Raw genomic sequence first — 57671 nt, forward strand, 5'->3', positions numbered from 1 at the left:
TTCGGGTAATAATTATGTCGCTAAGGTTGGCTATTCGACAAATGGTGGTTTGGATTGGAATAATTTTATAATTGATACAATTCAGTTTGGTAATTGGCTCCCACGTAGAGCTGATTTGCCACAAGTTATGGTCAGTCAACAAGGCAATCCGTACTTCTTCTATTGGGTATTTCAAAATTCAAGTGATACATCTGGTTTATATATGTATACTTTCGGGATGAAGAAAAAACTGGATAAAAATATACCCCGTGCAAGATATGAGTATGCAGTGGCTCCATTTGTTATCACGCTAAATAATGTTGACTATGTTTATGTTGCTTATTATATTGATTCTTCGTATTACCTGATTTATTCAAACGACGGGGGTAATACATTTTCTCAACCGAAGGAATTGCAAACCTTTTGGGTGATGTGGCCATCTGATGATTGGAAACCGAGGTTTCAAATTGATAACTCAAATAAATTATATTTCTACTATTCATATATGGATTATGGTCAACCAGGCCAACCGCCTGCAGATAAAATGTATCACCTCGTCACTTATTCAGATGATTGGGGATCAACTTGGTCTGAGCCAGTTCAAATTGATACGAACTTTTATAATATTGATTTCAGAATAGTTGGTGATAAATTTGTCAAAAGTTACATTGATAACGAGGATGGGAATCTTTATTTACAATTAAGTTATGATCTTCTAAGCTGGACAAATAGAATAAGAGTAAATTCTATTGATAGTTCAGTCGCTGGTGGCTTTGAAACAGAAGTATATAACGATAAACTTGCGTTTGCATGGAAGGATAAAAGAACTGGTAATGAAGAAATATTCTATCGCTTAATGGAAATTCTGACAAAAGTTGATGAAAATACAATTCCAATTAATTTCGTCCTTTATCAAAACTACCCTAACCCATTCAATCCGTCTACAACGCTTGAGTTTGATATACCTGAAAGAACAAATGTAAAATTGATAATCTATAACATCCTGGGTTGTGAAATTGAGGTACTTTTAGATGAAGAGCTTGAACCTGGTAAATATAAAGTTGATTTCAACGCGAAAGATTTATCAAGCGGTTTATACTTTTACACTCTTAAAACACCCAAATTCACAAAAACAAACAAAATGCTTTTAATCAAGTAAAATTCTTTCTCTTCACTTCCCTCTCCCCTTGTGGGAGAGGGTTAGTGGTGATGTTAATTTTTTCTTTATTTTATCTCCCTTGCGGGAGGGATAAAGTAAGGACGAGGAATTTATTTTGAAAGTTTGAATCTTATCGGAATAACTATTCTAACCTTGATGGGCTTTCCTTGAGTATAAGCTGGTTTAAATTTCGTCTCCAATACCGCTTTTTTTGCTGTTTCATCGCAACCATAGCCTATCCCCTTTAAAACCTCTGCGAAATCAACATCACCGTTTTCATTTACATAAGCGAGGACATAGACAGTTCCTTCAATTTTGTTTTTTATTGCTTCTTCAGGATAAATGACTTTCTTTTGAATTGATTCAAGCCCGCCGATAATTTCAGGCATCTTCTCAGCCATTATTGAGTAACTCTCTTTCCTCGGCTCAAACTTTGGAGTTACGGGGGTATTGATTGATTTAGCTTTGTCATCGTTCATCTTTGTGCAAGATGCGATGATTAAAGCAATGCCGAGATAGAAAATCTTCCTTAGCATGGCGCGCACCTCATTTTTGTTTGATGTTGTTTTGTTCGGGATAAACCGTTATCTGTGGAATCCCGTAGACGATGACCATTTTGGTTTTCTCCCTATATGCTTGCGTTTCAAGTTTTGTCATTTCTATTGCTCTATCATATACAAAGACCGCAAGCAGAAATGAAAGCAAGAAAAGCATAAATATAACAGCAGAAAGCAACGGAGCTGGAATTGGAATTTCAACTTTGAACTTGCTCTTTACCTTATCTGTGATGCTTCTCTTCCTCAAACCTGTTATTTCAGGTCGTTTATCCTTTTGTAAAATCACTTCATCCTTTTTTGCTTCAGATTTGAATTTTAAAGTTATCTTCAAAAATTCCTGGCATTCCTTACATTCAAATATGTGTGAAAAAGCGATGTCAATGTTTTCTGGTATTTCACCGTCAATGAATGAACTTAACAACTCTTGGACATTTTCGCACTTCATTTTATATCATCTCCGTAATATTTTTTGAAAATTTCAACGAGTTTTTTTCTTGCCTTGAAAAGTTTTGATTTAACTGCTGGAACTGTGAGACCTGTTATTTCGGCTATTTCATTATAGCTCAAATTGTTCCATTCCCTTAGGATTAAAATCTCCCTATAGTCCTCATCAAGCAGGTTTAAAATTCTTTGCAATCTCTTTGTGTTCTCGTTCAGGTCAATTTTTCGTTCAAGGTTATCTTCCGAGATTATCTCCGTTTCTTCAATTTTTACTTTCTCTTTTTTATCTCTCAGGTAGTTTAGGCACTTGTTCCTTGCAATTTTAAAAAGCAGAGACGAAACCGATGAAATTTGATCAATTGTGTTTAATCTCTCGTAAAATTTCAGGAAAACATCATGCACGATGTCAAATGCTGTCTCTTCATCTGATATCATTCGCAGACAAAATTTATAGAGCGGAAGTTTGAGCCGTTCATAAATCTCCTCAAAGGCGGATTCATCACCGTTTCTAATTCTTTCAATTATTTCCCTGTCGTTTGTTCCTTCCATCAGGCAAAATTTCTTTTTTCCGCTCATTAATTATGACACCTGAAACAAGCGGAAGTTTCTAAATCAAATATGGTATAAACCTTTTCGTTTTCTTTGCGTAATTGATGTATTCATCGCCGTAAGCTTCAATCATATCTTTTTCCTCTTGGATTGCTAACCATACATATGATGCGGTTAAAATGGGCCAGAGAAAAAGCGTCACAACTGATGGCCAGTGTATTAACCATCCAAGTGTGAAAAGGAAAATACCCGTGTATTGTGGGTGTCGCATGAATTTGTAAATCCCGTCGGTGACAAGTCTCTCCGCTTTGTGAATTTTAGCCCAGCCAAGAGCTATCAAAATTACGCCGAATATACTGATAAGCGTTCCTATTTTTGCCGGAAGATGTCCGAATGTTTCAAAGTATTTTCTTGCTATGACAGGGACATCAAAAAACGGCGAAAGAAGAAAAAGGATAAGTGGCCAACCGAACATTTCGGTCATAAGAGCAATGATAAAAGCGATAAATGCGGTTTTTGATCTCCAGACATTTCTTGTTGGTTTTCTGTAAGTTAACAGTCCAAAAAATGCGATCACGACAATTATATTTACCACTATCAATCCCGGGGTTCCGAAGTTTTCCCTCAGCCATTTTATTGACTTTGGTGGACCCTCGTGATGTGGGGTGAGTTCAAATCCATAGATGAGCAAGAAAGCTATTACTCCTGCTATGCCGATATAATTAAAAATTTTTCGCCAGGACATTGTTAGCACCTCCGTTTGTTTTGAAGTTCCTTCCTTAAATTTAACAAAAGGCAATTTGTTTTTAATCCCTGTTTGAAATATCTTAATTTAGAACAAACCAAAAAAACCGCGAGGTAGTGAAAACGCCAGTTGTGATATGTCATTACCACGAAGTCGCCCTTAAGCAGAAAAATAGAAGAGTTTTTGAAAAGAAACTCAGAACTAACATAGCTTTTGCGCTTTCCGATTTAGTTGGTCAAAGGATGGTGATGCGAGGGTATGGTAGATTGAAAATTGTTTTGCCGTTTGGGTTTGATGAAAGGGAAAAATTTGAAATTGCGAAGTCAAGGTTGAGCAATGTCTTCGGCATAGTTAATTTTGGAATCGGTTTGTCGGTTGGGCTTGATATTGAAGATATTTGCAAAGCGAGTTTAAAAGTCATTGAAGGCAAATCCTTCTATACTTTCCGCGTTAAAACGAAAAGACAGAATAAGAATTTCCCGCTTAATTCCACAGAAGTAAATAAACAAGTTGGGGCATTTATAATTGAACACTTTAAAAATAATGGTGTGGATGTCAAAGTTGATCTGAAAAACCCAGATTTGACCGTTTATATTGAGATTGTTGATAAGGAGGCTTATGTTTACGCTGATAGATTTAAAGGTCCTGGTGGTTTGCCAGTTGGTTCAAGTGGTAAAGTTGTCGCTTTAATTTCCGCTGGGTTTGACTCTCCGATAGCGTCACTTTTGATGATGAAGCGTGGGGCTAAAGTTGTATTCGTTCACTTTCATAGCTATCCATACACGAGTTATGACTCCATTGAACAAGTGAGAGAAATTGTAAAGATACTGAGCAAGTATCAGCTTCATTCAAAACTTTACATCATACCGATAGCCGAGGCACAAAGGATAATTGTTTTGAATGCACCGGTTGGATTAAGGACAATTTTATATAGAAGGTTGATGGTGAGGATTGCCGAGAAGGTTGCTCAGATTGAAGGGGCTGAAGCGCTTGTCACGGGCGAAAGCTTGGGGCAAGTTGCTTCTCAAACATTGAGAAATATAAGGGTGATAAATCAAGTTGCGACTTTGCCGATACTTAGACCGCTGATCGGAATTGATAAGGTGGAGATAATTCAAAAGGCGAAAGAGATAGGGACTTATGAGATTTCAAGTCAACCTTATGACGATTGTTGTAGTTTTTTGACGGGAAGGCATCCCGAGACATGGGCTAATCTTGATGAGATACTTGAGATAGAGAGAAAGTTGGATTGGGACAATTTAATCCAGATGTCGTTTTCTGGAGCCCAAGTTGAGGATATTTATGCTGATTTTCTCACCAAGGAAGCAACCGAAAAAATTGAGGATTAAATTAATGGCAAAAATTTTACTCCTTTTATTTCTGTTTCAATTACTTAACGCTCAGTCGTTTAGATTAAGACGACCTGTGCCAGACCATATTCAAATCAATGGTTCGTACCTTTATGGGGAACCAAATATCCGAGATCCGCAAAACAGAGCTCACACCGGGGTTGATATCCTCGTCAGGTATGACACGGTCTATTCCGCTTGTGATGGTATAGTTTATTTCGTTGCTTATAACCCAAATGATACAGTTGGTGGATATGAACCAAATGGCGCGGGGAATTACATTTTCATAAAAGGGAAGTGGGAGGGTAAGGATTTGTATTTGTTGTATGGGCATCTTTCACGACCGCTTGTGAATGCGGGCGATAGCGTTAAAGCTGGTGACCCTATAGCGATTTCAGGAAATACGGGTTATTCAACCGGACCACATTTACATTTTGAAATTCGGCTTGGAAGCCCAAATTATAATGCTTTTAGAACAAGAAGAAATCCAGAATTATGGTTTGCGATGAAGGGAACAGGTGCAATTTATGGCAAGATTGTAAATGCCCCAAATTCAACCCGCGTTGATATATCTCCGGATCCAAAACCAAGACCTCCATACACAACTTTTAGCTATGCCTTGACTTATAATTTCAACGACCCATATATCGGAAGTGATGATGTTTACGGGGAAAATTATGCGATCGGCGAGGTTAAACCTGGAACTTACACAATTACTGCTCTGAATGGACTTTACAGGCGAACTGTCACGGTTAGGGCTGGCGAAGTGGTAAACGCAGATATTTCAACTGATGTGTTTGAAGAGATCGTTGCTGGAAGATTTGAGCTATTTCAAAATTATCCCAACCCTTTTAATTCAAGCACTGTGATAAGGTATTATCTCCCTGAAAGGGCTCATGTAATTTTAAAGGTTTATGATTTACTTGGAAGACAAGTTCAGATATTGGTTGATGAGGAAAAAGAAAGAGGACTTCATTATGCTGTTTTTGATGGGACGGGGCTTTCAAGTGGAGTTTATCTTTACTATATCAGAGCTGGAAGTTTTTCCGATTCAAAGTTTATGGTTCTTGTAAAATAAAAATGGGTTGAAAAATGCAGAAAATTGGTTTCATCGGGCTTGGCATAATGGGGGAGATGATGGCGAAGCGACTTTTAAGTAAAGGGTATCAACTTGTCGTTTATAACAGGACGAAGGAAAAGCTTGGAAAGCTTAAGGACGGAAACTTTAAAGCAGTTGATTTGCCAGCTCAAATTTGGGGTGAGTGCGAAATTGTGATTTCAATGTTAAGTGATTCAACAGCTGTTGAGTCAGTTGTATATGGTAATGATGGACTCTTGGGTTCGGTTAAGCCAGGGTTTATTCATATTGATATGAGCACAATTTCGCCATCAACAACGAAGAAACTTTACCTTGATTATAAAAATCGTTCTGCACATTTTGTGCATGCTCCAGTTCTCGGAAGCAGAACACAAGCCGGTGACGGAACGCTTTTGATTTTCGCGGGGGGCGATGAAGAGGCGATTTCAAAGTGCGAAGAAATTTTTAAAGTCCTTGGTCGCAAGTTATGGAGGTTTGATTCAGTTGAGAAAGCGACTAATTTAAAGATAGCGATGAATTCAATGATAGCAATGATGATAATCGCTTTATCGCAAGCGTTTGTTTTAGCTGAAAAATCAGGCATATCAAAAGAGGTTGTCCTTGAAGTCCTTGAAAATTCCGCTTTGAATTCCACGATGTATCAAAATAAGGGAAAAGCAATAATTGAAGGAAACTTCACCCCGAATTTTTATGTCAAACACATATTGAAGGACATAAATCTTTCGCTTGAAATAGCACAGGATATGAAAATTCCGATGCCAGTTATTTCGGCTGTTCGTGAGCTTTACATTTCAGCGCTTGCAAAGGGTTATGAGAATGAAGATTATAGCGCAATTTACAAAGTCATAGCAGAACTTGCTGGCTTGAAAATTTAAAGGTTTAGTATATGCGCTTTAAACTTCTGCTTTTCCTTGCTTTCGTTTTCTATTCATGTGCAACTTTAAGACCACCCTTTGAGTATGAACCGAAAATTATAATCGCTTGGGTTGTGAAGTCCGATACAACAAGTTACCTTTCACTTCAAAAGAATTCGTCTTTGATTTCAATTGCATCCCCTACTTGGCTTAGTATTGATAGCGTTGGTAATTTAATCGCTGATGTTGATTCAAATCTTTTAAATTTCGCCCGTCAAAATGATATACCTTTGATGCCACTTGTTGTGAATCATAGGTTTAGTGTGGGTGTGGCTGAGGCTTTGCTGTCAGAGCCAAAGACAAGAGAAAGAGTTGCTGATTCAATTTTGAAATTTGTGCTTGATGGAAACTACATCGGGATAAATCTTGACTTTGAGGGACCATTTGTTAATGTTCGGGATGGATATACGAAATTTGTTGAGCTTGTGAGCGCCAAACTTCACAATTACGGCAAAGTTGTAAGTATTGATGTGGTTGCAAAAACACAGGAAAAATTTGAAGGCTGGGCTGGCGTTTATGACTATGCCGAACTTGGTGAGGTTGTTGATTACTTTATCATAATGGGATATGACTACTCGGGTCGCCTTGACCCTCCTGGACCGGTCGCTCCGAAGTGGTGGGTTGAGAAAACGATAAAGTTCGCAATTTCGCAAGGCATACCAACAAGGAAAATTATACTCGGAATCCCATTCTATGGGAGATGGTGGAAAGAAGGGACACAAGGTCGTGGAATTTATCATCCGGAGCTTCAAAATGTAATCACCAAGTATGGGGTTAAAAGACATTGGGATAGGAAGGCGAAAACCCCATATTTAAAATTTAAAGATGAAAATGGCGTTGAAAATGTAATTTACTTTGAGGATGAAGAAAGTTTGACACATAAGATTGAGCTTGTTCATAAATATCGGCTTGCTGGAATTGCGATTTGGCGTCTTGATGGTGAGCCAGATTCGTTTTGGAGGTTAATTGAGCAAAAACTTCGCCCGAAGGAATTAAAAAATTAAAAAGGAGGGAAAGTTATGAAGTTAAAAATTAAAGCGATATTCGTTTTGGTTCTTTTTATATCAAGTGTTGTCTTCGCCCAATGGACACCAGATGTTATGATCAAATTCAAAAGAGTTGAACAAACGGCTATATCACCAGATGGTAATCTCATAGCTTACACTGTTTCTGTGCCGATTATGGAAGGTGAAAAATCAGAGTATTTGAGACACATTTGGGTTGTTTCTTCGGATGGAAAGATGAACTATCAATTCACTTTCGGTGAGAAATCCTGCACTGCGCCGGCTTTTTCCCCGGATGGCAAGTATCTTGCTTTTTTATCAGCAAGGGGGAGCTATGGGAAAAATCAGATCTGGCTTTTAAGATTAACTGGCGGTGAAGCTGAACAAATAACAAAGGTTAAAACAGGGGTTATTTCATTTAAATGGTCGCCGGACTCAAGGAAAATCGCTTTCACAAGCATTGATCCTGAAACTGAGGAAGAGATGCGAGCGAAGAAGGAAAAACTTGACATGATAGTCGTTGACAAAAACTTTAAATACGCCCATATTTATGTCGTCTCGCTTGATGAAAAAGAAAAAGGAGAGTACAAAGTCAAGAGGATTACCAAGGGTGATTTTCATGTGACTTCATTTGATTGGTCACCCGATGGAAAGTATATTGTGTTTTCACATCAAGTTAATCCAACTGCCGATGCCTGGACCACATCTGATATTTCAATTGTGCCCTCTGATAGCGGTGAGGTTAAGCCGTTAATCAAATGGAATGGTTCCGATTCAAATCCGAGGTTTTCACCCGATGGCAAGTGGATTGCTTTTGAATCGGATGGTGGGATGATAAAATGGGCAGGGCTTAGGTATGTCTATATCATACCTTCATCTGGTGGAGAGGCGAAACGACTTGCCCCAACATACGATGAAAATTGCATGATAATTGATTGGTCCGCTGATAGTAAAGCTGTCTATGTAAGCGAGGCATATAGAACGACATGGCGTGTTTATGCGTTGCCAATTGACGGTGGGAAACCAAGAGCTTTAACACCTGATAACGGAAATTATACGGGCGTTTCATTTAGTAAAAACGGTAAAGCGATGGCTTTTATATATCAAAACTCGGAAACACCACCGGATGTTTATGTGACCAATTTGAAAAAATTTGAACCGAAAAAATTAACAGATGTCAATTCCGACTTTCCAAAATATCCATTAGGGAAAACAGAGGTCATAACTTGGAGATCAAAAGACGGGCTTGAAATTGAAGGGCTTGTAACTTATCCAGTCAACTTTGAAAGAGAGAGGAAATACCCACTTGTTCTTCTTGTTCATGGTGGACCAGCTGGGGTTTTTACACAAAGCTACACAGCAGCTGGCGCTGTATACCCAATTCAAGCGTTCGCTCAAGAAGGATATGTGGTTTTAAGACCAAATCCAAGGGGAAGCAGAGGTTATGGTAAAGATTTTAGATTTGCGAATTATGAGGACTGGGGATTTGGTGATTATGAGGATCTGATGTCTGGAGTTGATAAGTTGATTGAGATGGGAATCGTGCATCCGGAGAGTTTGTGTGTTGCTGGGTGGAGTTATGGTGGGTATATGACTTCGTTTATAGTGACAAAAACAAAGAGGTTTAAAGCAGCAAGTGTTGGTGCAGGAGTGACTAATTTGATAAGTTTTACTGGAACGGCTGATATACCGAGTTTTCTCCCGATTATTTCAGAGGTGAATTTTGGGATAAGGTTGATGTTTATATGAGACATTCTGCAATTTTTAATGTTAAAGGGGTTACTACGCCAACGCAAATAATTCACGGTGAAACTGATGTCAGGGTTCCTGTATCTCAGGGGAAGGAGTTTTACAATGCATTGAAACGGCAGGGTTGCCCAACCGAGATGATAATTTATCCACGGACCCCGCACGGTGTTCAAGAGCCGAAGTTCATTGCAGACATAGGTAAAAGGATAATCGCTTGGTTCAATAAAAACCTCGGTAGGGACTTAAAGCTCACCGGGGAAAAATGAAGAATTTCAAAACAAAAACCCATTTAAGAAAATGAAGAGAATAATTTTAGCGATGTTTCTACTTGCGGGATTAATTCATTCACAGAGCAAAATTTTCCCGTTTAAAATAAACAAGGTTGTGCTTGAAAATGGACTTACTGTTTTGTCGGTCCCGTTTGATTCCCCGGGCATAATTGCTTACTACACTGTGGTCAGAGTTGGTTCAAGAAATGAAGTTGAGCCAGGTAAATCCGGTTTTGCGCACTTTTTTGAGCATATGATGTTTAGAGGAACAGAAAAATATTCTGAACATATATATAACGAAATTTTAAAACGCCTCGGCGCTGATTCAAATGCTTTTACAACAGCTGACTGGACCGCCTATCACATTGTTGCAAGTAGCGATGCCCTTGAAACTATAATTGACATTGAGTCGGATAGGTTTATGAATTTAAAATATACAGAAGAGCAGTTCAAAACAGAGGCGGGGGCAATCCTCGGTGAATACAACAAAAGCGCATCCAGTCCTTTTTTGGCTTTGTATGAAAAACTTCAAGACCTTGCCTTTACAACCCACACGTACAAACACACAACGATAGGATTTTTAAAAGATATACTTGATATGCCAAATCAATATGAGTATAGCTTGCAATTTTTTGACAGGTATTATCGCCCGGAAAATTGCGCAATTGTTGTCGTTGGCGACTTTGATCAAGAAAAATTGATTGAGCTTGTAAAAAAATATTATGGGAAGTGGGAAAGAGGAAATTACAAACCAGAAATTCCAAAGGAACCACCTCAAACGGAGGAAAAGATCGGACATATAGCTTGGAAGGGGAAAACGCTCCCGTATCTTATGATCGGATATCACATCCCTGAATTTTCAACGAAAAATATTGAGAGAGCATCGCTTGATATAATAGCTGAGTTATTGTTTTCAAAGACATCTCCACTTTATCAGAAACTCGTTATAGAAAAGCAGTGGGTTGACTTTATTCAAGGGTCTGTTCCAGATAGGCGTGATCCCTTTCTTTTCATAGTGACCACAAGGATAAAAAGTGAGGACTTGATTGATTCGGTGAAGAATGAGATTTTCAAAGCTATTGAGGAGTTGAAGACAAAACCGGTTTCAAAGAAACGACTTGAAGATGTGAAATCATATATGCGCTATTCCTTTGCGATGTCGCTTGATAATCCAAACAGCGTGGCTTATACAGTCGGTCATTACTTTCAGTTAACAGGTGATCCAGAGTCCGTTAACGAACTTTATGCTCTTTATGATAAGATCACGCCTAACGATATAATGAAATCAGCAAGAAAATATCTCACAAAGGAAAACAGAACAATTGTAACATTAACGGAGGAGAAAAAATGAAGCGGACAAAAATTTTAATTCTGTTAATAGCTATGGCGCTTCCATTGTTTGCTCAAGAATCAGGTATAAGGATCAAAGAGCTTTACAGCCCAAATTATCCGATCATAACTTTTAGGGTTATGATTGAAACTGGCTCAATAAACGATCCGAAAGGGAAAGAGGGATTGAATGCATTGACGATTTTAATGCTCGCTCAAGGAGGGACGAAGAATTTAAGTTATAAAAAACTTCAAGAGAAAATCTATCCGTGGGCAGCAAGTATAGGATACCAATTTGATAAGGAGGTCAGTGTGATAATAGGCGAAGTCCATAGAGATCACCTTGAGAAGTTTTATAAAATTTTCTCCGATTTGATTTTAAATCCGAGGTTTGATGAAAATGATTTCAAGAGGAATAAGGAACAACTTTTAAATTACATCAAAGCGACCATACGGAGTGGGAACGATGAGGAACTCGGGAAGCAAGCGCTTGTATCTTTTATTTATGAAAATCATCCGTATGGAGCGCCAGAATTTGGAACGGTTCAAGGGCTTAATAATATAACGCTTGATGATGTGAAGGAATTTTACAAGAGGTATTTCACACAGGGGAACATCATGTTTGGAATTGCTGGGGGATACCCGAAAGATTTGATCAAAAGAATTAAAAAGGACTTTTCAAAACTGCCACCTGGGAAACCCGAGAGGGTGCAGCTCCCCGAACCCGAAAAAATAAATGGGCTTGAATTTTTGCTTATTGAAAAGGAAACTCGTTCAACGGCGATTTCATTTGGTTTTCCGATTTCGGTAAACCGTTCGCATAAGGATTTCTATGCTTTGATGGTTGCGAATTCGTATTTTGGTGAGCATAGGACATTCAATGGAATTTTAATGCAAAAAATAAGAGGACAGCGCGGGTTAAATTACGGGGATTATTCTTACATTGAACATTTTGTTCAGGATGGTAGTTCAACCTTCCCTGTGCCAAACATACCGAGAAGGCAACAATATTTCAGCGTCTGGATAAGACCTGTTGAGAACAAAAATAGACATTTCGTTCTAAGACAGGCTATAAGGGAGCTTGAAAACCTTGTTAAAAATGGATTGAGTCAAAAGGACTTTGAATCAACGCGGGAATTTTTGCTTAACTACTCAAAGTTATGGGTTCAAACTCTCAACAGACGCCTTGGCTATATGATGGACTCCGATTGGTATGGGATAGAATACTTCATTGATAAAATTCAAAAGGAGCTTTCAGAACTTAAGATTGAGGATGTCAACAATGCCGTGAGGAAATATCTCAATTTTGAAAACATAAAAATTGTTGCTGTCACGAAGGATGCAGAATCATATAAGCAGGATTTGGTTTCAAATAAGCCAAGCCCTATAACTTATGTAAGTCCTGTATCTAGATCAATCCTTGAAGAGGACAAAATCATTCAAGAATACAGACTTGATGCGAAACCGGAAAAATTTAGGATAGTTCCCGTTGATTTGATATTTGAGAAATGAAAGCAAGTGCCCCTGGCAGGACTCGAACCTGCGACACGCGGTTTAGGAAACCGCTGCTCTATCCATGCTGAGCTACAGGGGCTGGAACCGTTTTAAAATTAAAAAAACGAACGTAAAAAATCAACTATTTTCTCTGCGTTTTTTCAGAAAGTTTTGAACCTCGTCCAAATTCATAGCATTGAGAACATCTTCCTTTGTCAACATTCCTTTACGTGCCGTCCCGAGCGAAAGAAGTGTATAATGAATCTCTCCGATCGCATGCGCATCAGGATTTATGCTTATTTTGACGCCTTTTTTCTTGGCGTAATTTATAAACCTCCAATCAATATCAAGCCGATGCGGATTTGCATTGAATTCAATGGCGACACCAAGTTTTGACGCCTCATCAATTATCCTCTTCATATTAACCGGATAACCATCCCTTCCAAGAAGGAGACGTCCTGTCGGGTGACCGATTATCGTAACATACGGGTTTCGCATTGCTTTTAAAATTCTCTCAGTTGCTTCTTCCTCCGTCATCTTGAATTTGCTGTGAATTGATGCAATGACAAAATCAAATTTACTTAACACATCATCTGGATAATCAAGCGAACCATCTGGAAGTATATCTACTTCGCTACCTTTTAAAATTTTTATCTTGAATTTTTTCTGTAGTTCGTCAATTTCACGCCATTGTTGAATCAATCTCTCTTCAGTTAAACCGCCCGCATAATAAGCAGATTTACTATGGTCGGATATTCCCACAAATTCAAAGCCGAGTTTTTCGCATTCAGCTATCATATCTTCAAGCGTGTCGGAACCATCGCTGTAGGTTGAATGAATGTGAAAATGCCTTTTAAATCCCTTTCGGTTAAAAGCTCTGGAATTTCACCTCTTAAGGCAAGTTCAATTTCATCAAACCCCTCCCTTAACTCTGGTGGTATAAAATTCATCCCAAAAGCTTTAAAAATTTCCTCTTCGCTTGTAAATTTCATCTTGTCTGAATTTTTAAAAATACCGTTCTCGTTAAGCACAAAGCCATTCCTCTTAATATGCTCTTCAAAATTTCTTAGAAAATCTTTGCTCCCGGTTGTATAGAAAACCTTAAAAGCGTAATCTTCGTCCGCAAGTATGAAGTCAACATTCATCCCTGAATTTGAAAGCAAACTTATAAAATTATCGGCGGAACTGATAACTCTAATTGATGGGAATTTCGTGCTTATCAAGTTAATTATATTTTTGAACTCATTTTTCCTTGCTTTCAGGACGACATCAATATCTCGTATTATTTCCCGTTTTCTTCTGAAACTTCCTGTGATTGTGAAATTGTCTTCGCCGAGGTGATTTCTGATGAATTCGTTTACAATTTCGGCAGTTTCAAATGCAGAGGGTAAAAGGTGATATGCAGATGAGCGTTTCAGACGTTCAATTTCTTTGAGAACTTTCTCTTGTATGGTTTTCCCAAATCCTTCAAGTTTTAGGAGGCGGTTTTCTTTACATGCATATTCAAGTTCGGCAAGCGTTGTGACGCCAAGTTTTTCATAAATTGCTTTTATTCTTTTCGGACCCAAACCACGAATTTGAAGAAGCTCAAAAAGTCCCTCAGGGATTGATTTTTTTAAGTCATCGTAATATCTAAGCCCACCCGTGTTGACGAGTTCTTTTATCTTTTCAAAAAGATTCGGACCTATACCTTTAATTTTAGCAAGTTCTCCCGTTTCAACAAGTTCCTTCAAGTCACCTTTCAACTCTCGTATTATTCTTGATGCGTTGCGATATGCTCTCGCTTTAAATTCAACCTCGCCTTTTAATTCAAGAATATCGGCTATCTCTTCAAGTATTTCTGCTATTTGCTTTTTATCCATTTTTTAAGCGAATATCTTGGAAAAGAAATAAATTTGTAACAATGTTGCAAATATGCCTACAACTGCTCCGATGACAACCTGCCAAAAAGTATGGACTTTTAAATACAACCTTGACCAGCCAACTATGGGTATCAGTAGGAAAAAAGGAAGGATTTTATAACCGAATATCCATGTCATCAGCGTTAAAGGACCACTCAAGCCCGCAGAATGTGCGCTTATTTTCCAGCGTGAGTTTATCAGTGCAATTAAAAGTGTATTTGAAACATAGCACCACTGACCGGCTATGATCAACCAATGTGCTCTGAAATACAGTAAAATTAAAAAACCAATAAAAGCGCTTACGACCGCAAAAAGATAAGGGATTGTCCTTTTCTCCCGTTCAGGTATAAATGGATGGTCAATTCTACCCCTATAGATCAGATAATAAATAAAAGCGGTTGGAAGGATTGAAGTAAAGGTTATGGTTGTAAATGCTGATATAAACTTCATTTTTATGTCCTGTTCAAGATACAATGAGATAAAAAGAAAGGAACTCATGCTGACAAATTGTGGAGCGAGAATTAAAGAGATAAATTCAGCTGTTTTTTGCTTATTTAAGCTAGTTAAGAAGTCGTATAGTTTTTCGGCGTATCTCATATGTGCTTTGTAGATTTATTCAGAAGTTGACCCCAAATGTCAATGTGAGGTTGATCCCGCCAAATTCTTTCAACGGTCTGCCGCGAAGCGATTCAATCCCTTTTGAATAAGGGATGAAATAATATCTTACGCTCAAACCACTTATCGTCCTTGGGTCAAGACCTATGTAAGCCCCAGCGCCTATATAAAAGTTAACAGTGTAATGGGCTCTGCCATATTTCAGACTGCTGAAGAATTCTTTTTCATATGGTGTTGTGAATATAAGTGTTGGTCCGGCACCAGCTGTGAGGAAAGGTCGCAAATTATCGGATAGTTCATCTTTAAAAAGGCGATATTGAATTGAGAAGGAAAGAGGCATTACAAGTATTCTATTAACCTTGTTGGGGACAAAAGTTTGCCCAGTCCAAGGGTCTATATATTCAACTTCTGTCTCATCTTTCGCTGTCATAAAATTTAAATTCGTTTGAATGAAATAAACATCACCAATTTTATATCTGAAAAATGTCCCAAGGGCAAAGCCATTTGTAGCAACTGAAAGGTCAATACCCCATGATTTTTTTAATCCAGCAGTATCCACAAGTTTATAATCGGGAGGGGCATCGTAGACGATCAACGAATCCCTGCGCTTATCTTGCGATTGAAGTAGGGAAGATATGATAAAAGTTGCAAAGATGATTAAAAAAAGTTTTTTCATTTCGTCACCTCGTTCTAAATTTAGCGTAAACCTTCAAAAACTTTAACTTTTTTCAACAACAGCAAGTTCCGAAGTTTTTCATTCAACGAGCCACTTTTTCCTTTCAATGATTTTCCTCTTTTCAGCCGTTGGTTTGGGTTCATATCTGATTTCTTCAATTTCATCTTCTTTAACATCAGGATACACATAGATTTCATACTTGAAATTACGCACTATTATCTCGTTTTCATTATGCGCAATTACATATTGTGGAAGTATCGGGATTTTACCTCCACCGCCAGGGGCATCTATGACATAGTATGGAACTGCAAGTCCAGAGATATGACCTCGGAGCTTATCCATTATTTCAATTCCGACTTTTATTGGGGTCCTAAAATGATTTGCACCTCTTGTTATATCGGCTTGGTATATGTAATAAGGTCTAACTCTTATTGCGAGAAGTTTTTTCATAAGTTCTTGCATAACATATGGATCGTCATTGACGCCTCTTAATAGCACCGTTTGATTTCCGACAGGTATTCCAGCGTCAGCTAGCATCTCGCAAGCGCGTTTACTCTCGGGCGTTATCTCCCAAGGATGGTTGAAATGTGTGTTAACATAAATCGGATGATATTTCTTCAGCATATTGCATAAATTTTCAGTTATCCTTTGGGGCAAAACACAAGGCATCTTCGTCCCAATTCTTATTATTTCAACATGGGGGATTTCCCTTAACGCTTTTATTATCTTCTCAAGCATATAATCCGTCAACATCAACGGGTCCCCACCAGATAAAATTACATCTCTGACCTCAGGATGATTGCGTATGTATTCAATTCCATCTTGGATGAATTTCATATTTATCTTGCTTGAATCCCCGACTTTTCTTTTTCTTGTGCAGAACCTACAATACATTGAGCATTGGCTTGTCACAAGGAAAAGGACTCTATCTGGGTATCGGTGTGTAATGCTTGGCACAGGGCTCATCGCATCTTCATCAAGCGGGTCCTCGGGCATGGCCTCGTCTTCAAGTTCCTTTATATCAGGAAAACACTGAAGCCAAATCGGGTCACCCTTGTATCGTATAAGGCTAAGGTAATATGGATTTATTCTCGCCGGGTATCTTTCTATAATTTTTCTCATCAAGTCCTTATCAACTCCAAATACCTCGGCGAAGTCCTCCGCTGTGTCTATGCTTTGTCTAAGTAATTCCTGCCAGAGTTCCATTTTTGCCTCCTTAGATATATTTTGCAAAAATTATTAAATCGTCGGTCGGTTTATAGAAATCCCTTATGCGTGCTACCTCTGTGTATCCGCACGCATTGTAAAATGAAATAGTCCTTTGATATTTTTCCTGAGAAGATGTCTCCACAAGAATTAACATGCCTCCTTTCTCTTTTATTTTTTGTTCAGTGAATTTTATCAAACTTTTTCCAATTCCATTTCCCTGATAGCAAGGGTCAACCGCTATCCAATAAATATCATAAGTCGCAATTGTCAAAGGTCTTTTCCCAAAGCATATATATCCAATTGATTCGTCATCTTCATTTACAGCTGTGTAAATTTCATAACCACTTGCTTCGCCTTTCTCTAAAAACTCATCTATCAATTCCATCGCAACATTTATCTCCTCATCGGTAAACATATCTGTAGCCGATAAAATGTCTTTTATTTTTTCTCTGTCCTTATTTAGCAAACTTCTTATCCGCATAGCTTCTTTCAATTGCTATTTCTGCAATTTTAACTATGGTTTCCTCCGGTGTCAATCCGTAGACAGACGCTGACCTCATAAAACCAGCATTCCTTGAAAGGTCTGGATTCGGGTTAACTTCAAGAACATACGGGTTTCCTTCTTTATCAATTCTTATATCAACTCTTGCGTAATCACGACAACCCATAATTTTATAGCAAGACAGAGCTATATCTTTGATTTTATTTTCAAGTTCGGGTTCAAGTGGAGCTGGACAAATCGGAATTGTTTTTTCGTAGTAATCTGTATTGGGGATCCACTTCGCCTCATAACTTACAATTTTCGGTAAATGAGATGGGAGACGGGAGAAATCTATTTCAGAAATTGGCAAAACCACAGGTGGATTATTACCAAGTATGGCAACATTTACCTCTCTTCCGTCAATGAATTCTTCAACAAGAGCTGGTTGTTTAAACATTTTGACTATGTATTCAACCCTTTCTTCAAGTTCTTTCCAATTATAGACCACAGATTTTTCATTTATCCCGGCGCTTGCATCTTCATGAACAGGTTTCACAATGACAGGGAATTGGAGATTAATTTTTTTGTATCCATCAATGCCTTCATTGAAAAGGTCAAATTTGGCGGTTGGAATTCCATAGTGTGATAGCATGATTTTTGTCTTCGCTTTATCAAGGCACAGCCCAAGTGTCATCGGTGTAGCTCCGGTATATGGAATTTTTAAAAGCTCGTAAATCCCCGCTGCGAAAATTTCCTCTTGAGATTCAGATTCAACTATCTCACAAAAGTTATAAATAAGGTCAGTTTTCAAATTTAGCATGTCGTTTATGAAACATCTTGCATTATAAACGGGCAAAACACTAACTTTAAAGCCAGCATTTCGGAGCGAGTTTTCTATGAATTCAATTTCACTTTTAACCCCGATTATTGAAGTATCCAGATTTTGAGGATCTGGCTCAATTTTTTCAGGGTCGTTATATACAATTGTTATTTCAAATGGCTTGGACATAAAAATAGCGTTTATATTTTAAATCCGATTGATATTCAAGCATTTTTAAATCATCCCATATCTTTTCAAGGCAGAATTTAAAACCTCGTTTATCATTTGGTTGTAAGTTAATCCTGCTGCACGTGCTGCTTTTGGGAAACAGGAGTTATCATCTGGATTTGGAAGGATCCCGGGTAGGGGATTTACTTCAAGGATGTTGGGTATTCCCTCTTTGTCAAGTCGTAAGTCAATTCTACACCAATCCCGACAGCGTAAAACTTTAAATGTTGAAAGGGCTATTTTTTCTATCATCTCTTTGAGTTTATCGTCAATTTCAGCGGGACATTGGAATATGTCAAGTGGTTTTTCAGGAGTGTCCCATATCCATTTGGCTTCAAAAGAATAAATGGGTTTTGCTTCCGGTGGTAGAGAATCAAATTTTATTTCAATTATCGGCAGAACCCTTGCTTCCTTTCCATTGCCAAGAATTGCGACGGTGAACTCGCGACCAGGAAGAAATTCCTCAACAAGGGCTGGTTCATTGTATGAGTTCAAGATCCTTTCAATTTCTGATATCAATTCTTTTTCATTTGAGACAACCGATGAGTTGAAAATCCCTTTGCTTGAGCCCTCGTGCAAAGGTTTGACGATAAGGGGGAAGTTTAGATCTGCTATTCCATCAAATTCTTCAAGTGATTCAACCGTGAAAAATTTTGCCGTTGGAATTTTATAGTATGATAAAATTTCTTTTGTTCGTGCCTTATCAAGGCAAATGGCAAGTGTCAAGGGATCGCTACCTGTATAGGGGATATTAAGCATTTCAAGTATAGCAGGGATTTGCGCCTCTCTACTTACCCCGTAGAAACCCTCGGCTATGTTGAAAACGATATCAGGTCTTATCTTTCTTAATTTTTCAAACGCATCTTCATCAGCTTCAATCAGTGTGACATTGTGATTTTCTTCAAGGGCTGATTTTACTGCGTTTATCGTCTCCCAGGTGTCCCACTCTGCGTAGGTGTCATCAATTGTTAATTTTTTTTCAGCGATTTTTTTATTTAACAACTTAACACTACTAAACGAGTCATCACCTGAAGAATCATCGTTGAACGAGTCCTTAACAGAATTTCTTTCTTTCTTCAGGTTGAACACCAAGCCAACATGCATAAAGATGCAACAACCTTTGTTTTTAATCTCTCTCAATCATAAATATAATATTTTTTTTGAAATTGTCAAGAGGCAAAAGCGGTTTGGGTTGAATTTTTGTATTGTTGAGTTTATATTAAAACAAAAAGATCTCGTAATTATGACACGCCCAAAGGTCGCTGTTTTAAAAACGAGACCGGAGACGGTAATTCAAGATATAGAGAAATTGATGAAGCTTGCAGAGTTTGAAAAATTTCTTGATAAAAATTCCGTTACCATTTTAAAGGATAACATATCTTGGCACTTCCCTTATCTTAGTTCAAACACCACACCTTGGCAACTTGAGGGAACTATAATTGCTTTGAAAAACGCGGGATATGATAAACTTGTTGCAGTTCATAACAACACAGTTGTAACCGATCCATTCAAAGGTTGCAAACTTAACAAGTTAACACCGATATACAAAAAATATGGAGTTGAGGAGAGATACAATTTTCTTGAGTCGGATATAAAGTGGGTAAGGTATGAACCAAAGCACAAAATGCTCGCCCTTCACAAAATATACCCGAACGGAATTCACATTCCTGAATTTTTCATCGGGAAGAACATCTTGCACTTACCAACGATGAAGACGCATATCTACACAACGACGACAGGTGCTATGAAAAATGCTTTCGGTGGCTTGCTTAACACAAGGAGACATTACACCCACACTTGGATACATGAAACACTTGTTGATCTCCTCGCCATTCAAAAAGAGATTCACACGGGCATATTTGCTGTAATGGACGGAACGATCGCAGGTAATGGACCTGGTCCAAGAACGATGATACCTGTTGAGACAAATTTTATACTTGCAAGCGCTGATCAAGTTGCTATTGATGCTGTATCTGCAAAGATGATGGGGTTTGACCCGATGAGCATAAAGTATATTCGCCTCGCTCACGAAGCCAAGCTTGGAACTGGTGACCCGAGAGAAATTGAAATAGTTGGCGAGGATATTTCAAATGTGAACTTGAAATTTTTCGTCGGTGATAACGCAGCAAGTAGGGTTGGAGATATACTCTGGTTTGGTCCTTTGAAGGGGATTCAATACATATTTTTTAGGACGCCCCTTGTATATATTTTCGTTTTTGCTTCTTACTTTTATCACGACTTTGTTTGGTGGCCACTTAAGGGGAAGAAAATTCAGGAAAATTTGAGAAAAACCTCACAGTGGGGGAAACTTTTTGAAAACTACCCAATGGACTAAAAAATGGAGGTGGCTTTATGAAAATTAAAAGGAGAAAATTCATCCAACTTTCGCTGGCATTGCCAGCCCTTGGGTATATCATTGATCAAGAAGAACAATCTAAAGAAGCGGATAAGCTGCTTGAAATTGTCAAGATTAAATACGGTTCTAAACTCACTGATGAGCAAATCAAAATGGTTAGAGAGGATATTGAGGCAAATTTACGAAGGTATGAGAGATTGTTAAGCTTTAAACTTTCAAATTGGGATGAGCCGGATTTTAAATTTCAAGTTTAAAAAAATTTAGGTTTTGCCATGAACGAAAAAGATGTCGCCTTTGCATCAATCCGCCAACTTGCGGATTTGATAAAGAGGAAAAAAATTTCACCTGTTGAATTAACCAAGATTTATCTTGAAAGGTTGAAAAAATACGGCGAAAAACTCGGTGCTGTTGTAACTATAACTGAAGAACTCGCTTTAAGACAAGCAAGGCAAGCTGAGAGAGAAATCATGGCTGGGAAATATCGTGGGCTTTTGCATGGCATACCTTTCGGTGTTAAGGATTTGCTTGCAACTAAAGGGATTCCAACGACTTGGGGCGCGGAGCCATACAGAAATCAAATTTTTGATTATAATGCGACCGTGGTTGAGAAACTTTATAATGCTGGTGCAATACTTGTGGCAAAACTTGCTATGGTTGAACTTGCTGGAGGTATGGGATATGATGACGCTGATGCATCGTTTACAGGTCCGGGGCGAACGCCATGGAATTTAAATTATTGGAGTGGTGGTTCATCAAGTGGCTCGGGTGCAGCTGTAGCCGCTGGACTTGTTGCCTTTGCAATTGGTTCAGAAACCTCCGGCTCAATCTTAACACCATCCGCTTTTTGTGGGATAACTGGGCTTAGACCAACCTACGGACTTGTGAGTAGATTCGGAGCCATGGCTCTTTCTTGGACTCTTGATAAACTTGGTCCAATGTGTAGAAGCGCTGATGATTGCGGTATTGTTCTTTCTGCAATTGCTGGTTATGACCCAAAGGATGAAACAACCATTAAGTTTAGTTTTGAATACAACAGGAAAACTCTTCCAAGGAAAAAGCCGAAAATAGCCGTTATAAAAGGGACGACGGAAAAGGCACAACCCGAGGTTAGAAAAAATTTTGAGGACTCTTTGAGGGTTCTGGCAGAATTTGCCGAGCTTGAGTATGAGGTTGAATTCCCGGATCATCCTTGGGGTGCTGTTGTTAGTGCCATCGTTGATGCGGAAGGGGCAAGCGCATTTTATGATTTGATTTTATCTGGTGAAATTTCAAAGTTGCGAAATAAACGTGACAAGGTTGGCGGTTATTCAATGATTCAAGTAACAGCAGTTGAGTATCTAAATGCAATGAGGTTGAGGAAAAAGATGCGAAAAGCCCTTGAAGAATTTCTATCAAGATATGATGCTATCGTTGCCCCAACGAGAGCAAGCGTTGCGTATCCAATCGGGGTTGATTTCGACAAGGCGTATCCTGGAGTAGGTGGTGGACCGGCGTTGATCCCAGCGGGAAATCTCGCAGGCGTCCCAGCAATATGTATGCCTAATGGTTTTGGGCAGAATAACCTTCCAACTTCAATTCAATTTATGGGCAAAGCTTTAAGCGAAAAAACACTGATTCAAATTGCAAACGCATATCAAAGCAGAACTGACTGGCATCTTAAGAGACCACCGATTGATGATTAATCAAGCACTTGAAAAACCCCGAACTTTAGGTACTTTGTCTCGGGCATTTGAGGTAGAATTGGATGGTCGGGCGATGCGCTCCTCCATTCAATTAATCTGATTTTTCGCTTAGCCAAGATAGAGCTTTGTATTATCACATCAATGAACATTTGATCATCAATATGATACGAGCACGAAGCCGTTGCCAATATCCCGCCCGAGTTTAAAATTTTCATCGCAGTTGAATTTATCTCTCTGTATCCTGAAAGAGCTGATTTAACAGTTTTCTTTGATTTTGTAAAGGAAGGTGGATCAAGTATGACTATGTCAAATTTTTCCCCTTTATTTAGATATCCCCTCAATTTGTCAAAGACATCCGCCGTCTCAAAGTGAACATTTTTTAAACCGTTAAATTCGGCGTTTATTTTCGCTTTTTCAATCGCTGTTTCAGAGATATCAATACCGATGACTTTTTCAGCTCCAGCGAAAGCGCAATGAAGAGCGAAGCCACCTTCATTTGTAAAACAATCAAGAACCTTTTTCCCTTGTGAAAATCTCCTTAACACTTTTCTGTTTTCCCTCTGGTCAAGATAAAATCCAGTTTTTTGTCCCGAAAGCAAATCTATTTTAAATTTTACTCCATCGTCATCAAAAATTATCTCTTTTGATCCCCCTCGCAAAATCCTCCGCCTGTTTTCAAGACCTTCAAGCTCGCGCAGTGGCGATTCGTTTCGCTCAACTATTCCAAACGGCTTGAAAATTTCATCAAGGACATCGCAAATTAAGTTTATCCTTTGATCCATACCGTAAGAAAATGTTTGAATTGAAAAACAATCCTCATATTTGTCAATTACAAGTCCCGGCAGAAAATCGCTTTCACCATGGACGAGACGAAATGTTTCCGAATTTGGGTAGAGGATTTTTCTGAATTTATAGGCGTCAAGTATCCTTTGCTTAAAAAAGTCAAAATTTATCTCAATCCTTTCGCGGGACAAAATTCTAACAGATATGAGCGAATGAGGGTTAAAAAAACCGACTCCAAAGAATTCGCCGTTGTACTTACAAATTTCAACCACATCCCCAATTTTCGGATTTCCCTCAATATCTTTTATCTCGTTGCTGAAAACCCAAAGATGTCCATTTGATATCCTTTTGTCCCCACCTTTTCTGAGTATGACTTTTTTCATATCATTTTTGAAATTGTCTTGTCCAGTATTTCCACCAAAACGGGTAATCTTTTTCTTCGTATTTTACAGCAACGAGTTCAACATCGTCAAACCAGGCGCTTCCCTTGCCGTTCAAAACACATTTAACTTTTAGTTTCTTTGCGTCCTTTCCAACTATGACAGCGCAGGTGTAAACCTTCCAATCGTTTGTCCCGGTTAATATATCCGTTGAATTAAATGAGCGCAAATTTCCAAGAGTGTCATAAACTTCAATCCTTAAAAAAGCCGAGTCAGCATCGTAGGTCTTTATCGCCCCGTAAAGAATAAATTTTTTTTCCTTTGGGAACTGGTAAATTTCTTGAGACCAACTTGATTGCGCGGATGGATTGTCCGATGTTATACTTATGCTGAACTTCCCATCAAATTTTTCAATGGCATCGCGCTCAAAATAAGTGTTTGACATCTCTGACTCAATTGTCCAACCATTTGGCTCATTTCCCCGACCGAGCTCAAAGCTTGAGTTATAAATCAAGTTTTTCACATACTCAATCGTATGAGGCGCTGACCTTTTTTCAATCTCAATAATCTCCTGCTTCTTTTTTGCGAGCAAAAATAGAATTAAGCCAACCAAAAATGGAATTACAAAGATGATTAAGCGAAGTTTTTTCATCTTTATTCCTTAAATCCAAGTTGTCTCCTTCGCTCAAGGATTTCCTTTGCCCTTTCAAGTTGCTCAATTGTGTTTATTCCGTGGATTTCATCCCAACTTTCGGCTTTAAGGGCGGAAATCTTCATATCGTGATGCGAAAAATAGAAAAATACATCCGTTAAATAATACTCACCTTGGACATTGTTCGGAGTTATATATTTAAGAGCTTCAAAGAGAGGTTCCTTTTTGAAAACATAGATTCCAGAATTTATCTCTTTTATCTTTCTCTCCTCTTCCGATGCATCTTTATGCTCAACTATTCTATCAACTGAGCCATCTGGATTTCTCACTATCCTTCCATAACCTGTTGGGTCTTCAACATCAGCGGTTAATACCGTCGCCACGGCGTCGGTTTCGTAGTGATATTTTAAAAGTTTTTGTATCGTCTTTACTGTCAGAAGCGGGACATCACCAGATAAGACGAGAACATCGCCGTTGAAATTTTTTAAAAGCTTCTCCGTCTGCATCACAGCGTGACCCGTCCCAAGCTGTTGCTCTTGAATTGCAAATTCAGCCGATGGAGCAATTTTTTTAACATAGTCCATAACCACATCTTTGAAATGTCCAACCACGACTATAACTCTGTCAGAGTTAATTTTAAACGCAAGTTCAACGACATTTTTTATCATCGGTTCTCCGTTCAAGTGAAACATCACTTTAGCTATGTCAGGTCTATTCATCCTTGTTCCCTTGCCAGCAGCAAGGATGACAGTTGCAAGGTCTCTTGGATGCTTATAAAAAAAATTCCCCACAAGTGACCTCAGTTTATTTTTAAAAATTTTTCACTTTGCAATTTCGTTTATCGTCCCGTATATAATTTGCTTAATTTTGTTGTCTTTGTCAAGTATGACAACTTTCGGTTTGTGATTTTGAGCAACTTCATTGGGATATTGGGCATAGGAGATTATGATTATCTGGTCTCCAACGGCTCCCAAGCGTGCAGCAGGTCCGTTCAGGCAGATAACCCCCGAATTTCTTTCCCCAGGGATAGCGTATGTTTCAAACCTTGCACCATTGTTTAAGTTCACAACCTGAACTTTTTCAAACGGAAGGATATCGGCAGATTCAAGAAGGAATTCATCAATTGTGATGCTACCTTCATAGTAAAGCTCAGCTTGGGTTACAATTGCGCCATGTATTTTTGATTTACACATCTCTCGGTATATTACCATCAGAATTTCAAGTTTTTTATTTTCAAACTTTTACAATTGTGTTATCAATCAGCCGAGTGCTTCCAATTCTAACAGCAAGCGCTACGAGATACTCGTGACCTTCGGTTAAAGATTCAACCTTTTCAAGCGTCTCGGGCTCAACTATTGCTATATAATCTATCTTCGCCGTCGGCTTTGAACTTATAAGCTCTTTCATCTTTGAAATTATAACGTTTGGGTCCCTTTCACCGTTTTCTTTTATTAATTTTTCGGCAAGTTTTAAACTCTCATAAAGCACGGTTGCATCTTTTCTCTCCAAATCCGAAAGATATACATTCCTTGAGCTCATTGCCAGACCATCTGGTTCACGAACTATGGGTGCGACTATTATTTCAATGTCAAAGTTTAAGTCCCTGACCATTTGTTTTATTATCAGTGCTTGTTGAGCGTCCTTTTGACCAAAGATCGCTATGTGTGGTTTTGTGATGTTAAATAGCTTTGCCACAACCGTTGTAACTCCCCTGAAGTGTGTCGGTCTGAATTCTCCCTCAAGAACTTTCGTTAGTTTATCAACCTCAACATATGTGAGGAAATTTTTGGGATACATCTCTTCAACACTTGGATGGAAAATTATATCACAGCCAGCTGACTGGGCAAGTTTTACATCTCTTTCAAAATCCCTTGGATATCTTTCGTAGTCCTCGTTTGGTGCAAATTGTAGAGGGTTGACAAAGATAGTTGTTATGACCACATCGCTTCTTTCCTTTGCCAGTCGTATCAAACTGAGGTGTCCCTCGTGTAGATAACCCATCGTTGGAACAACGCCTATGATTTTCCCTTCCCTTCTTAGGTCATCAGCTACTCTTTGCATTTCTTTAATCTTTGAAATTATCCTCATCCCACTTGATGCTTTATTTTTCCGTCGGAAAATTTACAAATAAATTTTGGATAAATCAAAACAGATAGCTAAAAGTTCGTTTGATAATTTCCGTTGAAATTTTTAATTTTTAAAGCAGTTGAAAAATAATTTAGCGTGTAATGCGACTTAAAGATAAAGTTGCTGTAATAACTGGTGCTTCGCGTGGGCTTGGGAAAGCACTCGCAGTTGCCTTTGCCTCTGAGGGAGCTTTAATTTCAATATGCTCAAAGTCAAACAATATATTTTACATCGCTGACCAGATAAAATCATCCTGCTCAAGATGTCATGTCGGGAAAGTTGATGTCAGCGACTATAATGCCATAAAGGAATTTATTGAAGAAGTTTATAATAGGTTCGGTAGAATAGATATACTTGTGAATAATGCTGCTATTCTAGGGATTAGGACAAGTATAGTTGATTATCCGATTGAGGAGTGGAAGAGAGTGATTGATGTAAATTTAAATGGGGTTTTTTATGTAACGCGTGAGGCGCTCCGTTATATGATACCGCAGAGAAGTGGAAGTATAATAATGGTGAGTTCAAGCGTCGGCAGAACTGGAAGAGCGAAATGGGGTGCTTACTCTGTTTCTAAGTTTGGGGTTGAAGGTTTAATGCAAATTTTGGCTGATGAACTTAAAGAATTTGGGATAAGGGTTAATTCCGTCAACCCAGGTCCGATTGCGACAGAGATGAGAAGGCAGGCGTATCCGGATGAAGACCCGACAAAACTCAAAAGACCTGAAGATATCGTAGATGTTTTCATCTATCTTGCTTCGGATGAGTCAAAAGATATAACAGGGATGCAGTTTGATGCACAAAATTTTAAACTAAGTGAGATAAGAAGATGAGAAGAATTTTAGTTTTCTTTCTTTTATTGTTTTATTCCTGTTTTTATTTCGGCTCAACATCGCCACAAATTGATGAAAAGGACCTTTACAAGCATTTAAGTTATATCGCCTCCGATAAGCTTGAAGGTCGCAGAGCTGGAACGAAGGGAGCTGAATTAGCAGCGGAATATATAGCGAAGCAATTTAAAAGATTTGGGCTTAAACCCGTTGGGGATAACGGGACTTATTTCCAGTATTTTGATTTCACAAGTGAGGTTAAAGCCGGGGCGCAGAATTTCCTTAGTTTTAATGTTTCGGGTAAAGAGATAAAATTGACCTTTAAGCGTGATTTTCATCCACTTCCGTTCAGCGAATCTGGAAAAGTGAACTCTGAGGTTGTTTTCGCTGGCTATGGGATAAGCGCTCCAGAGCTTAACTATGACGATTATGATGGCATTGATGCAGAAGGCAAGGTCCTCATAATTTTAAAAGGAACTCCAGATGGCTATAAAGCTCATTCCGAATTTGAAAAATATCTCCCATTAAGATACAAAGTAAGCAATGCTCAATCAAAGGGTGCTTTGGGTGTTATAATTGTTGATCCTTTTTCTGAAAAGTTTGAGAGGTTTACCTATGATTTTTCCGCCGGCAAATCAGGTATCATAGCGGTTGAAGTTAGAAATAGTTTGATTGACAGCTTGTTTAAGGTTTGTGGTTATGATTTCAAGATTTATGATCTTGTTAAAAAAATTTATGATGAGAGGAAACCGTATTCTTTTGCAATTAAAAACTTGACCGCTGAGCTTCAAAGTGATGTCGTATATGTAAAGTCAAAGGTCGCAAATGTTCTCGGTTATCTTGAAGGTTCAAATCCAAGTTTAAAGGATGAATACATAATCATCGGTGCTCACTATGATCATCTCGGTTGGGGTGGTCAAGGTTCTTTAGTCCCAGATACTGTTGCAATTCACAACGGGGCTGATGATAATGGTTCGGGAACCGTTGGATTGCTTGAACTTGCTGAGTATCTATCTCATAATAGGCGAATTCTTAACAGGAGTATTTTATTCATTGCTTTCACTGCCGAAGAGGAAGGCACAATTGGTTCTGGATATTATGTTAAGAATCCAATTTTACCGCTTGAGAAAGCCATCGCTATGATAAATATGGATATGATCGGGAGATTGAAAGAGGACAAACTTACAATTTATGGTGTTGGGACATCTCCGATTTGGGAGGGGTTGATAAACGGATTGAATTCCGAGTTCAAATTTAATTTGAATTTGGTAAAGGATGGTTACGGACCAAGTGATCACGCACAGTTTTATTCAAGGGGAATTCCCGTGCTTCACTTTTTCACCGGGATTCACTCTGATTATCATAAACCGAGCGACGATTACGATAAGATAAATTATCAGGGTCAGAAAAGAATTCTTAATTTCATAGGTAAATTAATTTTTGAGCTTGACAAGGTAAGTGAAAAACCAAAGTTTGTTAAGGTTGAAACACCGCAAAGGCAAAGCAGAGGTTTTAGGGTTACGCTTGGCATAGTGCCAGATTATTCTGAGGATGTTCAGGGTATGAAAGTCGGAGATGTTCGTCCAGGAACGCCAGCTGAAAAAGCTGGTATAAAACCTGGGGATATCATCGTCAAGATGGGGGGAAAAGAGATAAAAAATATTTACGATTACACTTACGCACTTGGTGATTATAACCCAGGAGATGAAGTTGAAGTTGTTGTTTTGCGGGGCGATGAGAAGTTGAGTTTTAAGGTGAAGTTTGAGGAAAGAAAATAAAAAGGGAGAAAAAAATGAACCCAGAGGCAAAGAAGAAAGCATTGAGGATGATAACTTACGGTCTTTATGTTTTGACTTCAAAGTCAGGTGATAGATACTCTGCTGGCACTGTTAATTGGTTGAGTCAGGCATCTTTTGAACCACCGCTTGTTATGGTTGGAGTAAGGAAAGATTCTGGTTTGTATGCGACTATTTCTGAAAGCGGTGTGTTCGCTGTAAATATTCTCGGCGCTGAACAGAAAGATATAGCTTCTGCATTTTTCAAACCAACAAGCGTTGAAGGTGATAAGATAAACGGGTATAGATTTGAACTCGGTGAGACGGGTTCTCCACTTCTTGTTGATTTGCCAGCATTTTTTGAGTGTAAAGTTGTTGATAAAGTTGAAAGGGGTGACCATACAATTTTCATCGGAGAGGTTGTAAACGCCGGTGTCAGAAATGAAACGAAACCGCTTGTCATGTGGGAAACCGGGTGGTTTTACGGCGGATAAATAAAAATAAAATTGAGGTGAAGTTATGAAGAAAGTAGGCGACATAGTTAAAGATAAAACGCTTTTTTTTGTAAAAAGTGGAGAAACGGTTTTAAATGTTGCAAAATTTATGGCTGAGAAAAATATAGGCGCAGTCCCAGTGCTATCAGATGATGGTAAGTTGATCGGGATTTTCTCCGAGAGAGATATCTTGAAAAGGGTGGTTGCAAAGGGTTTAAATCCAGCGGAGGTTAAAGTTGACGATGTTATGACGCGGGAGTTGATGCTTGCTCTTGAAGAAGAATCTTATGAGGAATGTCTTGCTAAGATGAAAAAGGCAGGAATTAGACACCTTCCAGTAGTTGATAGAGAAAATAACTTGATCGGAATGGTTTCACTTCGTGATCTTATGGATATTTCACTTGATGATAAGATGGAGAAAATTGAAATGTTGCATGCTTATATCTATTACAGACCGCCATTTGAAGAGAAATAATTAAAAATAAAAAGGAGGAAAGATTGCCCGTAGTAAAATTTGAGCGTGAAGGGAGAAGTATAGAGGTTCCGAAAGGTGCTAATTTAAGAAAAGTTGCTCTAAAGGCAGGTATAAATGTTTACAAAGGGATAAACCAATTTTTAAATTGTCAAGGGCACGGGTTATGTGGAACTTGCAGGGTTGAGATAATCCAAGGCGATAAAAATGTAAATTCTAAAACGCCTAAAGAAGAGTGGGTTTTAAGGGGCAAATTTTTGATAGCGCATAAAGTCAAACCAAACCTTCGGCTTTCCTGTCAGGTCAAAGTTGAAGATGACATAGTTGTTTTAACTATGCCTGACTATGAAATAGATAAGGAAGAGACGCTTGAAAGGATTAAGGTTTTCGCCGTTTCTGCTATCTTTGGGATTTTGTTTTTGGGTGGGCTTCTTTTCATAGTCCTTGATTTTCTCGGCAAGATTTAAAAATTTACAGAGCTTGTTAAAGTGAAAATTTTGTTAACTGGTGGAAGTGGCTTCCTTGGTTGGAATTTCTGCAAGGCGTTAAGGTTCAAGCATGAAATTTACGCATTTTATTTTCAACACAAACTGTATCTTGAAAAATGCAATTTTCAAAAAATTGATATAAGAAATCGCGAAGATGTCTTTGAAAGTATTAAAAAGATTCAGCCGGATGTCGTTGTCCATACAGCAGCGATAACGAATGTCCAAATGTGCGATCAAGATAGGGAACTTGCTTATTCCGTCAATGTTGAGGGAACGAGAAATTTAGTTGAAGCATCTGCGCAGGTTGGGGCGAAATTTGTGTATATTTCAACCGATCTTGTTTATAGTGGTGATGGCAGTTTCTTCACCGAAGAGATACCTCCAAATCCAAAAAGTTATTACGCTCAAACTAAACTTGAAGGTGAGGAAATAGTTAAGTCATATGATAATTACATAATTTTGCGACTCGCTTTGATGTATGGCTGGGGTAATGTTTTCACAAATTCCTTTTCCGATTGGTTGCATACTGAACTAAGGGCGAGAAGGAAGGTTAAGGTTTTCGTTGATCAGTACAGAACGCCGATTTATGCAGTTGACGCTGTGATGGCTATAGATGAACTTATTTCAAAGGGTGTTAAAAATGAGATTTTTAATCTCGGAGGTTCAGAGAGAATTTCAAGGTATGAGTTTGCGCTTAAATTCGCTGATGTTTTCGGATATTCAACCGATTTGATCATCCCTGTCCCAATGGATTCGGTTAAAACATACCTTGCTGGCGCAAAAGATTGTTCGTTAAATATAAACAAAGTTCAATCAATTTTAAGTTTTAAACTCAAAAATGTTGAAGAAGGTTTAAACTCGGCGAAAAAAAGTTAGGGTCAAGTTTTATGTTATTAAATAGGGCGAGGGGAAAACTAAATGGAAAAGTCGTCGTTATAACTGGGGCATCAAGTGGAATTGGCAAAGAGACAGCGATTGCGTTTGCGAGAGTTGGTAGCAAGTTAGTTCTTTCAGCGAGAAATTTTGAAAATTTAAACGCTGTTGCAGAGGAGATCAAAAAATTTAACGAGAATGTCATCGTCATCCCTGCTGATGTTTCCGATTTTAAATCGCTTGACGCTTTGGTTGAAAGAACGCTTAATTCTTATGGAAGGGTTGATGTTTTGATAAACAATGCTGGTTTTGGCATTTATGGGTGGTATCATCAAACGCCTTTTGAAGAGATTGAAAAGATAGTGCGTGTTAATTTTCTTGGTTCTGCTTATCTGATACATAAGATTTTGCCCGTTATGATTAATCAAGGTGGAGGCGTTATCGTTAATATCTCATCCGTTGTTGGTAAGAGGGGGATTCCGGGGATGGGAATTTATTCTGCTACGAAGTTTGCATTGACTGGTTTGACGGAAGCATTGAGGGTTGAGTATAAAAAGCTTGGGGTTCATTTTATCGCTATTCATCCGGGGACTACCGATACGAAATTTTTTGAGAACGCAAGATATTACGGCACAAGCAGGATGCAAGGTAGATTTATGATAATGTCGGCGGAGAAGGTTGCAAGGGAAGTTTTAAAAGCTGTTTTGAAGAGGAAGAGGGAAGTAGTTTTAACTTTTCCTGGCAAGATTGCTATTTTTATGAACAAATTTTTCCCGTCGTTTTTTGAATATGCGGTGGGGAAGGTGATAAAAATAACTTGATTTAAGCTGGGGATGTTTGAATTTAAAACCAAAATTGATTAAACTTTTTATGAAAGGAAAAAATTTTCCTTGAACTTTTAAAACTTCGCAACAAAAATAAGAGGTGGCAAAATGACAGTCGCAGAAACCTACATCAAAGGGGGAAGTTTCCTAATTCAGGAGAATTCACCTGAGAACATTTTCACACCTGAAGATTTCACTGAACAGCATCAGATGATAGCGCAGACAACAAATGATTTTGTTGAGAAAGAGGTTTTGCCAAAAATTGAAGAAATTGAGGAACAAAATTGGGATGTTACCCTTTCGCTTATGAGAAAAGCTGGGGAAATTGGCTTGCTTGCCGTTGATATACCTGAGGAATATGGGGGGCTTGGGCTTGATAAGACAAGTTCAATGCTCGTGGCGGAGGGTTTAGGCAGAGCAAGCTCATTCGCAGTTACACATGGGGCACATACCGGTATAGGAACTTTACCTATAGTTTATTTTGGAACGGAAGAACAGAAAAGAAAATATCTTCCTAAATTTGCAACTGGTGAATTGATTTCGTCTTACGCTTTGACTGAACCGAACGCAGGTTCAGATGCGCTGTCAATCAGAACTACGGCGACCTTGAGTCCGGATGGAAAATATTACATTTTAAATGGAAGTAAAATTTTCATCACGAACGCAGGGATAGCTGATGTTTATATCACTTTTGCCAAGATAAATGGCGAACAATTCACCGGGTTTATCCTTGAGAAAGGATATGAAGGTATATCGCTTGGGAAGGAAGAAAAGAAAATGGGAATAAAAGGTTCATCAACAAGGGCATTGATACTTGATAATGTCAAAGTCCCGGTTGAAAATGTCCTCGGTGAGATAGGAAAGGGGCATAAGATTGCGTTTAACATACTTAACATTGGGAGGTTTAAACTTGGGGCTGGCGTCATCGGTGGAGCAAAAGCGGTAATAACCGAATCGGTTAGATATGCTAAGCAAAGGAAACAATTTGGAAAACCGATATCCGACTTCGGTTTGATAAAGCATAAGATTGGAGAAATGGCTATAAGGACATTTGTTGGGGAGAGCATGGTTTATAGGACAGCTGGTTTAATTGATGGGATTCTCTCTGGCATAGATAAGTCAAAGCCGGAAGCAAGTGAGATGATGTTGAAGGGAATTGAAGAATATGCGGTTGAATGTTCAATTATAAAGGTTTACGCTTCGGAAATCCTTGATTATGTGGTTGATGAGGGTGTCCAGATATTTGGTGGATATGGTTATATAGAAGAGTATCCGGTTGCGAGGGCTTATAGGGATTCAAGGATTAATAGGATTTTTGAGGGGACAAACGAGATAAATCGCCTTGTCATAACAGGGATGTTGTTAAAACGAGCGATGAAAGGTGAATTGCCTTTGATACCAGCTGCGCAAAAATTGACAGATGAAATAATGGGATTTGGTTCAGCTGAAGAAGAGACAACTGGAATTTTCGCAGAGGAGAAGAAAATGTTAAGATCAGCGAAGAAAGCTGGTCTATTTGTGGCTGGACTTGCGGTTCAAAAATATATGACCAAACTTGAAGATGAAGAGGAAATAATCGGAAGGATAAGTGACATAATCATGGAGATTTACGCTATGGAAAGCGTGATTTTAAGGGTTGAGAAAATGCTCGCTCGCTCTGTGAAAGAGCCGATGGATGTTTATATTGACATTGTTAAAGCTTTTGTAAATGATGCGGTGATACGAGTTGAAACATACGCAAAGGAAATCTTATCAGCTGTCGCGGATGGGGATATGCTTAGAACTTATTTGACCGCTTTGAGAAGGTTGATAAAACACACACCGGTTAACACAATAGCCATTAGAAGAAGGATCGCTGATCATCTCATAAATGCCGAAAGATATGCTTTGTGAAAAATTAAATCATCAATTAGACGATGTTTCAAAGATTTGAAAATCTAATCACTCCCATTGCGATATTTATCATTGGGATTATAATTGGGATTATCGTTGAAAGGGTTATACTTAACAAACTTTACAAGCTCGCTCAGAAGACGAAGTGGGAGGGTGATGATATAATAATTGCTTCACTTCGTGGATGGATCATATTTTGGTTTGCGCTTGCTGGTTTAAATGCAAGTGTTCTCTTGCTTGGGCTTAAGTCCGAAACAATGGGATATATACAGAAGTTTATAATGATTTTTTACATTTTTTCAGTGACGATGGTTCTTGCCAAAATAGGCGTTGGCTTTGTCAATATGTATAGTAGGAAAGCCAAAGATGTTTTGCCTTCAACAAGTTTGTTCGTGAATTTGACAAGGATTGTAATTATTGGGATTGGAATACTTGTTATATTGCATTCACTTGGGATTTCAATCGCTCCTCTTTTGACAGCACTTGGGATTGGAGGATTGGCTGTGGCGCTTGCTTTACAGGATACGCTTTCAAATTTATTTGCTGGCTTGCATATCTTGATGACAAGACAAATAAAACCCGGGGATTATGTCCGACTTGAATCTGGGGAGGAAGGTTTTGTTGTTGATATAACTTGGAGAAACACGACGATAAGAGAGCTTCCGAACAATTATATCATTGTTCCGAATTCAAAACTTGCTCAAGCGATAGTCAAGAATTATTACATGCCTGAGAGAGAAATGTCAGTCGTAATACAAGTTGGCGTAAGTTATGACAGTGACCTTGAAAAGGTGGAGAAGGTTACAATTGAAGTGGCAAAGGAGGTTATGCGCGAGGTCCCCGGGGGTATTCCTGAATTTGAACCATTCATAAGATACCACACTTTCGGGGACTCAAGCATTAATTTTTCTGTTATATTGAGATGTCGCGAGTTCACGGATCAATACATAATCAGGCATGAATTCATAAAAAGGTTACACAAGCGATACCGCCAAGAGGGGATAGTGATTCCGTTCCCAATCAGGACGATTTACATCAACAGAAGTGACACTTAAACATCAAAATAGAGCATAAATTCATATGGATGCGGTCTCATCCTCATTGGATTCACTTCCTTTTCCCATTTATACTTTATCCACGCCTCTATGACATCTTCCGTGAAGACATCACCGCGGAGAAGAAACTCGTGGTCTCTTTCAAGTGCTTTAAGCGCTTCTTCAAGCGAGCCGGGTGTTGATGGTATGTTTTTTAACTCCTCGGGTGGAAGCGAATAAATGTCCTTATCAAGCGGTTCACCTGGATCAATTTTATTTATTATACCATCAATTCCTGCCATAAGCATAGCTGAAAAAGCAAGGTAAGGATTGCAAGAGCCATCAGGGAATCTGACTTCAATTCTTTTTGCTTTGGGGCTTGATGAATAAGTAGGTATGCGAATTGCTGCGCTTCTATTTCTTTGTGAATAGGCAAGATTAACTGGGGCTTCAAAACCCGGGACAAGCCGTTTATATGAGTTTGTCGTTGGATTTGTAAAAGCACATAGAGCAGGTGCATGTTTTAAAATCCCGCCAATGTAATAAAGGGCGATCTCACTTAAATTCGCATATCCATTTCCGTAAAACAATGGCTGACCATTTTTCCATAAGCTCTGGTGACAGTGCATACCAGAGCCATTATCTCCAAAAATTGGTTTTGGCATGAAAGTAGCTGTTTTACCATGTCTTCTTGCAACATTCTTAACAATGTATTTAAATATCAAAAGATTGTCAGCGCATTTGACGAGTGGAGCGAAGCGGAAATCAATCTCGCATTGCCCGCCAGTGGCAACCTCGTGATGTTGAGCTTCAACTTGTAAACCGCATTGTTCCATTATTAAAACCATCTCATTCCTTATGTCATTTAAAGAATCGGTTGGTGGCACAGGGAAATACCCTTCTTTATATCTGGGTTTATACCCGAGATTTGGTTTTTCATCTCTTCCTGAGTTCCATTGACCTTCAATTGAGTCAATGTAATAATATCCCTCGTGCGCATTTTGATCAAAGCGAACATTATCAAAGATGAAAAACTCCGCTTCTGGACCAAAATAAACAACATCAGCTATACCCGTTGATTTAAGATACGCCTCTGCCTTTTGAGCTATATATCGTGGACACCTTTCGTATTTTTCTTTTGTTATTGGGTCATATACATCACAAATTAAGCTTAAGGTTGGTACCTCTATAAACGGATCAATGAAAGCAGTCGTCGGGTCTGGAATTACAAGCATATCGCTTTCGTTTATACTTTTCCAGCCCCTGATGCTTGAACCATCAAACCCAAAACCATCTTCAAACGAACTTTCAGTTAACTCATGGACTGGGACGCTGAAGTGTTGCCATTGTCCTGGGAAATCCATAAACTTCAAATCAATCATTTTAATTTTGTGTTCCTTGATAATCCTGAAGATGTTTTCAATTGCTTCGCTTTTCATGCGTTTTTGACCGTTTTGTTTTTGATTAATTATTATTTCTCATCAGAAATTTTTATTCTTGTCGTCTCTTTAATCGTTGATAAAACTATATTTGTCCTTGTGCCAGTGACCCCTGGCCAGGATTGAATTCTTGCGAGGAGTTTTTCAAGTGTTGATGTGTTTTTGGTTTTTACTTTAAGTAAATGCGAACCTTCACCGGTGATTGAATGGCACTCAAGTATCTCGTCAACTTCCATCACACGCTCAATGAAAAGCGGGTAATTTTTTGATGAATCAATGCTAACAAACACAAACGCAGTTATATCTTTACCAAGTTTTTTTGAGTCAAGGATAGCTGTATAACCCTTTATAACTCCGGCATCTTCAAGTTTTTTCATTCGTTCACTTACCGATGGAACTGATAGCCCTGTGGCTTGAGCGATTTCATTTCTTTTCATTCTGCCATTTTTTTGGAGCAAATCCAAAATTTTAAGGTCAATATCATCAAAATTAATCATTTTTTAGGATAAATTTTATTTTAAGCTAATTTTTTAAGGAAAAAATCGCACTTAATATAATAAAATTGGATGAAATTGTCAAGTGTTTTTATAAGTCCGTGGTCGGTTTTGATTTCCCCAAACGTTGTTTCGTTTTCTTGCAACAAAGCAACTTTTTTCGTAAAATTGTCTTTGGAAGACAAATAAATCAACTCCCTTGTGATGAGAAAATTAATTTTCCTTTTGTTTTTTGCGAGTGTGCCTAATTTTGCCGATAATTTCGTTTATGTTATAAAAGTTGAAGGCACGATAAATCCGGCTACCGCTGAGTATATATCAAGTTCAATAAAGAAAGCAACGGAAGAGGGCGCCGAGTGTCTTGTTATAGAACTTGACACTCCTGGGGGATTGCTTGAATCAACAAGAAGCATTGTAAAGTCAATTCTTTCAGCCGAGATTCCTATTGTAGTTTTCGTTTATCCATCCGGGGCGAGAGCTGGTTCAGCGGGTGTTTTTATAACGCTTTCGGCTCATATTGCGGTTATGGCTCCGGGGACAAATATCGGCGCAGCTCATCCGGTCGGAATCGGCGGTATGGGTGATACTTCAAAGGTGATGGAGCAGAAGATAACCAATGACGCTGCAGCTTTTGTTAGAACCATCGCGGAAAAAAGAAATAGAAATGTTAAGTGGGCTGAAAAAGCCGTCCGAGAAAGCATATCCTCAACCGAGACGGAAGCTTTAAAGGACAGCGTCATTGATTTGATAGCTAAGGATTTAAATGACCTCCTTGACAAAATTGACGGTAGGAAGGTTAAAATTGATTCTGGTGAAAAAATTTTACGCACAAAAGATGCCAAAGTTAAGTTTGTTGAAATGAACTGGCGTGAAAAGCTTCTTGCGTTGATAAGTGATCCGAATATAGCCTATATACTTCTCTTACTTGGGATTTATGGGATTTTGTTTGAACTTTATAATCCAGGAGCAATTTTCCCTGGAGTTATAGGAGCTATTTGTTTGATACTTGCCTTTTACTCTTTGCAGGCACTGCCGATAAACTACGCTGGGCTTGCCCTGATAATACTTGGCATAATTTTGCTTTTACTTGAGATAAAAATTGTAAGTCATGGGCTTTTGACAATTGGCGGTGCCATTTCCCTTTTACTCGGTTCAATAATGTTAATAAACTCTCCGTTTGAGCTTATGCAGATTTCTTTAACCGTGATAATAACGGCGGTTGCTTTGACCGTTCTTTTCTTTCTTTTTGCCATAGGTATGGCTTTGAAAGCTCAAAGAAGAAAACCGACCACGGGGAAAGAGGCTCTAGTTGGAGAGAAGGGAATAGCTCTTACAAAGTTTAAGCCAGCATCAAACGGTTGGGCTACAGGACAAGTCAGAGTGCACGGCGAAATATGGAAAGCGATGAGTCAAGATGTTATAAATCCAAATGAAGAGATAGTTGTTCAAGGCATTGAAGGGTTGACATTAAAAGTTGCAAAGAGCGACAAACAAAAATAAAAAATTAAAGCTGGAGGATTGCTATGACAATATCACTTTTGACTGTAATCATTGTTTTTTTGATCATCATACTTTCAAGCGCAATAAGAGTTCTGCGTGAATATGAGAGAGGTGTCATTTTCCGACTTGGTAGGTTGATCGGAGCTAAAGGACCTGGGCTTATACTTTTGATCCCGATAGTTGATAGAATGGTTAAGGTCAGCTTAAGGACAGTCGCCTTAGATGTCCCACCTCAAGATGTTATAACAAGGGACAATGTTTCAATAAAGGTGAATGCTGTTGTTTATTTTAGAGTTGTTGACCCTGAGAGAGCGATCGTTGAAGTTGAAGATTATCTTTACGCCACATCTCAGCTTTCACAGACAACTTTGAGAAGTGTCCTTGGACAAAGCGAACTTGATGAAATACTTGCTGAGAGGGAAAAGATCAATCAGAATCTACAGCAAATAATTGATGCGCACACCGATCCTTGGGGTATTAAAGTTTCAATGGTTGAGATCAAGCATGTTGATTTACCTGCTGAGATGCAGAGGGCTATGGCAAGGCAGGCGGAAGCAGAAAGGGAAAGAAGAGCTAAGGTGATAAGTGCCGAAGGAGAATATCAAGCTGCACAGCGACTTGCCGAAGCTGCACAAATCATTGGACAATATCCGACGGCAATTCAATTGAGATTTTTGCAAACGCTCTCGGAGGTCGCATCTGAAAGAAATTCAACGACGATCTTCCCTATCCCAATTGAGCTGATAAGACCCTTTATTGAAGCTGGGGACAAGAAAAAATAAAAGGGATTTTATAAAGATTGAATTTACTTGTTGTTGGTTCAATAGCGCTTGACACAATTGAAACACCTTTTGCAAGTGTGTCTGAAACCCCTGGTGGTTCAGCACTATATATATCAATCTCGGCAAGCTACTTCACCGATTCAATAGGTCTTGTTGGTATAGTTGGAGATGATTTCCCCAAAGATGTAATTGATGAACTAAAACAAAGAAATGTAAACCTTAGTGGACTTAAAATAGTCCCGGGTGAAAGAACTTTCAGATGGGCTGGGAAATATCACTATGATATGAACACAAGGGAGACGATTTACACCCAACTCAATGTTTTTTCTGACTTTGACCCTATTATACCTGATCATTTTAAATCAAGTAAATACATCTGCCTTGGGAACATTGATCCAGTCCTTCAGATGAAGGTTTTAAATCAAGTTCGGAGTCCTAAACTTGTCATAGCAGATACTATGAATTTTTGGATTGAACGAAAGTTTGATGAGCTTCTTGAGACATTAAAACATGTAAATGTGCTGATTGTAAATGATGCGGAAGCCAGGCAAATTGCCAGAGAGCCGAATTTGATAAAAGCCGGTAGAAAAATTTTAAAACTTGGTCCCGATGTCGTGATAATAAAGAAGGGGGAACACGGCGCTGTTCTTATGATTGATAATGCGATTTTTTCAGCTCCAGCTTACCCAATTGAGGCAATTCAAGACCCAACCGGGGCTGGTGATACATTTGCTGGTGGGTTTGCCGGATGGCTTGCGAGGACGGATGATGTTTCTGAGAAAAATTTGAGAAGAGCTGTCATTTATGGGAGCGCAATCGCTTCGTTCTGTGTTGAGGACTTCGGAATTAACAGAATTAGGAAACTTTCATGGGAGGATATACAAAAAAGATTTAGGGCTTTTAAGGAGATGACAAGTTTTGAGGTTGATTGAGCAATACATGATTTACTAACAAAGTTGAATGAGAAGGTGAAAAAGTTTCAAATTTTATTTTTGTTAATTTTTTTAAGCACAAATTCACCAATGGTATTTCCCTCGGAGAAAAAATTTCTTATCAACGGTGAACCCACATTTACAGGGCTTGATGCGGGGATGTTTCAAGATACCAACACGAGAATTAAAATTGACCTTTCCGGAAAATGGCTCGCTAAGGTTGAGAACAAATGGATTGAAATACAAGTACCATCAGCATACGACTTCACAGGGGATGTCACTTTCAGAAAAAATTTTAACCTATCTGATTCAATCTTGAATAACATGACGCTTTTTCTTGTCTCTTACGGGATAAATTATGAGTGTGAGATATTCATCAACGGTCAGTTTTTGTCAAGTCATATTGGTGGTTACACATCGTTCGTTGTAAAAATCCCAGACAGGATGTTGAATTTCGGAGACAATGTGATTGAGATAAGGGTTAGTAATAAACTTAACTCAAGGACTACTATTCCATTGAGGCACCAAGTTTGGGCGTGGAGAAATTACGGTGGGATTTTTCGTGATATCTACATCCTTGCAACTCCGAAGGTTTGGATTGACGACGCAAAAGTTAAATATACATTTGGAAGCAATTACGCTGTTTTGAATGGAGAAATTGAATTATATGTGTCGTCCGTTGAGATTTCAAGGATTTTCCGAGATAAAAATTTTGAACTCAAGCTTCAGATTTTTGAGAGAGAGAATAATACTTTTGTCGCTGAGACGGCACCAGTTAAATTTTTTATTGATGATTCAAGAAGTCAAAAGATCAACTTGCCATTTACTATATATAACCCGAAGATGTGGAGCCCCGAGTCCCCATCACTTTACATTTTGAAATTGATTTTGACGAACTTAGGAAATGTAGTTGATGAGTTTATCATTCTCACCGGGTTTAGGGATGTGAAAATTTTAAATGGCGACATTTATTTAAATGGGAAAAGATTTATTTTTAAGGGAATCTCAAGGCATGAGGACCATCCGAAATATGGCAACTCCCTAACCTATGAGGAGATGGAAAAAGACATAGTTTTGATAAAAAATCTCGGCGCAAATGCAATTCGCCTCGGGCATTATCCCGCTCATCCTTATGTTTTGAATCTTTGCGATAGATATGGGCTTTTCGTCCTTGAGGAGATACCTGTTTGGAATGTTCCCGCTGATATACTGACAGAAGAAAGATATATCTCCTTAGCTAAGGATTATGTCTATGAGATGATAAATCGCGACAAGAATCATCCATCTGTTTTTGCTTGGGGGATAGGAAATGAGTTTGATTCTGCTGAGCCGATCGCAAGAAGATATGTTGAGGAGTTGAGGAAATTTATCCGGGCAATTGATGATAGACCCGTTTATTATGTCTCAAGGATGATAAAAAATGATGTTTGTGCTGATCTTGTTGACATCGCCTGTGTAAATGTTTATATAGATGATTTGAGAAAATTTTCCGAGAATATATCGTTTTGGAAATCAAAATATAAAAATAAACCAGTTGTGATAAGTGAGTATGGCAAAGCTGTTCAACTTGGAAATAGGAATGGGTATTCCGATCCTTTGTCATATGAAAGTCAGGCGAAGTATATACTTGAAAGGTATAGGTTGATTCAAGAGTTTGATTTGGATGGTTCTTTTGTTTGGATTTTTGCTGATTGGAAGGGGGAAAGACCTGTTTTAACTTTGCCGAACAGTGATCGCTATCTTTACACAATGGGTCTTGTATCTTATGATAGATCTGAAAAGCGTCCAGCGTATGAGGTTTTAAAAGCCCTTTACACCGAGGGGAAAATCCCAGCACTTCCAATTGGTGATTATTCAGAGCCTATTCCGACAGTTTATACCATCATAGGAATTATCTTGCTTCTTTCTCTTTCTTATATCTATTACTCATATCGCTGGTTCAGAGAGAATCTTAACAGGGCTCTTTTCAAGCCGTATAACTTTTTCGCAGATGTCAGAGATCAGTATTTAATTTCAAGCGGACAGACGACGATACTTTCGCTTATCTTATCTTCAACATTTGGGATTTTCATTGCTGGCGTTTTGAACCGATTAAAGCAGAATGAATATCTTGATTATATTCTGACACATTTTATATTCGTTGACCAACTGAAAGTGAAGTTGATTTCAATCATTTGGGACCCGCTTTATTCTTCAATTTTCTTTTCAATTTTATCTTTCGTTTCAATTCTATTTATCGCTCTTTTGATTCAATTTTTCTCAACCTTTGTTAAGGTGAAAGTTTACCCCAGCCATTCGTATTCGGTTGCTGTGTGGTCATTTTTGCCTTTGATATTTTTAATCCCAATTGATATGATTTTGTACAGGGTGATAAATGGATTTGGGTCGGGTTTGGTGATCGTTTTAATTGGGGTTTTCGTTTGTTTGATTTCTTTTGTAAGGTTGGTGAAAGGGATTGCGATAATTTATGAGGTTAAGCAGTTGCGTGTTGGCGTTGTTTCCGTTGCATTGATTTTAGTTGTTTTAGGTTTCATATTGCTTTATTATAATTATAAGTTTTCGTCCTTTGCATATTTGAAGTTTTTTCTGAACATTTTGAATAGCACAAAGTAAAAAGAAAAAGTTATGGGGTTAGATGTATCTATCACGGCTTGAGATATTTGGTTTTAAATCTTTTGCTCAAAAGGTTGAATTGAAATTTAACGGTGGTATAACTGCTATAGTTGGACCAAACGGTTGTGGCAAGACAAACATAGTTGATGCGATAAGGTGGGTGCTTGGCGAACAAAGAACGAGCGTGTTAAGGAGCGACAAGATGGAAGATGTTATCTTTAACGGAACTAAGTTTAGGAAACCGCTCGGTATGGCTGAGGTCTCAATTACAATTCAAAATACCAAAGGAATACTCCCGATGGAATACTCAGAGGTGACGATAACGAGACGTCTTTTCAGATCTGGGGAAAGCGAGTATTTAATTAACAAGGTCCCTTGCAGGTTAAAAGATATAATTGACCTTTTTGCTGACACTGGCATGGGAGCAAACGCTTATTCTGTCATTGAGTTGAGGATGATTGAGACGCTGTTGAGCGATAAAGCTGAGGAAAGAAGAAAACTTTTTGAGGAAGCAGCTGGCGTGACGAAATATAAACAGAGAAGAAAAATAACCTACCGAAAACTTGAAGATGTTAAAAATGACCTTTCAAGGATAAATGATATAATCCGCGAAGTTCAAAAAAATGTAACTTCGCTTGAAAGGCAAGCCAAAAGAGCTGAAAAATATAATCAAATAGCAGAGGAATTAAAAGCAAAGGAAATTGAACTACTTGAGCGGGAGTTCTCAGAATTAAAGAGGAACTTGATTTACCTTGAGGAGACATTGGAAGTTGAAAAAAATAAAAGATATGATGTTGGAACATCATTGAACCAGGGGGAACAACTTCTTGATGTTTTAAAAGGTGAGTTGAGAACGCTTGAGCTTCAAATTGATGAGATCTATTCAAAGATTGAAAGTAAGACAAAAGAGTTAAGTTCAGCCGAGCAGGAAATAGCTCTTTTGAGGGAGAGAAGGAAGTTGGCAATTGAAAGGATTGAAAAAATATCAAATGAAAAAACGGAACTTCAACAGCAACTTTACGATCTGAATCAGCTCCTTGTTGAGAAAAAGTTAAAACTTGATGCTATTTTATCCGAGAAGGAGAAATTACAATCCCAGTTTTACGAAAGGAAAAGAGCGCTTGATGAGCTCACAAAGTTGGTTGATGGGAAAAGATCAGAATTAAAGCGGTTAAATGAGATGTTGATTGAAAAAATAAGCTCTATTTCCTTGAAGAGGAATGAGATTGAGAAGATGAAGGCGAGAATGGAAAACTTAAAGGGGCGACTTGAAATTTTGAGCGATGAGAAGACCTCGTATGAAAATGAGGTGAAGTCCGCTGAAGAAGAGTTGAACTCGCTTCTTGCGAAAAAAGCCTTTCTGGTAAATGAGCTTGCAAATGCGGAAAGGATACTTAAAGAAAAGGAAAACCTTCGGGATAAGTTAAGGATTGAGGTTGAGGAACTTCAAAAGAAATCTTTTGCTATCCAAAACGAGATAGGGAAGAGAATTTCAAAGATTGGTTTCTTGAGGGACTTGCTTGAGAAACATGTTGATTTGTCGGAAGGAGCTCAGTTTCTCGTTCAAAATTATAATTCAAACTTTAAGAGCGTTTCTGATGTGATTGATGTTGATCCACAGTTTTCATCCGCCATTGAGTCGGCACTTGGTGAATCGGCTGGTTATCTTATAGTTGATACTGTTGACGAGGCTGAAAAGGCAATTGAGGTTTTAAAGGCACAAAATAAGAGCAAGGTTACATTCATATGTCTTGAAAAAATCCCTGAAAATTACGCTTCTAATTTCCCGGTGAACGGAGATGGTATCATTGGGTGGGCAAGTGAGATGGTGCTGTGTGATAAAAAGTTTAAAAAGGTTATTGATTTACTGCTTGATGATTACCTTTTGGTCAAGGATAAGCAAAGTGCGATAAATGCTTTGAGAAAGTATGGGAGCGTTAAGTGTGTTACGCTTGATGGGGAAATTTTCACGGATGAGGGTTTGATAAAAGGAGGTAGCGCAAATGGCTCGACGCAGAGCGTCATAGGTAAGCGAAGACAAATTGAAATTCTTGAAGGTGAAGTGGCGAAACTTAAAAAAGAGCTTTCAAGCATTCAATCTGAAATAGAACATAAAAGCAGTGAGATTGAGGAGATAAATTTGAAAGGATTATACGATGCGATCAGGGAAATTCAGGGTGCTGTTTCAGAGGTTGAAAAACTTACAAGTCAAGCGGAATATAAGAAAGAAAGGGCGAGGAGAAGCATTGATGAAATTGAAAGGGAAAGAGATGAACTTGAAAGGGAAATTAATTCGGTTGCAGATGTTTTGTCAAAGCTTGAACCTGAAATTGGAGGTCTTGAAATGGAAAAGGAGGAGATTGAATATAATCTTTCTTCCGCAACTGCTGAGTTTGAGATGTTGGAGAGAAATTGGAGCGAGAAGGCGGAGGCGATTTCAGAACTTAACATAAGGCTCATCTCAATTGAAAATGAGGAAAAAAACATTGAACTTGAGATAAAACGGATAAAGGAGGATATATTTAAAATATCAAAGCGTATAAACGATTATGAAGTGGAAAGCGAAGCGAATAAAGCTCACATTGAGGAGATAGATTTGAACCTTTCTGAACTTGGAGAAAAACTTTCATCTCTTGAAAGCGAGGTGACTTCGCTTCGTGGACGATTGAAGGAAATTCAACAACTGCACAGCGACAAGTTAGTTGAAATTCAAATGCTTGAGATGAAAATAAAGGAAGAAAGGGCAAAATATGAAGAATATATCAGCGCTATGCATGACCTTGAGATGAAGATAAACGAGATCAAACTTAGGATGGAAAACTTGAAAAATAAGGCGATGGAGGAATATCAAGTTGAAATTGGGTTTAAGGAGTTTCAAGATGATAAAACATTTAACATTGCTTTGTTGAGGGAGGAGGTGGAGGATTTAAAAGCGAAGCTGAAAGCACTTGGACCTGTCAATTTGCTTGCTTTTGAGGACTATCAGGAGGAAAAGAAACGGCTTGAATTTTTAATTTCACAGAGGGATGATCTCATTGAATCCGAGAAGACATTGACGGAAACCATTGATGAGATTAATACAACAGCACAGAAGAAGTTCCTTGAGACATTTGATAGGATAAAAGAGAATTTCAAGAAGACATTTGTGACCTTATTTGGTCCAGATAGTGAAGCGGACATCAGGCTTGTTCCGGATGAAGATGGGAAAGTTGACCCGCTTGAATCAAGGATTGAGATAATGGCTAGGCCAAAAGGGAAGAGATTGCAATCAATAGACCTTCTCTCAGCTGGGGAAAAGACTCTTACCGCTATAGCTCTTTTGTTTTCAATTTATCTTGTCAAACCAAGTCCATTTTGTGTCCTTGATGAAGTTGATGCGCCTCTTGATGATGCAAATATTGAGAGATTTATAAATCTTCTCAAAAGTTTCTCAAATGATACCCAGTTTATTATAGTCACCCACAGTAAAAAGACGATGGAGGCAGCTGATACTCTTTACGGGGTCACAATGGAAGAGGAAGGCGTTTCAAAAATTGTGTCTGTGAAATTCAAACAAGAAATTGAGGAGAGATGAAAATAAAAGTATTTTGTGATTTTGATGGAACGATAACGAAAAAAGATATCGGGGATTTGTTTTTTGAAACATTCGGGGATAGACAATTTTATCAGCAACTCGTTGAACGCTGGCGTGATTATGAGATATCGTCCAAAGAGATGTGGGAGGAGATAGCTAAAAAGGTTAATGTCAATGAGACGGAAGCAGTTGAATTGATAAATTCACAGGAGATTGACCCGTATTTCGTTGATTTCGTTAAATTTTGCAAAGACAACGGGATAGATCTCTTCATTCTAAGCGATGGTTTTGATTTTTATATTTCAAAGATACTTGAAAAATACGGTTTATCTGAATTGAAGTTTTTCTCAAATAGATTGAGAATTGATGGAGGTAGGGTAAATCTTGAGTTCCCATATCCTGATTCAGTTTGCAGGATTTGTGCGAATTGTAAGCGAAATCACATGTTAACGCTTTCGGGCGATGATGATGTGATTATTTACATTGGGGATGGTTATTCGGATAGATGCCCCGCTGAATATGCGGATGTCGTTTTTGGAAAGAAGGAATTGTTAAAGTTTTGTCGTGAGAGAAATATCCCTGTTTATGAATTTGAGACATTTAAAGATGTCATTGAGCAGTTTCAACGCTTCATAAGTGGGAGGAAGAAATTGAGAAAGAGGTGGAGGGCTGAATTGAAAAGGCGAGAGATTTTCATGAGAGAATAAAAAGAGGATAAATCGTGTCGGGTGATTTCAGACAAAAAATTTTCTCATATCGGAGTTATACGCCGATACCTTTTTTGATAGTTATGCTTGTATTTGCAAAGCCAACCTTTTGGAGCTTGTTGATAGGTTTTTTAATTGCGCTTGTCGGTGAGTTGATAAGATTTTGGGGCGTTGGATATGCCGGTGGTGAAACGAGAACGACCGGACCAGTTGGCGGAAGTAAACTCGTGACAAATGGACCCTACGCATATGTCAGAAACCCGTTGTATTTGGGAAATATGTTGATTTACCTTGGTTTTGGTGTTATGTCAATGGCTTTGTTTCCTTATTTTCAAATCATCGGCTTGATTTATTTTTTCGTCCAGTATTATCTCATTGTTACGCTTGAGGAAGATTATCTAAGTAAAGCTTTCCCCGATGAGTATGCTTTGTATATAAAGCATGTCCCGAGGTTTATACCGAGGTTAAAAAGGTATGAGTTCGCTTCAAATTTTAAATTTGACATCAAAGAAGCGTTAAAGTCGGAGAAAAGGACTTTGCAAGCATTTTTTCTTGTAGTTGCCTTGAATATTTTGATTTTCATTTTCAAAACAAGTTGAGGTTTATATTTGTCTAAAATGGCGAAGAAATTAATGGTTATAGCTGGGGAAGCATCTGGGGACCTACACGCAAGTAAAGTGATATGTGCGCTTAAAAGATTGAACCCGGAAATTGAAATTTTTGGGGTAGGCGGTGAAAAGATGAAAAGGTGTGGAGTTGATCTCATCTATGATATATCTGAGATAGCGGTAATCGGTTTTGTTGATGTGTTTAAAGGTTATGTTAAGTTCATTGAGCTTAAGGATTTGTGTGAATCAGCTCTGATTGAGCGAAAGCCAGATGGCGTTCTTCTTGTTGATTATCCTGGGTTCAATTTAAGATTTGCGAGGTTTGCGAAAAAGAACGGAATAAAAGTTTTTTATTATATAGCACCTCAAGTGTGGGCGTGGGGGAGAGGGAGAGTTAAGGTGTTGAAAAAGTTCGTTGATAAACTTTTCGTGATTTTTAAATTTGAGGAAAGTTTCTTTAAAAGTTATGGTGTTGAAGCTGAATTCGTGGGGCATCCACTTCTTGAAGATATAGCTAAGGTAGAGAATCTTGATGTTGATTTTCTCCTTTCAAAATATGGAATTGAACCCAACAGAGAGGTCGTCTCTTTTTTCCCAGGGAGCAGGATCGGAGAAATAAGGTTGATGTTTAATACGATGCTTGAAGTTGGAAAAATTTTGAAGGAAAAGTTTGGGGTTGAGGTCGTTTTCAGCAGGGCTAAGACGATTTGTGAAGATGAATTTTTTAAAATCGGAGGCGAAGATGTTAAGTTTTTTAAGTTTGTTGATGAGCCGCATGCTTTGCTCAAGATGTCAAAGGTTGCTGTCGTAAAAAGTGGAACCACATCTCTTGAAGCGGGGATTCTCGGGATTCCCATGGTGGTTTGCTATAAGACATCGGCTTTGAATTATTTTATCGGGAAGTTGCTTGTGAAAAAGGATGTAATTGAAAGCATCGCACTTCCAAATATAGTTCTCGGGAAGGAGGTTGTCCCTGAACTTATTCAAAATGATTTCACAGTTCAAAGAGTTTTTGAGCTCGTCAAAAGATATCTTGAGGACGAGAAATTTTTTAGTGAGGTGAGGGGTGAGCTTTTAAAGATAAAGGAAATCCTTAAATTTGATTTTGGATATAAGACGACCTCTGAGATTGTGGCTGAAAAAATTCTTTCTATGTTATGACAATAGCAGGGATGAAAATCTGGCGCAGATTGAGGTTTTTGCTTTTACCTTTTTCACTGATTTACTGGTTGGTTATTTCGTTAAGAAATTTATTTTATGATTTCGGCATATTTCGGATAAAGACGCTTCCAAGACCAGTTATATCTGTTGGGAACATCACTGCTGGTGGGACTGGAAAAACGCCGATGGTTGAATGGATTGCGAAATTTCTAAGCCAAATGGGGAAAAATGTTGCGATTTTGAGCAGAGGGTATGGTAGAAGGACTGAGGGTTTTGTGCTTGTAAGTGATGGAAATAGGATTTTTTCAGGAGCGGATGAATGTGGGGACGAACCGTTTCAGATGGCTTTAAAATCTGTTGATAAAGGATTGAATTGGATCATTGCCGTTTGCGAAAATAGATTTGAAGCGGGAAGAAAACTACTTGAAAAATTTGAAATTGATGTTTTTATACTTGATGATGCTTTTCAAAGAAGGGACATAAATCGCGATGTTGACATTTTGCTGATTGATGATGAATCTGTGAAGGAATTTTTAATCCCGGCTGGTTTGAAGCGGGAGCCGATGAGTTCGCTGAAAAGAGCCGATGTGGTTTGTGTTCAAGGTTTGGAGGGATGGAGCGCGTTTGAAAGATATATTAGAGGTGAAAACGTTGTAAGATGTGTTTTTGGGTATAAACTTCTTGAAATACGGAAATTTTTTGATTATATTTTACTTGAAAAGCCATTTGAAGGTAAAAAAGTCATCGCTTTTTCAGGAATAGGAAAACATAAAAATTTTTTAAAACTATTGAAAGATAATAAATTTTTGATTCTAAAGGATTTTGAGTTTCCCGACCATTACAGGTATAGCAAGGATGACATTAAGAGAATAATAAGACAAATGGAGTTGGTTGGTGCTGAAATTGTTTTGACGACTGAGAAAGATTATGCGAGATTGTATGAAATGAAGGATTTAAAAGATTTTCCTTTTTTTTATTCGGTTATTGAGGTTGAGTTCTACAGTGGGGGTGAAGAATTAAAGCAAAAAATTTTGGGGTTGGTGAGATGATTAAGATAGGGGTTTCTTATTGTGATAGCAAACTTGAGAATTATTTGAATTGGCTCAAGAGGTCACCTGTGGGAGTTGAACCAGTGATTTTATCTTATAAAGAACTTAACTCTGATGATTTGAGAAAATGTGATGGTTTAATTTTAACGGGCGGTGATGATGTTCACCCTGAATTTTATGGTGAGCCGGAGCGCGAGGGTGACAAATACAACCGTGAAAGGGATTGGTTTGAATTTAAGCTTCTTGACATTGCTTTTTCAAGGAATTTGCCGATACTTGGGATTTGTCGTGGTTTGCAGATAACGAATGTTTATTTGAGGGGGAATTTGGTTTTTGACATTCAAACTGTTATAGGGACAAACCATCGCAAGGATGAACAAACCGGGGAAGATCGCTTGCATGATATTTTCGTAATAGATGATTCAAAGCTTTTCAATATAGTCGGTGAGAAGAGAGGGACGGTTAACAGCAGTCATCATCAATCGGCTGATAGGTTAGGCGAGGGTTTGAGAGTTAATGCTAAGTGTGAAGATGGGGTCATAGAGGGTCTTGAGTGGGAAGGTGATGATAGGTTTGTTATGCTTGTGCAGTGGCATCCCGAGAGGATGAGAGATTTTAACAGTGCATTTTCAAAGAAGTTGCTTGAGTCATTTATAAGTTCAATTTTACAAAAATAAATTTAAGGAGGAGGGTTAAATGCCGAAGAAATATGTTTATTTTTTTGGTGGAGGAAAAGCTGAGGGAACTGCTGAAATGAAAAATTTACTTGGTGGGAAGGGAGCAAACCTCGCTGAGATGACAAACATTGGATTGCCCGTTCCGCCTGGCTTTACAATCACAACGGAAGTTTGTAGCTATTATTACAAGCATAATCAAACTTATCCAAAGGGACTTGAGGAACAAGTAAAGAAAGCCCTTGCAAAGGTTGAGAAACTTGTTGGGAGGAAATTTGGTGACCCTAAAAACCCTCTTCTCGTCTCCGTTAGGTCAGGTGCTCCGGTCTCAATGCCAGGGATGATGGATACGATTTTAAATCTCGGGCTTAATGATGAGACCGTTAAGGGTTTAATTGAACAGACAAAAAATGAGAGATTTGCCTGGGATGCATATCGTAGGTTTGTTCAGATGTATGGTGATGTTGTTTTAGGTTTGAAGCCGGAGACAAAAGAGGAAATGGACCCGTTTGAAGTTTTGATTGAAAAGAAGAAAAAGGCGAGGGGAGTTGAACACGATGTTGAACTTACAGCTGAGGATTTGAAAGAGCTTGTATATGAGTTCAAAGAATTGATAAAGAAAAGAAAAGGGGTTGATTTTCCTGAAGACCCATGGGAGCAACTTTGGGGAGCGATTGGTGCGGTGTTTCGTTCTTGGATGAATCCAAGAGCGGTTGCATATAGAAAGATTTACAATATCTCCGATGATATGGGAACTGCTGTAAATGTGCAGACGATGGTTTTTGGGAATATGGGTGATGATTCTGGGACCGGTGTTGCTTTCACAAGAAATCCCGCAACCGGGGAGAATGAGTTTTACGGTGAGTTCTTGATGAATGCCCAGGGTGAGGATGTAGTTGCTGGAATAAGAACTCCATTACCAATTGAGAAACTTAAGGAGGTAATGCCGAATGTTTATGAGCAGTTGCTCAAGGTGAGGCAAATCCTTGAGAGCAGATTAAAGGATATGCAAGACATTGAATTTACCATAGAGCGTGGAAAACTTTACATGTTGCAGACACGCGCTGGGAAAAGAACTGGTTTTGCAGCTGTTAGGATAGCGGTTGATATGGTTGAGGAGGGTTTAATAACCAAAGAAGAGGCATTGTTGAGGATAGAGCCGGACGCTTTAAATCATCTTTTAAGACCAATTTTTGATGCAAAGGAAAAAGAAAGAGCAATAAAAGAGGGGCGTTTATTAGCCAAGGGTTTGCCAGCAGGACCTGGAGCAGCAACTGGGCGGGTTGTTTTCCATTCTGAAGATGCCGAAGAGTGGGCAAGGCGCGGGGAGAAAGTTATTTTAACAAGGATTGAAACATCACCAGAAGACATAAGAGGGATGTATGCAGCGGAAGGGATTTTGACCTCAAGGGGTGGTATGACATCGCATGCGGCTTTGGTTGCAAGACAAATGGGGAAGGTTTGCGTTGTTGGTTGTGGCGCGCTTGATATTGATTATGCGAAGAAGGAAATAAGGGTCAATGGACAGGTGATAAAAGAGGGAGATTATGTTTCAATTGATGGCTCAACTGGGGAAGTTATACTTGGTAAAATAACAACAAAGCCAAGCGAGGTATTGCAAGTTTTGGTTGAAAAAACGCTTGACCCTGAGAATGCGCCTGTATACAAGCAGTTTGAAAAATTGATGAAATGGGCTGATGAAGTTAGAAGGTTGAGAATAAGAACGAACGCTGACCTTCCAAAGCAAGCTGAGATAGCCGTTGCATTTGGAGCTGAGGGTATTGGTTTGACAAGAACTGAGCATATGTTTTTTGAGGGTGATAGGATAGTTTCAATGAGAAAAATGATATTGGCTGACACGAAAGAGGAAAGGGAATCTGCTTTAAATGAGCTTTTGCCTTTGCAAAGACAGGACTTTTATGGGATTTTTAAAGTTATGGGTGATAGACCTGTAACGATTAGAACACTTGATCCACCTTTGCATGAGTTTTTACCACATACGGATGAAGAGATAAAAGAATTTTCTGAAAAGACAGGAATTCCAGAAGAAAAAATCAGGCGAAGGATATCTGAGCTGAAGGAATTTAACCCGATGCTTGGTTTTAGAGGTTGTCGTCTTGGAATTGTTTATCCAGAGATCACTGCTATGCAGACAAGGGCTATAATTGAGGCAGCTTGTGATGTCGCGAAAGAGGGTATTAAGGTGAAACCGGAAATAATGATACCTTTAGTTGGACATGTGAATGAGTTGAAAAATCAAGAAAAGATTGTTCGTGAGGTTGCAGAAAAAGTGATGCAGGAGAAGGGGATAAGGGTTGAGTATTCGGTTGGGACGATGATTGAGGTTCCAAGGGCAGCGATAACGGCTGATGAGATAGCAACCGTTGCTGAGTTTTTCTCGTTCGGGACAAATGATTTAACTCAGATGGGAATGGGGCTTTCAAGGGATGACTATGAGAAGTTTATTTACAAGTATCTTGATCTTGGAATTTACGACAAGGACCCATTTCAAACGATAGATGTCAAGGGTGTTGGTGAGCTTATGAGGATCGGGGTTGAGAAGGGTCGTCTGACAAGACCGGATTTGAAAGTTGGGATTTGTGGGGAGCATGGTGGCGATCCAGCGACGATTGAATTTTGTCATAAAATTGGGCTTGACTATGTCAGTTGCTCACCGTATAGGGTTCCAATAGCAAGATTGTCAGCTGCAAGGGCTGCACTTCTTTATGATGGTTTTAAGAAGAGGGAAATGGTTAAGAGAACTGATAGGAAGGCAGCTAAAAAGGTTAAGGCAACCGCTAAATCAAAGTCAAAAGCTAAGGTAAACAAACGTTAATTCCATGGCGGGGGGTGAATCCCCGCCTTTTTAAATTTAAATAAAATTTTAAAACGCTATGAAACTTTCGGATTTCAGTTATCAGCTTCCGAAAAACTTAATAGCGAAATATCCGGCTGAGCCAAGGGATAGTGCACGACTTCTTGTTCTTGACAGGAAAAGCAGGAAGATTGAGGACAAAGTTTTTACTGATATTGTTAATTATCTTGATCCTGGGGATTCGCTTGTCATCAATGTGTCAAAGGTTTTCCCTGCGAGATTGATAGGTAGAAAAGAGAAAACAGGGGCGAAGATTGAAATTCTTTTGTTAAGGGAGCTAAATCCCGAGGAGCATCTTTGGGATGTTTTAGTTGATCCAGCGCGTAAGGTTAGGATTGGGAACAAAATTTATTTTGGTGAAAACGATGAAGTTTATTGTGAGGTCATTGATAATACGACATCAAGGGGCAGGACGATAAAGTTTCATTATGAGGGTGATTTTTTTAGGTTTGTTGAGAAATATGGTCAAGTTCCTCTTCCGCCATATATAAAAAGACCACCTCAGGAAGAGGACAAGGAGTGGTATCAGACGGTTTATGCAAGTGTTGTTGGGTCAGTGGCTGCGCCAACAGCGGGATTACATTTTACAACGCGACTTTTGAAAAGAATTGAAAAGAAAGGTGTTAAAATCGTTCCGATAATTCTTCACATTGGGATAGGGACTTTTAGAAAAGTTGAAGTTGAGGATTTAAGTAAGCATAGGATGGATTCGGAGTATTTTGAGATTTCTCCTGAGAGTGCAAAGTTGATAAATGAAACGATAGATAAAAAGAAAAGCGTTGTAGCTGTTGGCACAAGCACTGTTAGAGCGCTTGAGTCAAGCGTTACAGCAGATGCCCATGTTAAACCTTATAAAGGTTGGACTGATAAATTTATTTATCCGCCTTACGAATTTAAAATTGTCGACAAACTTATAACGAATTTTCATATGCCTGAGTCAACTCCGCTTATACTTACAGCTGCCTTTGCAGGGCTTGATCTTTTGATGGAAGCTTACAGACACGCGATAAAAAACGGTTATAGATTTTTAAGCTACGGCGACGCAATGCTTATAATCTAAACCTAATTTTCCTCATTCCTTATGAAAACGCTCATCTTTGTTTCCCTCAACATTGTCATTTTTTTAATTTTTGTTCGTCTCCTCAGGCAAAAGAACCTTTTAAGTTATTTTGAATCAGGGCGTTGGTGGATAACTTGGCTTGCGGTATCAGTTATAACTTTGATGGATGAACTCACATCAATTTATTATGCCCCTTTTGAGGCATATAGATTTATTGGGATAAAGGCGATTGTTTACATCGCTTTGACCTCCCTTTTCATTCGCTTCCTTTCAACGCGAATGGTTGAAATTGCAGAAATACTTGAAGTTCATAATATAAAAGGTGGTGGTGTTTATTCATTTTCATATCTTGTCCTCGGACCAACCGCTTCGTTTATTGCGGTGGCTTCAATTCTTGTGACTTATATTTTAACTGCATCAATTTCAACTGTTAGTGCTGTTGAAAACGGCGCTGCTTTCCTTTCGGTTTCACCAGAGATTAAATTCATTCTAAAAATTTTTGTGGTTTGGTTTATAACGGGGCTTAACATCCTTGGCATAAGGGAAAACGCGAGATTTACATTTTTGATTTTCATTTTCGTTTCATTTGTGATTTTGAATTTAATCGCTGGGGGATTTTTGAATTTTTCCTCAAGTTCGCTTGCAAAGGTTTACGAAAGTTATTCGCTCTTTATATCAGATTTGAACGGCGATTCAATTTTTAAATCATATTCAAACGTAATTGCTGGGATTGGTAGTTGCATCCTTGCATATTCGGGTATTGAATCGGTGCTTCAAACAGCTTCACTTGTCAAAAGCTGGCATGATATAAGAAAGGCATATATTTTCCTCGCTCTAACGGTTGGAATAGTGACACCACTTATCGCTTTGTTTGCGCTTTCGTCAGGGATTGAACTTGAAAAGCATGAGACGGATCTGATACCTGCATTTGCAGAGAAAGTTAACGGTTACTGGTTTGGTGTAGCTGTTAGCGTTTTGGCGAGCGTGACGCTTATAATGGCTGTGAACACGGCGATGGTTGCATCATCAGAGTTAATAGAGAAAATCTGCGAGAGATATAACTTCCAATGGTTGATGAAGTTAAATCGTAGGGGCTCGCTTTATAGAATTCACATAATGAATGGTATATTCTACTCATTTATCCTTTTGATAACAAGCGGTAGCCAAGCAGTTCTTGCCGAGATGTATGCGGTTGGTCTTATCGCAAGTTTTGCTATAAATATCGCCTCTTTGTTGATTTACAGGTATTTAATGGGGACGAAGGAAATAACATACCATACTTCAAGGGTTGGGACGCTTGTGCTTTTCATTTTCATAGTGAGCATTTTCATTTATATTGTGTTACATCGTCCTTATGGAGCGATGTTATGGCTTTTTATGACAATTTTCTTCCTTTTGGCTGGATTGAGAATTTCGAAGTTTAGAGCGCCTGAAATTCCTATAAGGCGTGTAACAGATAATCCGATGGACATTGTTTTCACAATTGCTGAAATTGATTCAAATGAGGTTCATATTCACTTTAAAAGACCAAGGGAAAATATAGGGCAGATTGATTCAAATTCAATCTATGTTAGTTTTTATTCGCCACGACTTGATAAGCCGGAGAAAAAATTTCAAAGACATTTTTGGATCGCAATTCAACCGCGAATGAATTTATTTGATATGATAGTTGGATTGTTGAACACAATCAGCTATGATGCGCCCCCAGATAAAAAGATACACATACATTTTGGTTGGCCACTTTCCTCTTGGCTTGATAGAATGTCAACTGGGATAATGGTTTATAACATAATGAATTTGCCGAGAAAATTTCCAAGATTTATCTTTCACATTGATTACCCGGGAAATGAAGAACAAAAAGATGGAGGACCAACTTGAGGGTAACTGCGATAATTCCAGCTGGTGGATATGGTAAACGCATGAGCGCTGGGATACATAAACAGTTGATAGAAATTGCTGGAAAACCGATTTTGGTTCACACGCTTGAAAAATTTCAGAACTGTGATTGTATTGATGCGATAATTATAGCGGTTGCTCCAGAGATCTTGCTTGATGTTGAGCATTTGGTAAAAAAATTTAATTTGACCAAGGTGGTTGAAATAACCGTGGGGGGAAACGAGAGGCAAGATTCGGTTTACAACGCACTTCAGATGATGGTTTATCATTACACTGAAATCGTTGTTGTCCATGATGCGGTTAGACCTTTTATAAGTTGTGAGAAAATTTGTGAGGTTGTATCAGCATGCAAGGAAACCGGTGCAGCTATACTTGCCGTGCGACCGAAAGAAACGGTAAAGCTTGGGGATAGAGATAACTTTGTGGGGCAGACATTAGATAGGGACAAACTTTGGCTTGTGCAGACGCCACAGGCATTTTATTATACGATTTTGCAGAGAGCGTATAAAAAAGCTTATACTGACTCTTTTTATGGCACCGACGACGCTTCACTTGTTGAACGGCTTGGTGTGAAGGTTAAAATTGTTGAAGGGCTTTATGAGAACATAAAAATAACGACGCCTGAGGACATTGAATTTGCAAGGATGATGCTTGAGAGATAAATTTAATGAAAGTTAAAAATTAAAATTTTGGTGATGCTTCGCAGATATATTGAAAAAAATTTCCCAAGTGTAGAAATAAATCGCCTGTCGGTTCCCGAGCGGATCGCTTTGAAACCAATTTATATGATACATCGGATTTTTGCCCGCAGGGTCGGATCGGTTTTTAGAGCTATAATTTTGGGAGCTTTGAAAGATGAAAACACATCATTGATGGAAGAATTTTATCGGTCGCAAGCTCGTCTGGAGCACTCTAATTTGGTCATACTTGATCCAATGTGTGGAGGAGGCACAACCCTAATTGAAGGTTCACGCATCGGAGCTAAAACAATTGGATTTGAAATCAATCCGGTTCCTTGGTTTATCACAAAATGTGAACTTACGATAGTGCCACCAGGAGAACTTAAGAAAGAATTTGAAC

55 protein-coding genes and 1 tRNA gene (1 of these 56 only partly in view) are annotated in these 57671 nt (G+C 38.6%); 36 read left to right on the plus strand and 20 right to left on the minus strand.

Annotated features, from left to right (window positions below; all coding sequences use genetic code 11):
* Positions 1–1138: T9SS type A sorting domain-containing protein (locus FKZ43_RS03415; RefSeq protein ID WP_181180238.1), on the plus strand; the 1138-nt coding region annotated here is incomplete at its 5' end.
* A gap of 110 nt (positions 1139–1248) precedes the next feature.
* Here FKZ43_RS03415 and FKZ43_RS03420 read toward each other — a convergent pair.
* The 4 genes from FKZ43_RS03420 to FKZ43_RS03435 are packed head-to-tail and all read right to left on the minus strand — an operon-like array spanning position 1249 to position 3430.
* Positions 1249–1674 (minus strand): energy transducer TonB, encoded by a 426-nt coding sequence (locus tag FKZ43_RS03420; RefSeq protein WP_140944485.1) that lies wholly within the window; start codon positions 1672–1674, stop codon positions 1249–1251.
* 10 nt (positions 1675–1684) lie between these two features.
* Positions 1685–2140 carry a zf-HC2 domain-containing protein gene (locus tag FKZ43_RS03425; RefSeq protein WP_140944486.1) on the minus strand — a complete coding sequence of 152 codons (456 nt, stop codon included), beginning with the start codon at positions 2138–2140 and terminating at the stop codon, positions 1685–1687.
* Entirely contained in the window at positions 2137–2712 is a 576-nt protein-coding gene (locus FKZ43_RS03430) for an RNA polymerase sigma factor (RefSeq protein WP_140944487.1), read from the minus strand. The genes FKZ43_RS03425 and FKZ43_RS03430 overlap by 4 nt, the downstream gene beginning before the upstream one ends.
* A 31-nt stretch (positions 2713–2743) precedes the next feature.
* Complete coding sequence (locus FKZ43_RS03435) at positions 2744–3430, minus strand: methyltransferase family protein (RefSeq protein ID WP_140944488.1); 687 nt, start codon at positions 3428–3430, stop codon at positions 2744–2746.
* 116 nt (positions 3431–3546) lie between these two features.
* Between FKZ43_RS03435 and thiI the strand changes: the two genes are divergently transcribed.
* The 8 genes from thiI to FKZ43_RS03475 are packed head-to-tail and all read left to right on the plus strand — an operon-like array spanning position 3547 to position 12655.
* Complete coding sequence (thiI, locus tag FKZ43_RS03440) at positions 3547–4779, plus strand: tRNA uracil 4-sulfurtransferase ThiI (RefSeq protein WP_140944489.1); 1233 nt, start codon at positions 3547–3549, stop codon at positions 4777–4779.
* 4 nt (positions 4780–4783) lie between these two features.
* Positions 4784–5857, plus strand: coding sequence for a M23 family metallopeptidase (locus FKZ43_RS11675; protein ID WP_320415042.1), 1074 nt, complete (start codon positions 4784–4786; stop codon positions 5855–5857).
* Between the two features lie 14 nt (positions 5858–5871).
* Positions 5872–6753 carry an NAD(P)-dependent oxidoreductase gene (locus FKZ43_RS03450; RefSeq protein WP_140944491.1) on the plus strand — a complete coding sequence of 294 codons (882 nt, stop codon included), beginning with the start codon at positions 5872–5874 and terminating at the stop codon, positions 6751–6753.
* 11 nt (positions 6754–6764) lie between these two features.
* On the plus strand, positions 6765–7796 hold the full coding sequence (locus tag FKZ43_RS03455) for a glycosyl hydrolase family 18 protein (protein WP_140944492.1): 1032 nt from the start codon (positions 6765–6767) through the stop codon (positions 7794–7796).
* A 15-nt stretch (positions 7797–7811) separates the two neighbouring features.
* Entirely contained in the window at positions 7812–9545 is a 1734-nt protein-coding gene (locus tag FKZ43_RS03460; protein WP_140944493.1) for a S9 family peptidase, read from the plus strand.
* Positions 9542–9811 (plus strand): alpha/beta hydrolase family protein, encoded by a 270-nt coding sequence (locus FKZ43_RS11645; protein ID WP_140944494.1) that lies wholly within the window; start codon positions 9542–9544, stop codon positions 9809–9811. Before FKZ43_RS03460 ends, FKZ43_RS11645 begins: the two co-directional genes overlap by 4 nt.
* A 31-nt stretch (positions 9812–9842) precedes the next feature.
* Positions 9843–11165: a M16 family metallopeptidase gene (locus tag FKZ43_RS03470; protein ID WP_140944495.1), complete on the plus strand. Its 1323-nt coding sequence runs from the start codon at positions 9843–9845 to the stop codon at positions 11163–11165.
* Positions 11162–12655, plus strand: coding sequence for a M16 family metallopeptidase (locus FKZ43_RS03475; protein WP_140944496.1), 1494 nt, complete (start codon positions 11162–11164; stop codon positions 12653–12655). The genes FKZ43_RS03470 and FKZ43_RS03475 overlap by 4 nt, the downstream gene beginning before the upstream one ends.
* Positions 12656–12662: 7 nt before the next feature.
* Here FKZ43_RS03475 and FKZ43_RS03480 read toward each other — a convergent pair.
* The 9 genes from FKZ43_RS03480 to FKZ43_RS03520 all read right to left on the minus strand — a co-directional run bounded on the left by FKZ43_RS03480 (position 12663) and on the right by FKZ43_RS03520 (position 19671).
* Positions 12663–12737 (minus strand) — tRNA-Arg (locus tag FKZ43_RS03480).
* A gap of 38 nt (positions 12738–12775) precedes the next feature.
* Complete coding sequence (locus tag FKZ43_RS03485) at positions 12776–13435, minus strand: PHP domain-containing protein (protein WP_235894670.1); 660 nt, start codon at positions 13433–13435, stop codon at positions 12776–12778.
* Positions 13432–14499, minus strand: coding sequence for a helix-hairpin-helix domain-containing protein (locus FKZ43_RS03490; protein WP_140944498.1), 1068 nt, complete (start codon positions 14497–14499; stop codon positions 13432–13434). The genes FKZ43_RS03485 and FKZ43_RS03490 overlap by 4 nt, the downstream gene beginning before the upstream one ends.
* A 3-nt stretch (positions 14500–14502) precedes the next feature.
* Positions 14503–15135 (minus strand): phosphatase PAP2 family protein, encoded by a 633-nt coding sequence (locus tag FKZ43_RS03495; protein ID WP_140944499.1) that lies wholly within the window; start codon positions 15133–15135, stop codon positions 14503–14505.
* Positions 15136–15154: 19 nt separating this feature from the next.
* Entirely contained in the window at positions 15155–15829 is a 675-nt protein-coding gene (locus FKZ43_RS03500; RefSeq protein WP_140944500.1) for a hypothetical protein, read from the minus strand.
* A gap of 78 nt (positions 15830–15907) precedes the next feature.
* Positions 15908–17035: a KamA family radical SAM protein gene (locus tag FKZ43_RS03505; protein WP_140944501.1), complete on the minus strand. Its 1128-nt coding sequence runs from the start codon at positions 17033–17035 to the stop codon at positions 15908–15910.
* Positions 17036–17045: 10 nt separating this feature from the next.
* Positions 17046–17519 (minus strand): GNAT family N-acetyltransferase, encoded by a 474-nt coding sequence (locus FKZ43_RS03510; RefSeq protein ID WP_140944502.1) that lies wholly within the window; start codon positions 17517–17519, stop codon positions 17046–17048.
* Positions 17494–18528: a D-alanine--D-alanine ligase family protein gene (locus FKZ43_RS03515; RefSeq protein ID WP_140944503.1), complete on the minus strand. Its 1035-nt coding sequence runs from the start codon at positions 18526–18528 to the stop codon at positions 17494–17496. The genes FKZ43_RS03510 and FKZ43_RS03515 overlap by 26 nt, the downstream gene beginning before the upstream one ends.
* Positions 18529–18573: 45 nt before the next feature.
* Complete coding sequence (locus FKZ43_RS03520; protein ID WP_140944504.1) at positions 18574–19671, minus strand: D-alanine--D-alanine ligase family protein; 1098 nt, start codon at positions 19669–19671, stop codon at positions 18574–18576.
* A 139-nt stretch (positions 19672–19810) separates the two neighbouring features.
* Between FKZ43_RS03520 and FKZ43_RS03525 the strand changes: the two genes are divergently transcribed.
* The 3 genes from FKZ43_RS03525 to FKZ43_RS03535 are packed head-to-tail and all read left to right on the plus strand — an operon-like array spanning position 19811 to position 22605.
* Entirely contained in the window at positions 19811–20902 is a 1092-nt protein-coding gene (locus FKZ43_RS03525; RefSeq protein WP_140944505.1) for a DUF362 domain-containing protein, read from the plus strand.
* A 17-nt stretch (positions 20903–20919) separates the two neighbouring features.
* The gene (locus FKZ43_RS03530) at positions 20920–21177 is read left to right on the plus strand and encodes a hypothetical protein (protein ID WP_140944506.1); all 258 of its coding nucleotides are present in this window, start codon (positions 20920–20922) and stop codon (positions 21175–21177) included.
* A gap of 18 nt (positions 21178–21195) precedes the next feature.
* Positions 21196–22605, plus strand: coding sequence for an amidase (locus FKZ43_RS03535; RefSeq protein ID WP_140944507.1), 1410 nt, complete (start codon positions 21196–21198; stop codon positions 22603–22605).
* Here the strand turns inward: FKZ43_RS03535 and FKZ43_RS03540 are convergent.
* Genes FKZ43_RS03540 through panC form a run of 5 tightly spaced genes read right to left on the minus strand, consistent with a single transcriptional unit; the run spans position 22602 to position 26508 of the window.
* Positions 22602–23771: a class I SAM-dependent rRNA methyltransferase gene (locus tag FKZ43_RS03540; RefSeq protein ID WP_140944508.1), complete on the minus strand. Its 1170-nt coding sequence runs from the start codon at positions 23769–23771 to the stop codon at positions 22602–22604. The two genes, FKZ43_RS03535 and FKZ43_RS03540, sit on opposite strands and share 4 nt — an antisense overlap.
* A 1-nt stretch (position 23772) precedes the next feature.
* Positions 23773–24420 (minus strand): hypothetical protein, encoded by a 648-nt coding sequence (locus FKZ43_RS03545; protein ID WP_140944509.1) that lies wholly within the window; start codon positions 24418–24420, stop codon positions 23773–23775.
* Positions 24421–24422: 2 nt separating this feature from the next.
* Positions 24423–25211 carry a sugar phosphate nucleotidyltransferase gene (locus tag FKZ43_RS03550; protein ID WP_235894671.1) on the minus strand — a complete coding sequence of 263 codons (789 nt, stop codon included), beginning with the start codon at positions 25209–25211 and terminating at the stop codon, positions 24423–24425.
* Between the two features lie 30 nt (positions 25212–25241).
* Positions 25242–25613, minus strand: coding sequence for an aspartate 1-decarboxylase (gene panD / locus FKZ43_RS03555; RefSeq protein WP_320415043.1), 372 nt, complete (start codon positions 25611–25613; stop codon positions 25242–25244).
* 40 nt (positions 25614–25653) lie between these two features.
* On the minus strand, positions 25654–26508 hold the full coding sequence (gene panC, locus FKZ43_RS03560; RefSeq protein ID WP_140944511.1) for a pantoate--beta-alanine ligase: 855 nt from the start codon (positions 26506–26508) through the stop codon (positions 25654–25656).
* A 140-nt stretch (positions 26509–26648) separates the two neighbouring features.
* Here panC and FKZ43_RS03565 point away from each other — a divergent pair, with 140 nt between their 5' ends.
* From FKZ43_RS03565 to FKZ43_RS03605, 9 genes are all read left to right on the plus strand, one after another.
* On the plus strand, positions 26649–27377 hold the full coding sequence (locus FKZ43_RS03565; RefSeq protein WP_140944512.1) for an SDR family NAD(P)-dependent oxidoreductase: 729 nt from the start codon (positions 26649–26651) through the stop codon (positions 27375–27377).
* Positions 27374–29152, plus strand: coding sequence for a M28 family peptidase (locus tag FKZ43_RS03570; protein WP_140944513.1), 1779 nt, complete (start codon positions 27374–27376; stop codon positions 29150–29152). The genes FKZ43_RS03565 and FKZ43_RS03570 overlap by 4 nt, the downstream gene beginning before the upstream one ends.
* A 14-nt stretch (positions 29153–29166) precedes the next feature.
* Positions 29167–29643, plus strand: coding sequence for a flavin reductase family protein (locus FKZ43_RS03575; RefSeq protein WP_140944514.1), 477 nt, complete (start codon positions 29167–29169; stop codon positions 29641–29643).
* Between the two features lie 25 nt (positions 29644–29668).
* On the plus strand, positions 29669–30118 hold the full coding sequence (locus tag FKZ43_RS03580; RefSeq protein ID WP_140944515.1) for a CBS domain-containing protein: 450 nt from the start codon (positions 29669–29671) through the stop codon (positions 30116–30118).
* A gap of 23 nt (positions 30119–30141) precedes the next feature.
* Positions 30142–30582 carry a 2Fe-2S iron-sulfur cluster-binding protein gene (locus FKZ43_RS03585; RefSeq protein ID WP_181180240.1) on the plus strand — a complete coding sequence of 147 codons (441 nt, stop codon included), beginning with the start codon at positions 30142–30144 and terminating at the stop codon, positions 30580–30582.
* Between the two features lie 21 nt (positions 30583–30603).
* A complete protein-coding gene (locus tag FKZ43_RS03590; RefSeq protein ID WP_140944517.1) occupies positions 30604–31479 on the plus strand; it encodes an SDR family oxidoreductase in 876 nt (291 codons plus the stop codon).
* 11 nt (positions 31480–31490) lie between these two features.
* Positions 31491–32297, plus strand: a complete 807-nt coding sequence (locus FKZ43_RS03595) for an SDR family oxidoreductase (protein ID WP_140944518.1) — start codon at positions 31491–31493, stop codon at positions 32295–32297.
* Positions 32298–32408: 111 nt separating this feature from the next.
* Entirely contained in the window at positions 32409–34193 is a 1785-nt protein-coding gene (locus FKZ43_RS03600; RefSeq protein WP_140944519.1) for an acyl-CoA dehydrogenase FadE, read from the plus strand.
* 23 nt (positions 34194–34216) lie between these two features.
* A complete protein-coding gene (locus FKZ43_RS03605; protein WP_140944520.1) occupies positions 34217–35248 on the plus strand; it encodes a mechanosensitive ion channel family protein in 1032 nt (343 codons plus the stop codon).
* On the opposite strand, the gene glnA is transcribed toward FKZ43_RS03605, so the two are convergent.
* Positions 35245–36666: a type I glutamate--ammonia ligase gene (gene glnA, locus FKZ43_RS03610; protein ID WP_140944521.1), complete on the minus strand. Its 1422-nt coding sequence runs from the start codon at positions 36664–36666 to the stop codon at positions 35245–35247. The two genes, FKZ43_RS03605 and glnA, sit on opposite strands and share 4 nt — an antisense overlap.
* Positions 36667–36698: 32 nt before the next feature.
* Positions 36699–37163, minus strand: coding sequence for an Lrp/AsnC family transcriptional regulator (locus FKZ43_RS03615; RefSeq protein WP_140944522.1), 465 nt, complete (start codon positions 37161–37163; stop codon positions 36699–36701).
* A 201-nt stretch (positions 37164–37364) separates the two neighbouring features.
* Between FKZ43_RS03615 and FKZ43_RS03620 the strand changes: the two genes are divergently transcribed.
* The 15 genes in view from FKZ43_RS03620 to FKZ43_RS03690 are tightly spaced (at most 58 nt apart) and all read left to right on the plus strand, a layout consistent with a single transcriptional unit that may run on beyond the window.
* Complete coding sequence (locus tag FKZ43_RS03620; RefSeq protein ID WP_140944523.1) at positions 37365–38660, plus strand: NfeD family protein; 1296 nt, start codon at positions 37365–37367, stop codon at positions 38658–38660.
* Between the two features lie 23 nt (positions 38661–38683).
* Positions 38684–39442 carry a slipin family protein gene (locus FKZ43_RS03625; RefSeq protein WP_140944524.1) on the plus strand — a complete coding sequence of 253 codons (759 nt, stop codon included), beginning with the start codon at positions 38684–38686 and terminating at the stop codon, positions 39440–39442.
* Positions 39443–39459: 17 nt separating this feature from the next.
* Complete coding sequence (locus FKZ43_RS03630; protein WP_140944525.1) at positions 39460–40374, plus strand: PfkB family carbohydrate kinase; 915 nt, start codon at positions 39460–39462, stop codon at positions 40372–40374.
* Positions 40375–40410: 36 nt separating this feature from the next.
* Positions 40411–42987, plus strand: coding sequence for a glycoside hydrolase family 2 TIM barrel-domain containing protein (locus FKZ43_RS03635; protein WP_140944526.1), 2577 nt, complete (start codon positions 40411–40413; stop codon positions 42985–42987).
* 22 nt (positions 42988–43009) lie between these two features.
* Positions 43010–46561, plus strand: coding sequence for a chromosome segregation protein SMC (gene smc, locus FKZ43_RS03640; RefSeq protein WP_140944527.1), 3552 nt, complete (start codon positions 43010–43012; stop codon positions 46559–46561).
* On the plus strand, positions 46558–47268 hold the full coding sequence (locus FKZ43_RS03645; protein WP_140944528.1) for an MtnX-like HAD-IB family phosphatase: 711 nt from the start codon (positions 46558–46560) through the stop codon (positions 47266–47268). The genes smc and FKZ43_RS03645 overlap by 4 nt, the downstream gene beginning before the upstream one ends.
* A 14-nt stretch (positions 47269–47282) precedes the next feature.
* Positions 47283–47867, plus strand: coding sequence for a methyltransferase family protein (locus tag FKZ43_RS03650; protein ID WP_235894673.1), 585 nt, complete (start codon positions 47283–47285; stop codon positions 47865–47867).
* 18 nt (positions 47868–47885) lie between these two features.
* Complete coding sequence (gene lpxB, locus FKZ43_RS03655) at positions 47886–49037, plus strand: lipid-A-disaccharide synthase (protein ID WP_140944529.1); 1152 nt, start codon at positions 47886–47888, stop codon at positions 49035–49037.
* 11 nt (positions 49038–49048) lie between these two features.
* Positions 49049–50086, plus strand: a complete 1038-nt coding sequence (lpxK, locus tag FKZ43_RS03660; RefSeq protein ID WP_181180241.1) for a tetraacyldisaccharide 4'-kinase — start codon at positions 49049–49051, stop codon at positions 50084–50086.
* Entirely contained in the window at positions 50083–50763 is a 681-nt protein-coding gene (locus tag FKZ43_RS03665) for a gamma-glutamyl-gamma-aminobutyrate hydrolase family protein (RefSeq protein WP_140944531.1), read from the plus strand. The genes lpxK and FKZ43_RS03665 overlap by 4 nt, the downstream gene beginning before the upstream one ends.
* Before the next feature lie 19 nt (positions 50764–50782).
* The gene (gene ppdK / locus FKZ43_RS03670; RefSeq protein WP_140944532.1) at positions 50783–53596 is read left to right on the plus strand and encodes a pyruvate, phosphate dikinase; all 2814 of its coding nucleotides are present in this window, start codon (positions 50783–50785) and stop codon (positions 53594–53596) included.
* 58 nt (positions 53597–53654) lie between these two features.
* A complete protein-coding gene (gene queA / locus FKZ43_RS03675) occupies positions 53655–54695 on the plus strand; it encodes a tRNA preQ1(34) S-adenosylmethionine ribosyltransferase-isomerase QueA (RefSeq protein ID WP_140944533.1) in 1041 nt (346 codons plus the stop codon).
* Between the two features lie 21 nt (positions 54696–54716).
* On the plus strand, positions 54717–56573 hold the full coding sequence (locus FKZ43_RS03680) for an APC family permease (RefSeq protein WP_140944534.1): 1857 nt from the start codon (positions 54717–54719) through the stop codon (positions 56571–56573).
* Complete coding sequence (gene ispD / locus FKZ43_RS03685) at positions 56570–57253, plus strand: 2-C-methyl-D-erythritol 4-phosphate cytidylyltransferase (RefSeq protein ID WP_235894674.1); 684 nt, start codon at positions 56570–56572, stop codon at positions 57251–57253. Before FKZ43_RS03680 ends, ispD begins: the two co-directional genes overlap by 4 nt.
* Positions 57254–57286: 33 nt before the next feature.
* Positions 57287–57671, plus strand: partial view of a hypothetical protein gene (locus FKZ43_RS03690; protein ID WP_140944535.1) — the 5' portion only. It continues 1781 nt past the right edge of the window; only the first 385 of its 2166 coding nucleotides appear in the window; the start codon lies at positions 57287–57289; the stop codon falls past the right edge of the window.

Source organism: Candidatus Thermokryptus mobilis (genome assembly GCF_900070205.1).
Lineage (GTDB): Bacteria > Bacteroidota > Ignavibacteria > Kryptoniales > Kryptoniaceae > Kryptonium > Kryptonium mobile.

Coding starts and splice junctions, on each gene's coding strand:
- FKZ43_RS03420 (WP_140944485.1), bottom strand. CDS start 1,674: ATGCTAAGGAAGATTTTCTATCTCGGCATTGCTTTAATCATCGCATCT.
- FKZ43_RS03425 (WP_140944486.1), bottom strand. CDS start 2,140: ATGAAGTGCGAAAATGTCCAAGAGTTGTTAAGTTCATTCATTGACGGT.
- FKZ43_RS03430 (WP_140944487.1), bottom strand. CDS start 2,712: ATGAGCGGAAAAAAGAAATTTTGCCTGATGGAAGGAACAAACGACAGG.
- FKZ43_RS03435 (WP_140944488.1), bottom strand. CDS start 3,430: ATGTCCTGGCGAAAAATTTTTAATTATATCGGCATAGCAGGAGTAATA.
- FKZ43_RS11675 (WP_320415042.1), top strand. CDS start 4,784: ATGGCAAAAATTTTACTCCTTTTATTTCTGTTTCAATTACTTAACGCT.
- FKZ43_RS03450 (WP_140944491.1), top strand. CDS start 5,872: ATGCAGAAAATTGGTTTCATCGGGCTTGGCATAATGGGGGAGATGATG.
- FKZ43_RS03455 (WP_140944492.1), top strand. CDS start 6,765: ATGCGCTTTAAACTTCTGCTTTTCCTTGCTTTCGTTTTCTATTCATGT.
- FKZ43_RS03460 (WP_140944493.1), top strand. CDS start 7,812: ATGAAGTTAAAAATTAAAGCGATATTCGTTTTGGTTCTTTTTATATCA.
- FKZ43_RS11645 (WP_140944494.1), top strand. CDS start 9,542: ATGAGACATTCTGCAATTTTTAATGTTAAAGGGGTTACTACGCCAACG.
- FKZ43_RS03470 (WP_140944495.1), top strand. CDS start 9,843: ATGAAGAGAATAATTTTAGCGATGTTTCTACTTGCGGGATTAATTCAT.
- FKZ43_RS03475 (WP_140944496.1), top strand. CDS start 11,162: ATGAAGCGGACAAAAATTTTAATTCTGTTAATAGCTATGGCGCTTCCA.
- FKZ43_RS03485 (WP_235894670.1), bottom strand. CDS start 13,435: ATGATAGCTGAATGCGAAAAACTCGGCTTTGAATTTGTGGGAATATCC.
- FKZ43_RS03490 (WP_140944498.1), bottom strand. CDS start 14,499: ATGGATAAAAAGCAAATAGCAGAAATACTTGAAGAGATAGCCGATATT.
- FKZ43_RS03495 (WP_140944499.1), bottom strand. CDS start 15,135: ATGAGATACGCCGAAAAACTATACGACTTCTTAACTAGCTTAAATAAG.
- FKZ43_RS03500 (WP_140944500.1), bottom strand. CDS start 15,829: ATGAAAAAACTTTTTTTAATCATCTTTGCAACTTTTATCATATCTTCC.
- FKZ43_RS03505 (WP_140944501.1), bottom strand. CDS start 17,035: ATGGAACTCTGGCAGGAATTACTTAGACAAAGCATAGACACAGCGGAG.
- FKZ43_RS03510 (WP_140944502.1), bottom strand. CDS start 17,519: ATGCGGATAAGAAGTTTGCTAAATAAGGACAGAGAAAAAATAAAAGAC.
- FKZ43_RS03515 (WP_140944503.1), bottom strand. CDS start 18,528: ATGTCCAAGCCATTTGAAATAACAATTGTATATAACGACCCTGAAAAA.
- FKZ43_RS03520 (WP_140944504.1), bottom strand. CDS start 19,671: ATGCATGTTGGCTTGGTGTTCAACCTGAAGAAAGAAAGAAATTCTGTT.
- FKZ43_RS03525 (WP_140944505.1), top strand. CDS start 19,811: ATGACACGCCCAAAGGTCGCTGTTTTAAAAACGAGACCGGAGACGGTA.
- FKZ43_RS03530 (WP_140944506.1), top strand. CDS start 20,920: ATGAAAATTAAAAGGAGAAAATTCATCCAACTTTCGCTGGCATTGCCA.
- FKZ43_RS03535 (WP_140944507.1), top strand. CDS start 21,196: ATGAACGAAAAAGATGTCGCCTTTGCATCAATCCGCCAACTTGCGGAT.
- FKZ43_RS03540 (WP_140944508.1), bottom strand. CDS start 23,771: ATGAAAAAAGTCATACTCAGAAAAGGTGGGGACAAAAGGATATCAAAT.
- FKZ43_RS03545 (WP_140944509.1), bottom strand. CDS start 24,420: ATGAAAAAACTTCGCTTAATCATCTTTGTAATTCCATTTTTGGTTGGC.
- panD (WP_320415043.1), bottom strand. CDS start 25,613: ATGTGTAAATCAAAAATACATGGCGCAATTGTAACCCAAGCTGAGCTT.
- panC (WP_140944511.1), bottom strand. CDS start 26,508: ATGAGGATAATTTCAAAGATTAAAGAAATGCAAAGAGTAGCTGATGAC.
- FKZ43_RS03565 (WP_140944512.1), top strand. CDS start 26,649: ATGCGACTTAAAGATAAAGTTGCTGTAATAACTGGTGCTTCGCGTGGG.
- FKZ43_RS03570 (WP_140944513.1), top strand. CDS start 27,374: ATGAGAAGAATTTTAGTTTTCTTTCTTTTATTGTTTTATTCCTGTTTT.
- FKZ43_RS03575 (WP_140944514.1), top strand. CDS start 29,167: ATGAACCCAGAGGCAAAGAAGAAAGCATTGAGGATGATAACTTACGGT.
- FKZ43_RS03580 (WP_140944515.1), top strand. CDS start 29,669: ATGAAGAAAGTAGGCGACATAGTTAAAGATAAAACGCTTTTTTTTGTA.
- FKZ43_RS03595 (WP_140944518.1), top strand. CDS start 31,491: ATGTTATTAAATAGGGCGAGGGGAAAACTAAATGGAAAAGTCGTCGTT.
- FKZ43_RS03600 (WP_140944519.1), top strand. CDS start 32,409: ATGACAGTCGCAGAAACCTACATCAAAGGGGGAAGTTTCCTAATTCAG.
- FKZ43_RS03605 (WP_140944520.1), top strand. CDS start 34,217: ATGTTTCAAAGATTTGAAAATCTAATCACTCCCATTGCGATATTTATC.
- glnA (WP_140944521.1), bottom strand. CDS start 36,666: ATGAAAAGCGAAGCAATTGAAAACATCTTCAGGATTATCAAGGAACAC.
- FKZ43_RS03615 (WP_140944522.1), bottom strand. CDS start 37,163: ATGATTAATTTTGATGATATTGACCTTAAAATTTTGGATTTGCTCCAA.
- FKZ43_RS03620 (WP_140944523.1), top strand. CDS start 37,365: ATGAGAAAATTAATTTTCCTTTTGTTTTTTGCGAGTGTGCCTAATTTT.
- FKZ43_RS03625 (WP_140944524.1), top strand. CDS start 38,684: ATGACAATATCACTTTTGACTGTAATCATTGTTTTTTTGATCATCATA.
- smc (WP_140944527.1), top strand. CDS start 43,010: ATGTATCTATCACGGCTTGAGATATTTGGTTTTAAATCTTTTGCTCAA.
- FKZ43_RS03645 (WP_140944528.1), top strand. CDS start 46,558: ATGAAAATAAAAGTATTTTGTGATTTTGATGGAACGATAACGAAAAAA.
- lpxB (WP_140944529.1), top strand. CDS start 47,886: ATGGCGAAGAAATTAATGGTTATAGCTGGGGAAGCATCTGGGGACCTA.
- lpxK (WP_181180241.1), top strand. CDS start 49,049: ATGAAAATCTGGCGCAGATTGAGGTTTTTGCTTTTACCTTTTTCACTG.
- FKZ43_RS03665 (WP_140944531.1), top strand. CDS start 50,083: ATGATTAAGATAGGGGTTTCTTATTGTGATAGCAAACTTGAGAATTAT.
- ppdK (WP_140944532.1), top strand. CDS start 50,783: ATGCCGAAGAAATATGTTTATTTTTTTGGTGGAGGAAAAGCTGAGGGA.
- queA (WP_140944533.1), top strand. CDS start 53,655: ATGAAACTTTCGGATTTCAGTTATCAGCTTCCGAAAAACTTAATAGCG.
- FKZ43_RS03680 (WP_140944534.1), top strand. CDS start 54,717: ATGAAAACGCTCATCTTTGTTTCCCTCAACATTGTCATTTTTTTAATT.